The sequence below is a fragment of the Clostridiales bacterium genome (assembly GCA_014799665.1).
Taxonomy (GTDB): Bacteria; Bacillota; Clostridia; order Christensenellales; family Pumilibacteraceae; genus Anaerocaecibacter.
Map to the genome: position 1 here is coordinate 288,358 of JAAVHP010000004.1, position 57,671 is coordinate 346,028.

The window sequence follows — 57,671 nt, forward strand, 5'->3', positions numbered from 1 at the left end:
TGCGCGTTCTTCGAGCGCGTTCGTGCCGACGTTCAAACGCTTTTCTCGGGCGCACCCAAGGACGACGAGCTCAATAAGCTCTTACCCGATTTGGAATGGGTAAAGGTCGATTTCGACGGCAAGCGAATATCGGTCGGTAGAAGCGGCAACGTCGCGCTGTGCTACGCCATTGCGGGCAGCTACGACAAAGTGTCGCCGCTCGGCAACGAGGCACAATGGCTTCCCCGAGACCGTAATATGCCGACGGGTAAGGGCTATTGGCTGATTTTCCAAAACATGGTAACAGGCGAGATCATAGAGGGATAAAACAAGTTTATCTAAAAGTAAAACCCCCGTGGAAATATTCACGGGGGTTTTGGAGCTACTGGGCGGACTCGAACCGCCGACCTGCTGATTACGAACGGTCCGAAGCAAATAGAATTCTATTATAAATCTACAAGATATAGTGGTTACAGGTAAAAATAAAATCAAAATATAAATCATACCCATTGCATACCCAAACCACTCAATCATTACGTTCTTCCTCGTCCTTAGCAATCTCGTTAAGATAACGTTGAATATTCCGTCGGCTTATCGCCGTTATACGATTGCTTTTAACATCGGTATAGAGCTCGTCTATATCGTAACCGTAATTTTCCTGCGGCTCTTCCAACCGACGAAGCCGAGCAATCACCTTTGCGTATTCCAAAGCACATTCTTCGTCTATATCGTCGTCCTCGGCAAGTTTATATAATATGCCGTAGCCCTGCATGACACGTCGACGATAAAGCGCATAGTATAAAGTCTTGAACTGCGGATACGATAAATACGGCTCGCCGTCTTTCGTGAGCTTAGTAACGTACTTAAATACTTCGTGCCACTCGTCATTATCCACTTCGTCAAGAGTACAGCTATAACCCTCGGGAACGCCGGCAATGCTATCGAGCACGACTTTTTGACCATGAAGGCAAAGCCACCATATCTTTTGTATTAAAATTTCAAGATTGGAAAAATGTCGTTTAAGAACGCCGTGGTCGTAGCTGAAACAATTAACAATATCTTTGCGGACGGGTAGGTCCTTTGCAAGTAACAAAGCACAGTGAATATGCGGGTGATAGTCCGCCGGGTTAGCAACTATTTCAAGCCCACGGACCGCACCGACATAACCATATTGCTTAAAGTCAACGCCTTTAATTTTCGCATCGCCGCTGAAATAACGAATAAGCTTCTTAAACGAACGGTACATTATATCGAGCGTACTATTAAGCTTCACGCCGGGAACGTTGGGAACGGTAAGAACGAGATGATAGAGATCGTAAGTTTCGCGCAGCTCGTCAAAGACCGGGGTAAACCGTTTGAGCCGTGAAGCTTGTTTAAGGTGCTGGCAATTTATGCAAAACTTATCATGGCAGAGTAACACGGTTTTCACGTCAAACACTTGTTGCATTATGTAATGATCGCCGAACCAAGACTTATGGCAATGGGCAACGCGCTCGGCTTCGGCTTCATATTGAGCGAGACCCGTTTCTTCATGAAGTCTTAAATAGTAATCAGCATAAAGCTCATTATGATAACGGTTGCCCCAAACGTTACCGACATAATCTTCTGTAAGTTGAAGCACTTCCGGTATATCCGCACCGTTATCAAACTCGGTAGCTCGATTAGCTTTTGAACGCAATTCCTGCGCCGCCCGTTGCTTTTCGGTTTTCTTTTTAATGCCTAATTCTAAATCGCGTTTTCTTATGCTCGAACCAAGCGATTTAATATTTATAGCATTTTTTACTTTTTGCCGTTCCCGGCTTAAAGCGTCATCCCAATCGTTCATAACCTCTCCGTAAATCATGCGTGGGAACTTAATTCTAATATATCAAGAGGTTCGGACTCGCGGCGCTGGCGCGCCGCGGCCGAACCTGTTGCGTCCCAGCCCGCGCACGGGGGCAAGCCTACCGTGCGCGGACTGGGACTATTTGTTTTTTTATTGCGGCTTCGCCGCATTGATCGAGCGCTACCGTTCGTTCGGCTCGGCGGCATTTCGTGGACTTGCCGAGTTGCGAACAATTGGTCAAAAGTCTCGCAGGCTCAACTTTCGAACAATTGGTCACAACTCAGCAAGTCGTCACCTCGTGGACGAGGTGGACAAGGGGCACGCTAAGGCGTGCGGATTAAAAGAGAGCTACGCCAACGCCCGGGGAGTTCTTGTCTGAGAGAATTTATTCCGGGTTTCGGCAGCAAGCTCGGCAGTTCGATTCGACCGAGCCATTTGTTCGGCTGCGCTTATAAGTTGACAAGAGGGTGTACGGGTGATTCGGCGTAGGGTCGCGCTTTTGGTGTCGGCTGCCGTTCTTGTTTCCGTATCCCGTCACGGCGCACCGTCCTCATTCTTGCGGCGGCGCGGCTGTTTCGCTCATCCCGTCACGCTCCGTCGGTTCGGCAGGCGCGGAAGATTGATCACGTTCGACGGCGCAGCTTGTTAGCTTCGATTCTTAGCTCTGATCGTTAATACCGTTCGTTGACCCCGGTTCTTCGACCGGTTTGTCCGTAACTAACGGATTAGCATTCAGGATATCCGGAGAAAACTCCGAGGGTACAGGCAATTGAATAGATTGTATGACAAGTTTCGGCTTGAAAAGATTAAAGAAAAAGTTCGCAAGCCGCGAAAGCGGTTTGAGATTCTTTTGATACTTCTTATTTTCCTTGATAAGTATCTTGCGAATTTTCTTATAATCATTAAAAATATTTGCGCGTATCTTGTTCGCGTAATCAATAGGAAGATAATCGGCAGTGTTATTAAAACACTCATAACTTTCAAAAATACGACGATCCAATTCATCGCCGAGATCTAAAATGTGGAAATTCATGCGGCAATTGCTCCTTTACTTGTGCTTGTTTTATAAAAACCCTTAGGAAGTTCGTCGTCGAACTCTTCGAGGAATTTAATATAACCTTGTATGCTTTCTTCGGTCGGTTCGGCAGACTGATAATCAATATCTTTGTCGAACTTCCCTTGATAAAACTTCGGTTTACAGCTTTGACTGTCATAACAGCGAAAAACGTTATAATCGAAAGTAAAAATTTCTTCGGTATAGCAATCTTTGTCTTTCCGTCCGCTACTCATATAACAGTCAAACATTTGGCTGTTAGATATCTTCCGGATAAGCCATTCTAAGCGGCACGGGTGCCCGAAACAGTCATAATCGATATAAAGCTCGACTATCTCGGTAAATCTTGCCAGCTCACGAATATTGACGTCTATAAGCATGGGCCGTTGAGTATCCAACCAAATATCCAAATTATTATGACCATGCTGTTCATACCAACGACTTTGCCAATCCGGATAATTACGGCTCATACGGCTATTAAGATACTTTTGAGCTTCCGTAATGAAGATAGCTTCAAACGGAATATTAAAATGCGTTTCTACAAAAGGATTGTCAAAGCCCAGCCGATACGGATTAATTCGTCGGCTGAGCAAAGGCGTATAGCAAAACTTTCTAAGCGTTATATCGTAATTTGCGGCAACGCAATGCTCGGGGATAGTTTGAATATTAGTAAAACCGCTTGCGATTTTGCCTAAAAGCTCGTTTTGCATTAGGCAAGTACGCTGACGATCAAATGCAATTTGACACGCCTGAGCAGTCAAATAACACGTTTTTCCGGTCCGCGGCGGCGCAAATACTATTTCTATCGCCATAGCTTATTCCTTCTTAAATAACGCCACTATAAGCCGTACAGGCGCGCTGATGAGCCACCATAGCCCCTTAAACAGCAAGACGAATAAATGTCCTATCGCGGTGAATATAAGCGGCAGGAAAGGCGAGAGAATGATTATAGCAATAACACCGACCACGGCAATAACGAGCCAATGCCAATATTTCTTAAACCAAGCCTTTACGCTTTCCCACCAATCCTTGAAAGACCAATCTTCTATTACGTTATCAATATTTGTTCCGCTTGATTGCTTATCAGATACAACGCCGACATTATACGTTTTGCCGTCGCGGACATAATTCAAGCGAAGAATAGTAGTATCAGTGGCCCTATACTCCAAAGGAAGCGGTTTAACCCAAGGTCCGCCGTCGTTCGAATATAAATTATGAAAACGAATAACCCATTTCTTTGTTTTAAGAATATCTTTTGTTTCGTCGTTTAAATTTTCCGCTTTAACAAAATCGTCTTTTGATTGAATATCTTTCCACGTATGAGTTTGAGCAAACCAAGACCAACCGACTTTGGCAGAAGCTTCGCCCTCGGCAGTAATCGTTACCGTTTGATAGGGTACAATTTCATATATTGCTCCCGTAGTAATATGCTCGCCGATTATACCATAACTAATATCCGCTTCGTAAATGTCGTCCATGCGAATATCTGTATCGAAAGCAATATAAAAGGACGTAGTGCCTTCATCAAGAAACATTCCGGGATTGCCATAGTAAATTTGTCCAACGTATTGGGAAGTAACGACAATAGAAGCATTTTCCTGCATAGTATAGCTTACTTGTCCATTGACAGTTGTCGCCGTCCATAATTGCTTAACGGCGAAAGAAATATAGCCGCCTATATTCTCACCGTCGAGTTCGCCGTCATAATCTTTATCATACTTACGATATAACGCCGGGATATCATAATAACGCAAGGCATCGGGTTTAAGCTCTAAACCATCAACGGCATATCTAAATACCGTATCAGTATAAGCAACACGATCCGTTAAGAAATAATCTTGCCATATCGCATTTTCAGATATAGATTGCGAAAGTCGAATTTGCAATGAGAATGTTTCAGCGCCACTCGGTTGATAGACATACACATAAAGCTTTCCCGTCTCACTCTCGGCTATTTGAATTAGTTTCAACGAATGATCATTTTCATTAAAAGAGTAATCCGCCTCGTTAAACTCAAAATCTCTTACGGTATCCGCACTTACAATAGCCGACGGCAGCAGTGTGACCCAGCTCATTATTAAAAACAGTATCGCCAAAAGAATGAGCATAACGCTCTTTCGGCGTTGATTGATTTTATTCATTACTATTTACCGTCCTTTTTCTCAATAGCGAAATACGCAACGGTCTTTTTATTGCGTTTACCGTTATCATCATAGAAATGTTCTACGATTTGTTTCTTTGCCGTTTGGTTAAGTTCGTTTATGTCGCCCTTATATGTCGGCTTTTGACCTCTAACAGTAGAAACGATCATGTTCGGCATATTCAAATCTACTTTGCCGACGAACGAATATTTAGGATTTAAGCGATACTTGCCGTTCTTTCCCTTTACCCAAGCTTCTTCGGCAGAGACCAAACGAACGCCCTTTTTACCTAAATTGTAATTTACACTTGACATTTGTAATTCTCCTTGCTATAATGATTAAGCCATCGCCCCTACAAACAGGGGAGCTACGGTGAACTCGCGTAGACAGGGAAGAACATAGGCTTTTAGTGTAGACTTCCCCAACCGTCCGTTTATCGGGCGGTTATTTTTATGCCGCAAAACACTTTTAGGTCGAGAGCCTTAACCCTCGACCTAATGCGTAATTATTCGTTCTAAGCCTTCTTCTTTTTCTTTACGATTACCGCGGCTATCCCGCCGATTATAAGCAAGCCGCCGAAAACGAAGCAGGGAATAAGGACCTTCCACTTATTCAGTCCCCACCAAGAAGTCGGGCGTTCCTCGACCGCTTTATCGCTTAATCGGGCATAGATAGTCATGTCGCCGCTTATAACGTCGGTGTCTTGGACTTTGCTCGAAAAGCCGCTGTCGTAGTACCAACCGCCGAACTCGCGCCCGTCGAGCTCGACATCGTAAAGGTAGTCTTTAACGTTGCTACCATACGGCACGAACTTAGTTACGACGTCGCCGTCGACATTGTAAGTGAGCGCGACAACCTGAGTTATAATGTTTGCGGCGTTATATGCCGAGATCATTGCGGTCCTGCCTTCGGTCATTGCGGTTTCGCCAAGATTGCCGAGAGCCCGGACACGCACGGTATGTTCGCCTTCGCCGAGCGCGTTAATATCGAAAGTGTACGAAGTCGTATCGACAAAAGCTTTCTTCTCGCTACCTTTCTCGGTCCAGAACACGCCGTACTTCGTCGCACCGTCTACGCTATCCCACGTAAGCGTTCCGGCGTTGTATGTAAAGTTAGTCGGGGCGGGTAGGTGAGTTACGGAAAATGTATTGAAATTCCAGAACGTTCGAGTGAAAGCCGATACTTTTTTTGTTTCGGTCGAAGGTTTATAAAAATCGTACGCAAAACTGATATAATAACGATCCAACGAAGTTGTGATCGTGCCGGACAGCGACAACAAATCTACGGATATGTATCCGTCGGCATACGTAACGTAAGAAGCGCCTTTAAGATTTAGGATAGAATCGCCGAAAACCATAGAGCTACCTGCGCCGCCTATTCTATCTGAACTGCATACATTGAGTTGATAATATCCGCCGTTATAGAAATCTTCGGCGCATTTTACTTTGTAAGTAGTATTCGTAAATTCGGTCGTAATCTCGCTTACGTTAGAAATAACAAGGTCCGTCGAGTCATTCGAGTCGACGTAGCCGTCCTTATTTACGTTTCGAGCATATATAGTACCGTAAGAAGTATTTAAGGTATTCAATTTCTCACGGATAGTCGAAAGCGGGATATATGCATAATACGTTGAACCGTCAAGAGTAAAATCTTTTTCGGTAAAAGAAGCTAACGTATAATGATTGCCGCCGGAAGGATCCAAAAATACATTAACAGTGCCGACCGCAAAACTGGATTTAGACAATTGAACACTTAGTTTATCCGTAGCATAAAAAGCGGTTAAACTAGGCGTTGGCAGTTTTGTAGTAGCGAACATAGTGCTGCCGTCGGGGCTATCCGTTATGATCTCATGATCGACTTCGGTCGAGCTTGTCCGGACACGCGCGGCGGTATCTTCGACTTCGACGGGAGCGGAAATACCTTGCCCCCAACCGCCAAACCACTCGGCGGCGTTCCAGTTCTCGAACCCGCTCGTTGCCCATGCCAACGCACCCAACGCCGCCAATAAGAACGTTACGGCGATTATGAAAGCTACAAGCTTCCTATTAGTCCTTGTCATACTTTTACTCCTTTACCGCTTCTCGGCATACGGTACGCCGTAGTTTGCTAAGACAAGGCGCGACAACGCTTAAAACGTTATCACGCTTTGTTTCGCTCGAATTTCACGAGCTCATCGGTTAGCTTAATCGTCGGCTTCTTCCGGTTCTTCTTCCAAAACCTCGGTTATACCGAAAGCCTTTTTGCAAAGGTCCTTGAAAACCGCCTGATCTTCCTCAGCACGAATTTCAAACTCGATTTCGCGATTATCGTTGAACGGAGATTTACCGACAATTCCGAAATAACGAGTAATTTTCTTCGTCTTTTTGCTCTTATAAGAAAGCACTTTGATTTGACCCGGGAATTCGATTTCGGGCGCAGTACGCAAAGCTTTTTTTGCATAGAACTTAAAAAGCCCTAAATCGTTCTTCCACTTGGGAACGATTTTTATATTGGTAAAATCCTCGTCACCAAACGGATCGGGAAGAACGACGGCAACGAAATCGACACTTTCTTTTGTGTCTTTCTTTTCGTAACTGTCAATCAATGTTACTGCGGTGAGATCAATCGTCTTGTTTTGGAACTCGGGACGACTAAGCACTTCTGTTAATTTTGCCATGGTTTACTCCTTTTTCACTTGGAATTATCTTAGCCCCAAGCGGCTATTTTTTCATTTGACCGTCAAGCCGTTATCCCAGCTATGTATTTACTATCGAGCCCGAAGCTCGTTATAGCCGTCGCCCCGAAGTTCGCCTATTGTCCAAGAGTGGCAACCGCGGGGCGCTTTTAAGAAGATGAGGCCGTTTAAGGGCGATACCACACCCCACGAGAATTAGAATTTATTGCCGAGAGATCTGCCGACCTTAACGCCGTCGCGGAACGCGTCGCGATTCTCCGGCTTAACGTTAACCCGTGCACCCGCTTTTGCCGCACCGTATCCGATACCCGCACACTGCGCATTAAGCTGTTCACCCGACATAGGTCCGGTGCTTTTCTTGGGCGGGGTAGACGGCTTAGCCGAGTTACCGCCACCGCACAACTGATTTATTCGTCGTTGCGCCCAATTCCTTTGAGCTTGCGACAAGTTTGGATCGTTGACACGTTTCTTGTAATAATCGCACTTCTGCGCCGGGGTGCGCTCCGTGTCGCTCGTGTTTTGTTTTGCCATAATTTTTACTTCTCCTGCGTGAACGCCGCCGCGAATTTTTGTTTGATTGTTTAACCGGTTACTTCGCTCAGATTACTAACACCGGAGAGCGGCGCAGCTTGTTGACCTCGAATTATAACCGGGCACCTTAACGACGTTTATTGACCCCGGTCAGTTACAGCGCCGCTTAGCCCTGGGCATTGCGACCATTCGTTGACTTCGATCCTTAACCCCAGCTCAAAGCCATAGCTTCGGCTACTTCTTTGAATGTCTTACTACGATTACATTGTCTGTACTTGCCGAACGAGTTCTTAAACTGCGGATATGTATTGAACGTATACTTGGGGTCGACTACGTTCGTGGGGCAGAGAAAAGGCAAGCCTTTTAACCAAAGAAACGTCATCTTACTGACGGGCACGCCGAAGTAATACGGCTGAATAACTTGGGTCGGTTCGGGTAAGCCGAATTTCTTTATGGGCACGGGGTTCTCGATACAAATGCGCTCGCAATCGGCATTGAGAATACTCATGAAGAATTGCGCAGCTCTTTGACCCCGGTCAAACCGTTCTTGGTCAATTTCGCCGTTTTTGTAAAGATTCGAACTCCCTGCGCGGGATAAGTAAGTACACGGCGGGAAAGCTATGATCATATCCCATTTGTCTACCGTGTGAGTTTGTCCGTCGCAAGTCCTGAATGTGCAATTACCGTTTAGCAACGGCGTGACGTCGGACCAAATATGGAACTGCGGCAAACCGCCCGAACAAAAGACTATATCGCAAGAATAGGCTTCGTGTCCTTTCGCGCGGAACGCCGAGCATACTCTTTGACTTTCTTCGCAAGCTACGAGGATTTTCATATTCGATTTTCCTCTCGTAGCTCGTCAAGATATTCTTCGTAATGCTCTTCAAATATAACCTCACGATAATAATCACAATCTGAACAATCGCGCTTTTCGCATTCCGGCTCATACTCCTCACAAGGGTAGTCCTTTTGATACAATTCAAAAATTTCTTCTTTTGTCATATCATTGCACCACAGGAAGAGAATCGCCGTATAAATCTATTTTCTCGGACTTACAAACAATTTCGATATAAACCCGATACTGATTTGTACTACCGCGATTAGGATATAATCCGGACACACTGCTGGATATTACGTTATCGCTTTTGCCGAGAGCCGTATAAAAACATTGCGCTTGCTTGCATTCTTCGGCTGTTCCCATAACTCGTAGTTTCATGCCGTCACCTCGGAAAGTCGTATTTCTTCGGCGAGAGTGTATAGCAATGTAATGTCTACATAAATAGGGGGATAACCCTGATCCCGTTCAATCTTATCTAACGCCTTTAATAAGAAATCTGAATAAACATATCGATCGCGAGCAACGTTAAGAAGTTTTTTAACTTCTTCATAGCTCTCGTTACACTCAAACCGATAAGTTACTATTTCGCCTGTTTTGCGCTCTCTTCCCACAATAGTCGCTTCGATAAAAACTTTGCCGTCAGCATAAGTTGATACTTCTAATATCTGATTTGCATTGAGTAACACTTTTTTGCCGTCATCGGCATTTGTTAATTCGATAAATTCCATGCTATCACCCCACGCGCCGAAGCTTACCGAACGCCGCGTCGACAGCTATGTAACCGAACTCGCTACATTCTTCGCGCGATACGTTCCACACGTACGCATTTGCAATAATGCCGCCCCGGCGTTGCTTGTGGAATTGATGAGCCCAATCTTCTGAATAAGGGCTAACGCATAAAAACGAATAATTTGGACCGATATAATCGATAATCGAATGAATAACGGCGTAAATCTTAACGTTCGATTTCTCTTCGATAGCTTTAAGCTTTTTGTAAAGTATGCTGTTTGGATCAATGCGCCGACCTTCGCCCTTGTCGAATAGGTAGACCTGATCGTTCTCTTGAAAGTCCAATAGGTAAGGCTCGCAAACGCCGAGCTCACCCAAAAGCCTAACGGCTTCGGCTTTAACTAAATGATCTGTCATTCCGTCACCTCAGCGCAAAAATCCTTAGCGGCTTCGCCAAGTAGCATAACGACGATATCGTCGTCATCGATAGTCGGGGTATTAAGCCCTTCGCCGGAAGCGTTCATTGAATCGCAAAATTTATGCGCTTCGTCTTCGTCAAGCCCGTATGCCGCGGCTCGCTTAAATGCGCCGGACTCCTCAAAGTCCGATTGTCGTACTACCGCATATTTCGTATACGGCACTACGATCCATTTGTCCTGTTCCATGTTTTTACCACCTTCTTAAAGAATTGTTTTTTGAAAATATTTGTGATATAATTAAAAATTAAAGGAGCGATCATGAAAGCCGAAGAGAAAATCAAACTACAAAGACAGATTCGAAGAACCAATAGGGTAATGATTAAAATCTTCAAAACCGAGAGCGGACTATCCGATTTCAAAACGTGGTTTGCTAATAAATCAAATCCGCAAAGAATAGTTTTGAACTTACTCAAAATGACAGAAGAAGAATTTATTAACCAAGCCATTGAAACGAATATCGATTATCAGTTCTACGAAGAAGTTAGACCTATCACGACTTTCATGATATTGAAAGCAAATGTCTATGACGCTTATCTCGATACGTTAGATAAAACGTCAAGCTGGCATTTTAGAGATTAAGCTTAAATACTTCTCTTACGCACTCGTCACAGCACTGAAAACAAAGCCCGTATTTAGGTATTTGCACCAACGTATAACCGTTAGGCAATTCTTTGTCACAAAGCTCGCATTTGAGAATATTCTCATTTACGAGCTTTTTTTGTTTGCACTTTTTTGTTGCCATAAAACCACCTTCCTAAAAAATCTTTTTCACATAAAAGTGAAATTAATAATATTATATTTCAATTAAAAGTGAAAGTCAATAATTTTCAACAAAAAAGTGATAAAATTTTTTTAAGGTGTACTATGATTAAATATAATGAAGCAATTAAAGAACATAGATTAGAAGCCGGTATGACATTGCAATATGTGCAAGATCATACTGGCATATCTAATCAAAATTTAAGCCGCTGGGAAAGAGGGGAAGCAATCCCAGGGATAGACTTTTGTATCACGCTTGCAAAATTTTACGGAATAACGCTTGATGAGCTTGTAGGCATATCCGAATACGACGCAGCTGATAAACCCGCAATAATAGAACAGTCTAATAAAAAGCTATCCACATTCGACAACGAATACGCCGAAATACTCGACGACAACAATTTTATTCAAACAGCAAAACTTTTCAAAGCGATAAAACCGGAACTCAGAGCATTAGCCTTTGGATATCTTGTAGGTTTACTTCAAAGTCAAAAAATTGATACGGCCGCTATTCTCGGATATTGACAAATACAGTCCATAATGTACACTGTCCCGAAAAACGGGAGCACACCTATGGACAAAGACTTTATCCGCTACAAACTCGGCATTATGGCCAATGCAGTCAGCTCGATATTCGAGCAAACCAACACGCTCAAAAATGAGATATGTACTATGCTCGGCTTCCTAAAAGCCGACGACGATTTCGGCAATGGGTTTGATAATCAAATGGAGAAGATTAACCAAATGATAATCAAACTAAATATAAAAGGCTCGACAAGAGTTCGTTCGAACGGACTGATCGAGCTACGCACCGCCGCTTTTGGATCTATCTACGGGCGAACTGCCGAAGAAGTAGAACAAAAGCTCACAGAAAAAATAAAGGAGCTTACGACAAAACCAAAAACACTAAACAAAGGACAAACCCCGACGTTATCCGAGTTCTACAACGATATTTACTTGCAGCACAAAGAACAAACGGTTTCGGCAAACTTTTTACGGTCGATTAGAAGCTCGTTCAAACAATGCGTTGACGGCGGACTGGATAAACCGCTGAACAAGCTATCTACCGTAGAATTAGAAAAATTCCTTATGACAATAGAAAAGGCGAGAACACGACAAGTCGTGCGCGGATTTCTATTCAACTTATTCGAGTATGCAAAACAGCTCGGCACGGTTAAAATCAACCCTTGCGAGAACGTTTCGGCGGTTAAGTACACTAAGAATATCGGCAAAGCATTCAGCTTTAAGGAGCAAGAAGAATTTTTTACCGAGCTGTACAAGGCAAAAAATATCCCGACGAACAAAAAGCTGTATTATACGTTTGTCTATCTAACCGGAACGCGCCGAAGCGAAGCAATTTCGCTCAACGTTTCCAACGTTGACTTTGAAACAAATATCTTACATATACCCGGCACGAAAACGAAAAACTCAAATAGGGATATGCCGTTATTTCCGCTCGTAAAAGAATTGCTATTGCGAATTACACCTACGGATGCCGGAAGATACTTTACGTTGGAACAAGCAAAAGCAACACAGGTTATAAAAAAGGTAACTTCGGATCACCACCTACACGAACTTCGGCACACGTTCGGAACGATTGCTATATGCGTGAAAAAGCTCGACGCTAAAACGGTTGCGCTTTACATGGGACACGCCGACGCGACCATGACGCTTAATATTTACACGCACCCAGAACAGCTCGACAAAGAATTGTTTTTCAATGGTGCGCTTACCGAAGAAGAAAAACTCGCTATTATGCGGCAACGATATAGCGGAATTACCGATATGATCGCCGAGTTCTTAAACAGCATACCCAAATCATACCCAAATTAAAGGCGATTTTTCGCTCAATTTACAAAGATTTTATATCTTTTCGAGCATGAAAAAACGCCTACGACGGGTATTTTACCGCATATATAGGCGTTTTGGAGCTACTGGGCGGACTCGAACCGCCGACCTGCTGATTACGAATCAGCTGCTCTACCAACTGAGCCACAGTAGCATATTGTTAAGATATTAAATTGTGTGTCGGCGGGGAGAAGAACCGCCGCAGTCCGTAGGACTGTCATCGCGCTAGCGATGTACCTGCTGCTACGAAGCACGAGCGAAGCGAGTATTACGAATCAGCCGGTCCAACTGAGCCACAGTAGCAAACTTTTCAATTGCTAAACTAATATATCATAAAACGAATAGGTTGTCAAGGATTTTATCGGTCTTGATTTTACCGAAATTTTATTGTATAATATTACCCGTTGCCAATCCCGGTTGAATACATCCTAAACGGGCTGTTTTTGGCTCTATCATCGTTAAACTCGCTCGACGTAGCACTGCGGCTACGACTTCGCTCGTTTGCCTTGATATAGCCTAAAAACAGCCTCGTTAGGACGCAAAGCGTTTTTACGGAGTAAAATCGCGAGGATAGACGACCGAAACGGAGCGCGGGCGTGCTTGGTAGCACGACAAGCGACGCTTTGGGCGTATAGACCGCGATTTTGCCCGTAAAAATGTGTTCATCGGGGTTGGCAGCGGGTGAGTTATGGAAGAACTGGCGTTATTGATCGAATATATAGAAGGGAAGTGGTCGGTCGAAGATTTTTGCTCGATCCTTTTGGCGGATGATACGCTTTGCGAGCGCGTCAGGGTTTTGTATGCCGAAGCGAGCGGGCGCGACGTTAATATCATTTCGCAGATATCGCGCATAGAGCATTTCGATTTCGTAGCCGACGAATACGTTTGCGATATCGTTTCTACCGTTCTCGATAAGTGCGGAATAAGCTATAACAAAAAGGTCATCAAACCGAGCAAGGCGGAGCGAAAAACGCTCGCCAAGCGTTTTAAAGACAGCGAGCGCGACGCGTTCTTTAAGTCGTTACCCATGCCGCGAAAAACCTTTAACAAGCTTTTCGATTATCTCGACCGCGAGCTGGGTAAGCGCGGTTGTAACGGTCGGCTCGACATCACGGTCGAGTTCCTGAAAAAGAATGATCTCGACGTCGATAAAATAATCGACTGGCTCGCCGATAACGGCGGCGGCTGCAATTGCGAAGTTCTTTGCAATATCGAAGAAAAGTTCGAATAGCCTTTGTTTTGCTTGTTTGTCGTGAAATCCGTGGAGGCGTGTTAGTTTGATTTAGGCGGCTTCCGCGTAGCTTTTATTTTCAAAGTATGAAGAAATAGGTTGCAAAATACGTATTTATGTGATAGAATAGTAGCGGAGGATGCAATGGACAGTTCCGACGGAAGTTGTAATAAATCCGATAGCTAGCGCTCGTTCTGCGGGCGTAGTATGCCCGTTGTAAAAGCGCGTATGTTAAAAATTTACGGTATGGAAAGCGGTAAGCGCGAGCTTGCCGAGCGTGACGCGATCGCTCCGGGGACTTGGGTCAATCTCGAAAACCCGTCCGACCTCGAAGTGGAGCTTGTCAGCCGCGCTACGAATATTCCCGAGGATATGCTCAAAGCCGCGCTCGACGAAGAGGAGCGCGCCCGTATCGACGTTGACGACGACGTAACTCTTATACTCGTCGACATTCCCGTTATAAACGAGCAAAAGGACGCGTACGTGTATTCCACGCTCCCGCTCGCAATGGTTTTCAATAAAGACTACTTCGTCACCGTGTGCCTGCGCGAAACGTCGGTACTCAGTGATTTCGTGACCAAAGCGATACGTAATTTCGACGTAAACAAGCGCACGCGGTTCATCTATCAAATATTGTACGTCAACGCGACCAAGTATTTGTACTACCTCAAACTCATCGACCGTCAGGCGAACGGCATACAGCAATCGCTGCACCGCGCGCTCAAAAACACCGAGCTTATGAAGCTCCTCGATCTTGATAAAGCGCTTGTATACTTCTCGACCTCGCTCATATCCAACCAAACCGTGATCGAGCGTATCCGCACGCTGTCGACTATCAAGCACTACGGCGATGACGACGATCTTCTCGATGACGTAATCATAGAGAACAAACAGGCGATAGAAATGGCGACCATCCACCGCGACGTTTTGTCGGGCACTATGGATACGTTCGCGTCGGTTATTTCGAACAACCAGAATATCATTATGAAGCTTCTGACCGCGATAACCATTCTCTTGACGATCCCGACGCTCATAAGCGGTTTGTGGGGCATGAACGTGCCCGTGCCGTTAGCCGAGAACCCGTACGGGTTTTGGATAATATTAGGCGTAGTCGCGGCGATACTCGTTCCAGTCATTATTATAATGGTCAAGAAACGAATGTTCTGAATAAATTAAAGGTTAATATATAAAAATCAAAAGACCTACTTCTTTCCCAAAAGAAGTAGGTCTTTTGTTGGAAAAATTTATCACGTATTGACAATATAAATAGATAGATAGTATAATGATGTAAATTTAAAATGTAAAGGAAAAAGATCATGGAAAAAATCAGTAAGGGAAAGAAAATCTTTATCGCGATAGTAGTTATAGTAACTTTGATTATAACTATCGGTGGTATCGGCGGATTTGTCAAGCTCGGGCATGACTTGGGATTGGAAGATCAAGCGATTGCAAGCGAATACAAACGCTACTTGGCTGATCGAGGTGCATATGATGATCTTATTTGGGTGCGTTTAACAAAAGAAGCTACGCGCGAGTTCAAAGGATATGCGCCTGAAGATTTTTCGGACGTGGGCGCTATTGATGTTAGATTATGCAACACATATTGCGACGAATACGTAAGGCGGAAGTTGCAGGGACTACCCGTAGAAGAAGAACTTGACGTCGAAATTGATGAATATACAAGGTTGTTGGATGTTACGCTTAACAAAAAAAGCAAAAAGAATGTTCTTCAAGCGATAAAAATCTTATCCGCTCGTCCTGACGTGGCGAAAGTCACCCCACAGATGTCTCTTCTTTCGGCTAGTGCGGTGTCGAATGACCAATATAATTCAGAACAATGGGGTATTAAAAATGCAAGCGTAGATAAAGCGTGGGGAACTTTATTTGATGATGACTGTGGGACGGTGACGGTAGGCATATTGGATTCCGGTATAGACGCTATGCATCCCGATTTGAGGGATAAAATATACCGTTCTGTGCCGCATGATATTTTAACTAAGCTTCACCAATATAGCATTAAATCAGTATAAAACATTAAGGAGTTAAATCATGGAAAAAATCAGTAAGGGAAAGAAAATTTTTATCGCGATAGTAGTTATAGTAACTTTGATTATAACTATCGGCGGTATCATGGGATTTGTCAAGATCGGGCATGACTTGGGTTTGGAAGATCAAGCGATTGCGAGTGAATACGATTGGTATTTAGAAAGGCTGTTTGAGGATGATAACGCCGTTTTAGCAAAGTTGACGAAAGAAGCGACGCGCGAGTTTATAGACTATATGCCGGAAGATTTTGCGGATGTAGGAGCGGTTTCCGTTAAAATAAATAGTGCAGAATATGATGAATATGTACAGAGAAAGATACAGGGACTGCCTGTGGAGAAAGAGCTGAATATAGATGTTGAAGAATATCAAAGGTGGTTGAAAATTACGTTAAATAAAAAAAGCAAGAGGAATGTTATTCGAGCGGTGGAAATATTATCTGCTCGCTCAGATGTTCAGTTTGCGGAACCGTATTTGGTGGATGGTGTAGCAAGTACGTTTTCCAATGATGCGTATGCTTCAAACCAATGGGGTATAGAGAATGCAAATATAGAAAAAGCGTGGGAAGCAATAAGGGGTGGTTCTACTGTGCTTGTCGGTGTATTGGATACCGGAATAGACGCTTCGCATCCCGATTTAAGGGATAAAATATATTACGACAAACCGCTACATCGAGATTTTACGACAGGCGAAGTTAACGGGAAGATAATAGATATACCTACCGATCCGAACGGACACGGTACGCATGTGGCTGGAATAATTGGCGCGGAGTGTAATAATAAGATCGGTGTTGCTGGCGTTGCGGATAATGTTAAATTTGTATCGCTTAGGGTTTTTAATGATAGCGGTATATTGGAGGATGTTAATTCGTTAATTAACGCAATAAAATATGCAGAGAAGAATAAAATCAAGTTACTTAATTTCAGTGGTCGATTAAGGGATAATAATCCAGAACTTGAAAAAGTAGTAGAAGAATTTAGTGGAATAATTGTGGTATCGGCAGGGAACGATAAAAAAGACCTTGATGTTGATTCTGAATCTTATCCCGCTGTTTATGGGTTCACAAATGTAATTTCCGTCGGGGCAATAGATGAGCAAAATGAGCGTGAACAACGTTCTAATTGGGGTTATAATACAGTAGATATTTTTGCGCCCGGTTCTGGAATATACAGCACTTTCCCTACCAATATTTGCAATGAGAATAAATGTAAGTATAATAACAGCATACATATAAAAAATGGTTACCATTCTATGAGCGGAACATCTATGGCTGCGCCGTTCGTTACGGGGACTGTGGCAATGATGTTGTCGTTGGAACCCAACTTAACTGACAACAGTCAGATTACGGATGAACTGAAAGAAGATATAAAATATTGCATTTTAAAAGGCGCCGATGAAATAAAAATACATAATATAAACGGTGATGAATTAGAGGTAAAAAAGCTTAATGCGTATAATGCGCTAAAAAAGTTTACTACTTACGAGATTAATGTGTTGTCCGAAACCGAAATAGAAATAACCGGAACATACGGCGAGAAGCTAACCGATTACGTTGAATTGCCGCAAACCATTAGAGGACTCTCGGTTACTTCAATCGGCTATGGTGCTTTTGAAAATCAGGACGAGCTAACCGATATTAGACTTCCAAAGTTTTTGAATAACATTAATCCGAAAGCTTTTTCGGGTTGTACGAATTTGCGATTTTACATTGAACAGGGAAATTCCTCGTTTTTAACCGAAGGCGGAATTTTATATAGTAAAGACAAAACAGTAATAATTGCTGCGGGTAAGATATCAGATGAAATAGAAATCGGTAATCCTGTTGAGTATATCTTGCCGTATGCATTTGCGGGTCAGCCCGATTTATCGAGCATACTGTTTACTACAAACGCCAATATCGGCGTTTGTGCGTTTGCGGATTGTTTTAAGCTTGCCAATATAGTTTACACTACGCATATGCCGCCGTCTGTTTGGGAAGATGTTTTTCTAAACGTACAACCCAAGATTTTAGTGCCGTATACAGCTCTTCAAGCTTATAAAGAAGCTTTTTCTCAATACGAGGATTTGATATACAGTAAGTCATGGACAGTTAATTTTATCAGCAATGACGAATATTGTGGCAGTATGGATGTTTTTTACGGCGAGCCTATTGAAGATTTACCTACGCCTACTTTAACCGGATATGATTTCTTTGCTTGGTACGACAGTCCCGATTTTAGCGGCGAAGCGTATACCGAGAACGATGTTCGTCAAGCGGAAGAGAATATTACGCTTTACGCTAAATACGACCCCAAGAAATGCACTATCAAGTTCGATCCCGGTTTTGGTATTCTTTTGGGTGCAAGAGAATTGCGTGTCGATTATGGGGCGTCTTTCCGTACAGATATAACAGCCGAGCGTGAGGGTTACGTTTTTGAGGGATGGTGCGACAGCGACGGGTTCGAATGCATAACGGCTTTTGGAGCCTCTACTATATATTGGAATAGACTTGAAGATACGGTGCTGACTCCAAAATGGAGTAAAAAGAGTTTTGAAATTAAAATCCGTAATAGCAGTATGCAGGTGTGGGTAGGTAAAGACGGACTGTCCGATTCAATCGTTTATATCGATTACGGTGAGAAGATGCCGGGCGGGAGCCTTAAACAGCTATTTGAGAATTCTCCGCTTAGTATTAAAGAGGGGAATATATTCAATCGTTTGATACTTTTAGAAGAAACGGAAATTAATTTTTCCGTCGTCCCCGATTTCGGCGAAAATAAAATGCAGGTTTTGATTTTACCGGTTTGGACAAGAGAACAATATACCATAAAATTTACTGCGCCAAATTACGAGAAGGAAATAAAAACATTTTATAAAGAATATATAACGTTACCTAATCCCGAAACCGAAGTAGATATTAAAGGATATTATTTCGGCGGTTGGTATTTGGAGGAAACGTTTGTTACACGGGTTGCGTGGGAGACGGTGCCCGACTTAACGCCGAACGTTGTGGGTAATGGAACGGTAACTCTTTACGGGCGATGGAGTCCAATAATGTATTATATAGAATTCGACTATAATGACGGACGCAAAAATACATTACCGTTCATATTCTGTTACGATATGGAAAGAAGCTTGCCTTATGTCACAGATAATGCAAGAGAAAACTATGTCTTTATGGGTTGGGCTACGTCTAAGAATGGAGAAGTAACATATATTAATGGAGCAAAAGTAAAAAATCTCACAACAATTAACGGCGCGACTGTTACGTTGTATGCTGTCTGGCAACCGGGACGATACAAAATAATTTGTAAAAATTTGACCGAAGATATGGAAGTAGATTTTGATTACTATATTTATGGCGAAGGGCGTTCCACTATGCCAAAAATACTTTCAAAAAACGCTTATACATACGTATATAAGCTTTACGGATGGTATACGTCTATTGATTTCAAAACAAAAGTAACGAGGATTTCTGCGACTCAAACGGGCGATATTACGATTTATGCCAAGTATGATTATTTTGTTTGTGAAAATACGGACTACTCTTCCCACAGGGTAACAGACGATGGTGTTGCAAAAAACCCGACCCAAATAATAGCGCTCTATCTAAAAAGTGTTGAATATAATATAATTAAAAATACTACGCTTAAAAAGATTAAAATAGAGTTTTCTTTATATATAGAAGAGATTAACGACGGATATCAGCATATTTATTTGCGCGACGGTTATAGCAGTATTAATATATGGTCGAAAAAAATCGATCATCCGAATAATGCCGGAAAGAGCCTTTATACATACACTATAGAATTGAATATCGAGGATTATAAGGATCGCGACTTCTTAGTGCTATATTTCGACGCGTCGGGGGCGTGGGATGATGACTGGGAATTTTCATGTTTCAACTATATGGTAATTTTAACTAATTAAGGAGCGTCCCGAGAATAGAGGCTCTATTGTAAATTTTTTTATAATATACTGTCGTGTTTTCAAAGCAAAAAGTATTGACAAATTTCTCGGTGGGTTGTATAATTGAAACATGGACTTTTGGTTTAACGTCTTCAATATAGCGGTCGTTTCGTCAATGGGCGCGCTTGTGTTGCTTTTTCTCGCGTCGATTATTATTATCGCGGCGATAGGCAAGCGCAAGTGCAATGCGTTCGACGTTATATTCCGTATTATCACCGCTATCGTGGTTGTTGCTACGGCGGTAATGTTTACGTGTTCCGTATTGTCCATGGTAACGGGCGATACCCTTCGTATCGCTGTGTTTAATTATGAGCCTATGGGCGACGACGTGCGCGCGGCGCTTGTATTCAATGGAAAATACCACGAGCTTCCCATACCCAAGCTGTTCGTTTTCCTTGCGACGACTATCGGCTCGAACGTTACTATTGCGCTGTTCCTTTGCTCGCTTGCGGCGCTCATAGTCGACTGTCTCGTTGCTAACAAGAAGGAAAAGAAAGAGAAGAAAGAAAAACAGGCTAAGGCGGCGGCGCAAAAGAAAACGCCCGAGCAGCTTAAACGCGAAGCCGAGCTCGAACGCATTCGCAAGATCGGCGAGAGCGCGGTGAAAAAGACTTCCGCGGTTGCGGAAAAGCAGGCGGCTACCGAAAAAGCGGAAGCCGAGGAAAAACCCGAGACCGCCGAGCCCGAGAAAACGGACGAGGGCGCGGACTTCGATTGGCGCACCGCTGACGAAAAGCAAGAGCAAAAGCCGACCGAGTTCGTTGGAATTAAAGATACCGCCGAGGACGATTCGTTCGATAGTTTCGACGACAATTTCGACAGCGACGAGAGCGAAGCCGAGCAAGCGCCCGAAACCGAAGCGGACGAATTTGACGACGATACCGCAATCAATGCAAGCGACGAGGATACTGCGTTCAGCGTAGAGCCCGAGAGCGACGAGGTAGAGGAAGTCGACGACGGCGTAGATGAATTCGAAGAAGCCGACGATTCGTTCGACGATCTGCCGGATGACGAGGAATACGAGAGTGTGGACTTGGACGGACAAGACCCGTTGCCTGTTGACACGTTTGACGATATATCCGACGAAGATTTAGCGAACGCGGACGACGATATTGATATTGATGAGTTGGATAAAGCCACTATCGGCGCGTCTGCTGTTATCGAAGAACAAGATCAGGCGTTCGAGCAAACGCAGGACGAACAGTCTCAAGCCACGGAGCAGGTCAAGCCGTCCGCGCCCGGTGAGGTCGAGCCGGATAGGGATATTTACATTCCCAATATTCGTACGGTAGTGCGCACTGCGCCCGACGCTTCCGAGCGGACCGAGCCTGCGCGCCGTCCCGATCCTGCGGCAAGGCGGCCGCAAACGCGCCCGTCGACCGCGGCGAAAAAGAGCGACGCTGCGACGAAGAAGCCCGCTTCTACCAGACCGCCGAGAAAACCGTCGACTGCGCCTAGGAGACCTGCGCAGACTAAGAGCAATAGCGTTACTTCGCCCGAAAAGAAGCTTCCGCTTACGCGGCGGTACGTAATTCTCGATCGGCGGAACGCGGTCAATATGTTCGGCGAGTATCTGAAAGAGCGTGACAGAAACGCTAAGGATAAGCTTGAAAAATCTATTAATACTATAATCATTGAGTAAAGAACCGTCTTTTCGGTTCTTTATTACTTGCGAGGAGGTTTTCCATGTATTGCGTAGGTGTGGATATCGGCGGCATGTCGATCAAGGTCGGCGTGGTCGACCGTGACGGGAATATCGTTAAAAAGGGCAAGGTCGTGACCGACGTCGAGGGCGGACCGCACAAGATAATCAATGATATTGCCGATCTTATTCTGTCGCTTATCGATCCCAAAGATCGCGATTTCGTAGGGATCGGGATCGGCTGCCCCGGTGCGATCAATTCAGCGACGGGCGTGGTCGATCGTGCGTTCAATCTCAAATGGCACAAGGTCGCGCTTGCCGAGGAGCTTGCGCGCAGGATAAACAAGCGTATTAAGGTGAGCAACGACGCGAACGTTGCCGCGCTCGGCGAGACCATGTACGGCGTGGGCAGAACGTATACCGATACTATTTTTATAACGCTCGGCACGGGCGTGGGTGGCGGCGTGGTGCTTAACGGCAAGCTGTACGAGGGCAACGAGAGCAAGGGCGCGGAGCTCGGGCACATGGTGCTCGTTGTCGACGGCGAACAATGTACGTGCGGGCGCAGGGGATGCATGGAAGCGTACTGCTCGGCGACGGCGCTTATTCGCGAGACCAAAAAGGCTATGCTCGCCGATAAGAATTCGTCGATGTGGCAGTTCGTCGGCGGGGATATAGAAAAGGTCGACGGGCGCACGGCGTTCGAGTGCAGTAAGACGGGCGATAAGTCGGCGAACGCGGTCGTTGATTATTTCGTTAAGTATCTCGGCGAGGGTATGCTTAACTTCGCTAATATTTTCAGACCGCAGGCGATCATTCTTGGTGGCGGCGTGTGCGCGCAGGGCGATTATCTTATCTACAAGCTCAAAGATTACTGCAAGGACCGTAACTACGGGTTCGCGAATACGCCGAGGTTCGATATTCTCGCGGCGCAGCTCGGTAACGACGCGGGTATAATCGGCGCTGCCGGACTTATTTTTTCGGACTTAAAATAGCCTACTTCTTTTGAAAAAGAAGTAGGCAAGAAAACTTTATTGTCGTGTGTTTACTCGGGTTGTTTATTGTTAATTACACCCGAGTATTTTCTTTCCAGTTTTTCTTTGTTTGCGCCTCGACTGACATGATTTTGCAATATAAGCAAATATCAGGCAAAATTCGCAAACAGATATATGCTAATATTTTATAAGTATCAAATAGCTAATAGGAGTAACTATGAAAAACCTCAAAGGCACTAAGACGGAAGAAAACCTCATGACCGCGTTCTCGGGCGAGAGCATGGCGCGGAACAAGTACGACTACTACGCGAGCAAGGCTAAAAAGGACGGCTACGAGCAGATAGCAAGCATATTCGCCGAGACCGCCGCCAACGAGAAAGAGCACGCCAAGATCTGGTTCAAGCTTTTGCACGAGGGCATTGCGGACACGCTTACAAATCTCAAAGACGCCGCCGACGGTGAGCATTTCGAGTGGACGGATATGTACAAGACCTTTGCCGAGGATGCCGACAAAGAGGGCTTCCCGCAAATCGCCGAGCTTTTCCGCAAGGTCGCGGCTATCGAGAAAACGCACGAGGAGCGGTACGTTAAGCTTGCCGCCAATATCGAAAAGAACGAGGTTTTCCAAAAGGGCGTTCAGGTCGTTTGGGTGTGCCTGAACTGCGGACATATTTACGTCGGCGACGCCGCGCCCGACGTTTGCCCCGTCTGCGCTCATCCCAAATCGTTCTTCGCCATGAAAGCGGAAAACTATTGATCAATTAGGAATTGCAAGTCAGAAATTGGGAATTAATCAAAACAGCCGTATCAAGTTAAAGGTTTGATACGGCGTTTTGTTTAATAGAAAGTATTTTGCCTACGTCTTTGTATTGTTTGATATTGTTGAGATTGACTTGTCGTCGATAATTCGTTATAATACAAAAGAATGAACAAGAACGGGGTAATATAAAATGCGATTTAATACTTTTGGCGATAGAAACAATAATGCGGTTTTACTTATTCATACCTTGTTTACGAGCGAGGAATTTTTCGCGCCTATTTCGCAGTTGCTTGCGAAAGACTATTTCGTTATTGTACCTACTTTATCCGGGCATTATGAAAACTCTACCTTTGTATCGACGGCGGACGAGATTAGACAAATTAAAGAATTTTTGACGGAAAATCATGTTACGGCTATTTATGCTGTTGCAGGATTTTCTTTGGGCGGAAACATTGCTTATGAGTTTTTCTGCAATAACTCCCAAATGATTGAAAAAGCAATTATAGACAGTGCGCCGCTATTCAATTTCCCAAATTTCATTAAGAAATATTTCCATAAAAAATATGAAAAGTGCCTGAAAAAAATCAAAGAGGGCAACTGCGATATTTCAAAAGAATTGGATAAATGCTTTAACGGTATGGGTAAGCATCAAAAGGACATTGCGCCTACGGTATCGTTTGAAAGTTTGAAAAATCTTATTGATGGATGCTACAATAATAAAGTTTATAAATTACCGACAAGCGAGTTTAAAAAGATTACGTTTGTTTACGGCAACAAGGATGAGGCTCGGCTTTGCAGAACGCGCATAAAGAAATATCATATCCATACCATGAAAGGATACGGGCATTGCGGCTTTTACAGAGAAAATCCCGTTGAGTGGGCTAAACAATTTATTTCGGGTAGCTTGGTATAATTTATGATAGGATCTATGCTTGAAAATAGCTTGGGTTTGTAGTATAATCTAAACATGGGCTGTCCGTATTTTCAAATACAAAAGAGCGAAGAATTCGATAATATCGCGGAAATAATCGGGGCGGATAAGGAAGCCAAGCATTTCGTCAGGCGGCGAAGATATACGCCGTTCGACGTGAGCGACGGCAGTATCAAGTCCGCATTAGATAAGAATATTCGCCACTCGCAAAGCGGGTATTTTGACGGCTTGCGTATCTTTTCGATTATTTTCCCGTTGATGGTTGTCATAAGCATTTATGCCATGATCGCGGCAGAACCCGAGAACCGCATGGGGCTTATAGCTATCCCGATCACGACCTTCGGGCTCGGGGTGATTTGGTGTATTTTTTTGATTTGTCACGTGATGGAATTTAATTTCGTAAAATCATGCGACGATCTGTTTATAGCGTACGACGGCGAGGGCAATCCTTATTCGATCGAGGTTTGTAAAAAGCGTATTCGGGTCTTGTATAAAGATTCGCTGTACGTGATTAAGGGCAACAAAATAAAGACTATTCGCAATGAAAGAAAACTGTATTACACGTATTTGAATATGTTCCCGCAATCAGTTTTGGATATGGGGAAGTACGTCGACAATTCTAATAGGGAGATGGAGCCGATATTATCGCCGAGCATAGAATATTTGCCCGACGGCGGCTGCGCTTTGTCGCTAGGCGAACGCGGCTTTGTTCAAATTTCGGGAAAGCACGGCAGAGTTCAAAAGTACCCGTTATTGCATCACTTGCATTTTTGCAAGTATATTTTTACCGTAAATAACGAATTGAAATTAACCTCCGTTTATTCGGCGGCAAGAGAAAACGCCGTGATAAGTCACGACGCATTGACTTTTGCTAAGGTTACGGAAAGCGGTAACGCCGCTATGGACACGCTGAGAAAAACAGCGGAAGCAAATATATTGCTCGGTAAAATATTAAACGATATTGTCGGCTGAACTTTTATATTAAATAGCTATCGACAATAATTTATTGCGTGTTTTCTCGTCGAAGTGCTGCAAGCCTTTGACGAGGCTTTCGAGCTTTTCGATATTCTCCTGCGGCGAAAGGCTATACGCCGAGCGAACGAAATCGTACCCGAAAATATCCTCGGGGCGGGAGAGCATTGCCGAGCCCATAGCGCTCTTTTTAAAGGTCGTGCAAAGATAGGTCTTGTTTTGCAGCGACGCGACCACGCCGTCGTAGCCTTTCATTTCGAGTCGCTTACCGAGCTCGTAGGACGGCGTTTCTATCTCTATCGCGTTCATGACCTCGATTTCGCGGCGGGGGGCTCTGCCCTCGTCGGTGAGTGAATCGAAGTCGTATCCGTCGCGGCGGAGCGCGGCGAGGTAGGGGAAAACTTCGAGCGACACGAACGTAGCTTTCTTGTTCACGTACTTGCCGTATACTATCTTATGCGAATTGACGGCACGCTCGCGCAAGTACCAAAGCTTCATGAAATTAACGTCGCTCAGCGATGACGCGGACAGTCCGTTCTCGTCCCAGAAATACAGCATTCCGTACTCGTTGACCGCGGCTATTAAGCTTTCTTCATCAGTAATTCTTATCATGGTTTTAGTTTACCCCAAAAAATTTGATTTGTCAATTAATAGGTGAATTTTAAAAAGAAGTAAGTTGTTTTGTCGAATAGAAATTTATTTAATCATTGCGTTGACAAACGGAATACTCGCGCGGTATAATATCGGCATGGTAAACGGCAAAGGAAATTACATATCGAGCGCGGCGTGCGAGGTGAACAATGGGTGAAGTATTCCTCGACGCTTTTATCGACACGCTTTGGGTCCTGCCGTTCCTGCTCATCATGAACTTTATAATCGAGCTCGTCGAGTACCGCTCCAAGGGCCTTAAGGCGAACAAGGCGTTAAAGGGCGGGCTCGCGCCGCTCATCGGTTCGGGCGTGGGCATACTTCCGCAGTGCGGGTTCTCCGTCGTCGCGACCGAGCTATACAGTAAGCGCAGGATCGCGCTCGGCACGCTTCTTGCGGTGTATATCGCCACGAGCGACGAAGCGCTTCCCATAATGCTGTCGAGCTACGACGGGCTGAAAAAAGTTTGGCCTGTAATCGTTATAAAGGTATGCTTCGCGCTCATAGTCGGGTATTCCACGTTCCTTATAGAAAAGCTCGTATCCAAGCGTAAATCGACCCAACCGATAACGGAAGAAGCAAACGCAGAACATAGCCACGACCACGACCACGAGCACGAGCATGAGCATAGCGACGAGAACGAGGGCGAGGTCCATATACACGGCTGTCATCATCACAGCTTGGATGAGGAAGAAACCAAGCTTGATGAAACGGCTACCAGAAAACAAAAATTCGCGCGGGTGTGGAAGCTCTATTTAAAGCATCCACTGTTGCACACCGCAACCGTTATCCTATACATATTTATAGTAAACATCCTGTTCGGCATTACCGTCTACTATGTGGGCGAGGACAGACTTGCGCAGTTCATAGGCTCTACGGGATATCTTCAGCCGATCCTCTCGGGGCTAGTGGGGTTGATACCTAACTGCGCCGCTTCGGTTGTAATAACCGAGCTGTACGTAGTGGGCGGGCTCAACCTCGGCGGCGCGGTCGCGGGCTTGTGCGTTAGCGCGGGCATAGGCTACGCCGTGCTGGTTAAGCAAAATCGACCTATCAAGAATACCATACTCGTTATAGCGCTCATGTACGTGCTGTCGGTCGGCTTGGGAATGGTAGTTAACGTTATTGTATAAACGAGAGTTCGTAACGGGTGAGAGGCGTTACGAATTCTTTTTGTTTATCAGTTTCAACAAGTCCGATGCATTATACCGAATAGCGAACTCTATTTGTTCATAATTCCCAATTAACTTGACAAACCGCCGTGGCTGTATTATACTAATGTCATGGCTACTTTGTACAGGAAATACAGATCGCAGAGGTTCGAGGACGTTATCGGACAAGACCCGATAATAACGACTTTGACCAATCAGATAAAGCTCGGCAGGATAGGTCACGCATACCTTTTCACGGGCAGTCGCGGCGTGGGAAAAACCTCGTGCGCGCGCATATTCGCAAGGGCGGTCAATTGCCTTCATCCCGTGAACGGCAGTCCGTGCGGCGAGTGCGAGGTATGCAAAAAACTCGCCGCCGACAACGTGGATATAGTCGAGATGGACGCGGCGTCCAATAACGGTGTGGACGACGCGCGCGACATTCGCGAAAAAGTCAAGTATCTTCCCGTCGGGTGCAAGTACAAAGTATATATTATTGACGAGGTCCATATGCTTACGGGCGGAGCGTTCAACGCGCTTCTCAAAACGATAGAAGAACCGCCCGAACACGTTATATTTATTCTTGCGACCACCGAGCCGCAAAAGCTTCCGCAGACCATTCTGTCGCGGTGCATACGTTTCGATTTTAGGCTTGTGCCTACCGATATTCTCGCCAAGCATATAGCCAGGGTTTACGATCAAGAGGGTATTAAATACACCGAGGACGCCGTCGAGGAAATTGCGCGGCTGGGCGAGGGCAGTGTGCGTGACGCGCTGTCGGTTGCCGATACGCTTTCTTCCGCAGCCGAGGTCATTACGACGGACGTCGTCATGAAGCTCACGGGCGCGGGCGAGAGCGCGGCGATCGCCGATCTGTTCGAGCGCGTGGCGGCGGGCGATCTTAAAGGCACGCTCACCGAGCTCGATAAGTTCGCATCTCACGGCAAGTCGATGCCCGCGGTGTGCCGTCAGCTTATCGATTTTACGCGCAACGTACTCGTTGCCAAATCGGTCGGGCGCGCGAGCGCGGCGGGCGGGATAATCAACGCATCCAAGGCATCGCTCGATAAAATTTGCGACTGCGCCGACAAGTTTGAAATGAACGATATTTCGCGTATGCTCACCGAGCTGGGCGCGGCAGAGAACGGGCTTAAATACTCGGTCAATCCCCGCGTGTTCCTTGAAACGTCGCTCGTAACGCTTATATGCGGCGCAAAACGCGACGCCGATATTTTAAAGCGCATATCCGCTCTCGAAAATAACTCCGTAGGCAATCCTTCGGAGCAAAAAAAAAATAATCAAACCGTAACACAAAAACAACCCGAAACGCCCCCGCCCGCGAAGGAAGAGCCCGTCGCGGCGGTTACTGCTGTCAAAAAACAAGCGGAAGAAGCACCCGCGCCGCAACCGCCAAAAGAGGTCGAACGTAAGGCAGAAAAGAAACCTGTCGCACCTGTTGTCGACGACTACGATTATATCCCTCCGCCACCGCCCGACGATTACGCGCCTATCGACTACGCGCCGCCCGAACCCGATTACGCGCCGCCTCCGCAGCGCGCGCCGGGGAACGGACGCCCGAGCGCTAAGCTCAATATACGTCCCGCCGATGAGGGCGAGTTTAGACATTTGAGCGCGATCGTGCCGACGGGGCTCGAACTTCTCGGTAAGCTCGCGACGGCATTACGCAAGCGCGGCGATACGGCAAGTATCCGTATGCGGCAATTGCTTGCGCGTGGGGTGACGGTAAAGGAACGCGAGGAGTGTATAGGGTTCGTCACGCCCGATGAGACTTTCCTGCTTCTCGAAAACGAACAGGCTATCGGGCTATTGAACGAAGTGATAAGCTCCTTGGGCATAAAAAAGCGCGCGCGCATAGAACGCACCGCGGACGATCTTCACGAGGAAGATTTGGCAAGGGCGAGGGAATTGTTCGGGCGTGACGGAGTTTTTGAAAATTAGGAATAATGCCCTCATCCGTCACGGCTTGCGCCGTGCCACCTTCCCCAAATGGGGAAGGTTTGATTAAGGTCGAATTAATACAACACCCCGAAGGGGGCGAACCCTGAGCCCTGAGCCCTGAACCCTAAAAAATAAACGGAGTAAACAATGAAATACGGTTTTGTTCGTTGCGAGGCAATCACGCCTCGAATAAAGGTAGGCAATCCCAAGTACAACGCGGGCGAAATAATCAAGCTCATAGCCGAAGCGAAAAGCGACGGCAGTGAGATAGTCGTTTTCCCCGAGCTGTGCGTTACCGGCTATACCGCAATGGATATGTTCTTCACGCGTGACCTGCTGTCCGAAGCGGTAGAAGCGGTCAAGGCGATTGCGGCGCAAACGCCTAAGAATATGCTCGTGTTCGTCGGCGCGCCCATTGTCGAAAACGGCAGGCTTTACAACTGCGCGATCGCATTGAGTAACGGCAAGGTGCTGGGCGTGATTCCCAAAACCGAGCTTCCCGACTACGGCGAGTTCTATGAAAAGCGGTATTTTACTCCCAATGCGGGTGGCGTTGTTACGTGTTCGAGTCTCAATGCTCCCATGGGCGACGTTTTGTTCAAGTGCAAGAACTCAGAGCTTATCGTCGGCGCGGAAATATGCGAGGATATGTGGGCGGACGTTTCGCCGAGCGTTGATATGTGCCGTGCGGGCGCGACCGTTATTGCCAATCTTTCGGCTTCCGACGAGGTGGTCGGAAAAGCCGAGTACCGCAGATTGCTCGTTAGAGGAGTATCGGGTAAGCTCCACTGCGCTTATATCTATGCCGATGCGGGCTACGGCGAAAGCTCGACCGACGTCGTTTTCTCGGCGCACAATATCATTGCCGAAAACGGCAGTATTTTAAAAGAAAGCGCACCGTTCGAGTGTGAGGTTACGGTGGTGGATATCGACTTCGAGCGGCTCGACGCGGAACGACGCAAAATAGGTGTTAAACAGCCGTCGCGTAAGTACGAGTTCGTCGAGTTCGAGCTCGAAGATACGACGGGGCGTAAAGACAAAAACGCATTGCTTCGCACAGTGGGAAAAGAACCGTTCGTACCGAGCGAGCAGGACAGGAAGGCGCGTTCCGAGCTCATACTGAATATGCAAACCCAAGCGCTCAAAAAGCGCATGGAAAGCACCAAATCCAAAACGCTCGTTTTGGGCGTTTCGGGCGGGCTCGATTCGACCTTGGCGTTGCTTGTTTGTGCGCGTGCGACCGAGGCTAAGAATATAGTCGCCGTCACCATGCCGTGCTTCGGCACAACCGATAAAACGCTTAATAATGCGCACGCGCTGTGCAATGCGCTCGGCGTGGAGCTCAAAACGATAGATATAAAAAACACTGTCACTGCGCACTTAAAAGACTTGGCGCACAATAAGACCGACGTAACGTACGAAAATGCGCAGGCGCGCACGCGCACTATGACTTTATTCGATCTTGCAAATAAGACGAACGGACTCGTGGTCGGCACGGGCGATCTCAGCGAGCTTGCGCTCGGTTGGGCGACCTACAACGGCGATCATATGTCGGCGTACGGCGTGAACGCGGGCGTGCCCAAAACGCTCGTCAAGTGCTTGGTCAAAGCGGAAGGCGAGCGGGTAGGCGGCAGTCTGAAAACCGCCGTAGAGGGTATTTTGAAAACGGAAATCTCGCCCGAGCTTCTGCCGCCCGAAAACGGAAAGATCGCGCAAAAGACGGAGGACATACTCGGTAAGTACGAGTTGCTTGATTTCGTGATATATTACTATCTTAGGTACGGGTTCTCGCGCGATAAGATTGCTTTCCTTATGGACTGCGCTTATCCTGACGAGAAGCCGGAAGAAAAGGCTAAGGCTATCAACACGTTCTATACCAGGTTTTTCAGGAGCCAGTTCAAGCGGTCATGTCTGCCCGACGGTGTCAAGATCGGGTCGGTGTCGCTGTCGCCGCGGAGCGATTTCAGATTGCCCTCAGACTTAGAATGATTAGAAAATAGAGAAAAACTTAAAGTTTTCTTGCTTCTTTGTTAAGGCGGGAGAGAATGGCGTAAAGTAATTAAAAATGTTAAGAATTTACTCGGGTGTAGCGGTGAATAAACCACCCGAGCACATACCCGACACTGAAAGTTTCTTGCTTACTTCTTTGAAAAGAAGTAAGTTTTTAATCAAATTCTAATAATTATCATATTTAATATTAATAATCGTCCGTTATAATATATAATGTAGAAAAATAGTGGGTTTAGTTCGTTTGGATCAAGTTCGTTGCACAAACTGCGGTAGTACCGCGATCATACCCGATGGCACGGGCGAGTTTTGCAAGTGCGAAGCCTGCGGCAGTACGTTTAGCGTAAAGAAAGCCGAGGCGTTTTCGCGCGTCGTTCTCGACCACACGCAGGACGTTCGCGCCTGGCGCGAGTACCTCGCAAAACAGCTCAAACTCCAACAGGATAGCAACAAGGCGCGCGATTACAGCGGCGTTAAGCTTTTCGCACAGAAAATTCTTTCGGTGCTTCCCGACGACTTTTGCGCGCTGTACTACTCGGCGCTTGCCGATAGGTACTCGTCGAGCGACGCGGCGTTCGTCGACTTTTTGAAAAACGCCTCGCTTAGCGGCGTTACGCCCGACGAGCGCAAAGAGGTGGCGGGCTCGGTCGTCGCCACCGTCGAACCGAAATACCTCGACGACGTAAAAGCGTTTATCAAGCGCGCATATCCCGACACTTACGAAAAGTTCAATCCCATACTCGATCGCAATATCAAATTACATATTCAAAAACTTCGGTACGCCAAAGTCACCGATCGCGACGTGTTTATTTGCCACCGCACCGCCGAGCCCGATCAGGACATAGCCGACGCTATATGCAGTCGGCTCGAAGAACGCGGGCTTAGGTGCTGGATCGCGCCGCGCAATATCCTCGCCGGCTCGCAAAACTACGAGCGCGACATTTTAAAGGGTGTGGAGAACTGCCGCGTATTCTTGCTCGTTTCTTCGTTCAAGTCTATATATTCGGAGGACTGCGAAACGGAGCTTAAAGCGGCGGTGCTTGCCAACAAGGCGCTGTACAGCTTCCGCATAGACGACACGCCGTACGACGGCGCGTTCGAACGCGCGCTCCGCGACGTTCAGTGGCTGGACGGGAGCGACGATCCGTATGCGCATCTTGAACAGCTCGTTATAGACATTCGCGGCATACTCGCCAGAGACGAGCGCGAAAAAGCCGAGCTCGAAGAAAAGCGGCTCGCCATGCGCGAGCGCGAGCGCATAGACGCCGAGAACCGCCGCAAGAAAGAACAGGAACGGCTCGACCGCTTGGAACGCATAGTGACGGGCGGTGCGGGCGCTACGGGTGCGCCGTCCGCCGTTTCGCTCCGCTCCAAGCTTCGCCGCGCCGAGATAGAATTGCAGTCACAGAATTTCGACCGCACGCAGGACATTTGCGACGAGGTGCTGGATATAGATCCCGAATGCGCGCAGGCGTGGTGGCTACTCATGCTTTGCGACTACCGCGTGACGAGCGACGAACAGCTTATAGCTTCCGGCTCGGACTTCATGTCGCACAGGTACTATAAGAACGCAATGCGGTTTTCCGACGATGAGCCGAGCGTCGAGCGCAGGCTCACTCAGGCGGTCACCGATTACCAAACCCGCACTGTCAAGTCCGTCGTGGAAAAGCTCGACCAAGCCGAGCACTGCTATAACGACGAGGATTGGGCGGGGGTGAGCACTTGGCTCGACGAGTGCGCGGAAGTATTCTCCGACGAGAACTCCGTTATCTTCGGCAAGTTCCCCGACGTGGCGAGCCGTTTCTATTGGTTGAGCCTTTGGGCTAAGTACGAGCAGACCCCGCTAGTGTGCGTTGAGGATATCACACGCGAGACCGAGTATAAAAAAGCGGTAAAATACGCTTCGCCTGCGCAGTCGCGAGAGTACGACAAGGCGCGCGAAACGGTGTCGCGCAACGCGCAAATGTTCCTGCGCGAGCGCAGCAAAAAGAGCGAGAACGACAGCAAGCTAAGCGACTATCTCGTCGATAACAAGAATATTCTTCCAATCGACGTGTACAATCAATATTCGTCAATGCTGTACTTCCGCAAAATGCTCAAAGCCCTGAACATGACCGAAACGAGCATTAAGCTTTCGACGATAGACATTTCGACCAACGAGTATTTCATGCTCGCGTATGCGTGCGCGACCGACGAGCAAAAAGACGAATACGACGTGCTGTTAAAGCGGCTTGAAAAAAACCGCTCGGCGAAGAATACGGTAAAGAACAAGATAGACGAGGTCGCCGCGGCGCACGACAAGGTCAAGCAGGAAAAGGTTGAGCACAAATCGAGTAAAAAGAATACGATTGCAACGGCGTTTGCGTTTTTGTCGTATTTGTTCATGGTGTTCGCACTGATCGCCTATATAGCGATAGAGGAAGACGAGTGCGGCGCGATGCTGATAATAAGTGCGGTGCTTCGTATCGTGAGCGACGCCATACGGCTCGATAAAAAACTGCCTATCAATAAGAGCGGTGCAATGCTTGCAGGTATCAATTTGGGCATAAGCTTAGTCGTACTGGTAATCGTCGGGTGCGTGCGAGTGCTCGGGGATATGATGGTCAATCAGTTCTCCGCGATAATAGCAGTGACCTTTGCTTCGATTATTATTTCTTCGCTTAGCATAAAAAAATACAAACGACAATCTTAACGATTTTTGAGAGGTGTAAACTATGGCGGAATTAGTCAAGTTCACAGGCAATAATGCCGAGCTGTTCGTGCGCGAGTGCGCGGACGGACTTCACGCGAAAGCGCAGGTGGTAGTGCCCGAAACGCATACCGTGCTTTTGATAAAGGACGGCGTCGTGTCGGAGGCGCTCGGCGCGGGGCGGCATAATATCTTCGATACCGAGAACGGCGTGTTCAGGCAAAAGAAGGACAGCGACGTTGCGACGGTCGAGTTCGTGTTCATAAGCAAGACGGCGAAGCTTCCCATGCTCTGGGGCACGGCTACGCCTATTAAGACGCGCGATCCGCAAACGGGCGTACCGGTTTCGATCGGCATAAACGGCGAGCTCGAATTCAGAGTCAAAACGCCCAAGCAGTTCTACTTGGAGCTTGTCGGCGCGGACACCGAGTACAGCGTGGATAAGCTTAAAAAGCGTTTGCTATCAAGGCTCATGAGTATAGTCGAGCCGATAGTAGCCGAGGTCATGCGCACGGCTAATATAAGCTACACCGAGTTCACCGAGAAGAAGGTGGTAATATCCGAAAAGCTCAAAGCTAAGCTTGCCGAGATCTTTGCGAGCGAGTACGGACTCGAACTTTGCTCGTTCACGGTGGCGAGCGCAATCATTTCGGACGCCGATATCATGGCAATCGAGCGCAAGCGCGACGAGCTCAAACACGCGCAAAAGGTTTGCCCGTCGTGCGGGAGCGCGGTCAGTCTTACCGCCAAATTCTGCGCCGAGTGCGGCGCGTCGCTCGTCGAGCGCGTTTGCGAGTGCGGCGCGAAGCTGGATGCTAACGCTAAGTTTTGCTCGCAATGCGGCAAAAAGGTAAAATAGGATAAAGGAGTAAAGCTATGGGCTTTTGTTTTTCCAAACCCGATAAAAAGAAGTTGTTGCAGGAAAGCCGCGAACTCGTTGAAAACAACGCGCGGCTGCTTGCCGTTTGTAAGGAGCTTGCTACGGGCGAGCTTCAAGATAGCGTAGAGCGCGCGTATAACGCGGTCAAGTTCATGACCCCCACCGCCAAGGCGGGCGCGACGCAGGTCGATAAGAAAATCAACGCGCTCGCTGGCGATCTCAAAATCGCGCTCAGCAAGAGCAACGACCGCGGACTGTTGCAAGCCGAGGACATTATAAAAGACCTCAATATTGCGATCACGGAAAGAAACGCGTATTAACAATAAGGAGCTATCATGTTCGGTAGAAATAAGTTTAAAAAGCTCAAACGCGAGGACGTAGTCAACGCGATCATAGAGCAAACGAAGCAGCAGGAAGACCTCGAAAACGGCATACTCGCAAAGTCCGCCGAGGTCGAAAAGCTCATGGAGCGCGGGCGCAAGGAAAAGAACCGCGACATCAAGCTTTTGTGCGCCAAAAAGATCAACACGCTTCAAGAAGAGATCAAGCGCGACACCAAGCGCGCGGCGTTTCTCATTTATAACGTCAAGCTTCTCGAAAAGCTTAAAGCGGCTATCGACGATAATCAGTTTATCGAGAACACGACCAAGCTTCCGCTTAACAAGCTTTTGAGCGACCAGAAAGCGCTCGCCGCGTTCCTTCAAAGCTCGGTGCAAAACCGCACCGCCGCCGAGGATGCGCTTACGAGCGCGGACGAGCTTTTCGGCGCGTACGAGCAAGCCGCGGACAACGATCAAAGCCCTATCTATGCGACTTCGAGCTCGGATGACGAGCTTCTCGCCATGTTCGAAATGCAGGAACAGCTCGACAGCGAAAGCACGTTCGATTCGGACTTTGCGGCGGATAGCGCTAAACGTACCGACCCTATTGAGGGCTAAGCCATGACCGAAGATACTCTTTTGCGGCAGTTCGATATGCTGTACTCGTCGGCGCAGTCGGCGCAGAGCGCGGGGCAGTATAACAAAGCCAAGAGCGAATACTACCGCGCGGCGGGCATTATGACCGAGCTTGCCAAGCAGTCGGGCGAAAATCTTAAAGCCGCGCGTATCGAGCGCGCCAAGCGCATAATAGCTATCGCCGACTCCCTTCCACAGTCCGCGCCGAGAAAGGCTGCGCCTTCGCGGCCCGTGGGCGGCGGAGCTAACGGGGCGGACGACGACGAAGGCGCTAAGTTCGAGGCGGCGGGCATACCCGACGTTACGTTCGAGGACGTAAAGGGGCTCGAAGCCGCTAAGGAAGCTATACGCATAAAAATGATCTATCCGCTCGAACACGGCGACGTGTACGCGGCGCTCGGTAAAAAGTCGGGCGGCGGCGTGCTTTTGTACGGCCCGCCGGGAACGGGCAAGACCATGCTCGCCAAGGCGGCGGCGCATGAGGCCGGCGCGGCGTTCTACGCTGTCAAGTGCTCTGATATAGTAAGCAAGTGGGTGGGTGAGTCAGAAAAGAATATCGCCGCGCTATTCGAAACTGCGCGAAAGCAAGACCGCGCGATAATATTCTTCGACGAGCTCGACTCGCTGTTCTTTAAGCGCGGCACGGACGTGCATAACGATAGGCGCGTCAACGAGCTTCTTCAACAGATAGACGGATTTTCGAGCAAGGGCTCGGGGCTGATGATCCTCGGCGCGACCAACAATCCTTGGGCGGTCGACGACGCGGCTATGCGCCCCGGGCGGTTTAGCCAAAAGGTGTACATACCTCTGCCCGAGCCTGTGGCGCGGCGCGCAATGCTTTCTTCCAAGCTGAATAAGCTCCGCACCGACGGCAGTATAGATATAGACGGGCTTGTGGCGCGCACCGACGGGTTCTCGGGCGCGGACATGACCGAGCTTATAGACAGGGCTACCGATTTTCCGCTTAGGCGTTCGCTCGCGGGCGGCGGGATAAGCTCGCTGACAATGCAGGATATGCTCGACGCACTTAATCACGTAAGACCGTCCGTCGACGCGGCAACGGTAAGAAAGTTCGAGAAGTGGGAGAGAGAGTGATCAAAAGTTCGTAATTCGCGGTTGAGTTTAATTAAAAATTGCGAATTACGAATTTTCTTTATCGCTTGCATTTTGCTCTTGCGTAGTGTATAATATATTCAATCAAACTCCTAAGGAGAAACATTCGTGGAAATAGCCAATCGTGCTAAATTGATTTCGCCGTCGCTTACTCTCGAAATAACGGCGCGCGCAAAAAAGATGAAAGCGGACGGAATGCGCGTCGTGTCGTTCGCGGCGGGCGAGCCCGACTTCAATACTCCCGATTACATTATCGCGGCAGGTGAGGAAGCGCTTAAAAAGGGCATGACAAAATACACGCCCGCGGCGGGTACTGTCGAGCTTCGCGCCGCGATCTGCAATAAGTTAAAGAACGACAACGCGCTTGATTACGCGCTAAGTAATATTGTCGTAAGTAACGGCGCTAAGCATTCGCTTTTTAACGCGTTCATGGCGATACTCAATCCCGGCGACGAGGTCATCATTCCTTCGCCGTACTGGCTGAGCTATCCCGAGCTCGTAAAAATGGCGGGCGGCGTTCCCGTGTTTGTCGAGACCAAGGCGGAGAACAGCTTTAAGATAACCGCCGCCGAGCTCGAAGCGGCGATCACCGACAAGACCAAGGCGTTCATTCTTAACAACCCCAACAACCCGACGGGTGCGGTGTACACGCGCAGCGAGCTCAACGCGCTCGGCGCGGCGATAGAGAAGCACGAGATTTTTGTTGTGTCAGACGAGATCTACGAAAAGCTCACTTACGAGCGCCGTCACCACTCGATCGCTACGTACTCCGACATATTAAAAGAACGCACTATCGTCATTAACGGTATGTCCAAGACCTATTCCATGACGGGCTGGCGCATAGGCTATGCCGCGGCTAACGAGCAGATCGCTTCCGCCATGACGAGTATGCAGAGCCACAGCACGTCCAACCCGAACACGATCGCACAGTACGCTTCGCAGGTCGCGCTTGCCGACAAGTATCACGGCGACGCGTTCCTGGAAGATATGCGCGCCACGTTCGACGCGCGCCGCGCGCTCATGATGCTCAGGCTCAAACGCATCGGTTTGGATTATATCGAGCCGAAGGGCGCGTTCTACGTTATGGCATCGATAAAGAAATATATCGGCAAGAGCATAGAGGGGCAGCGTATCCGCTCGGCGTACGACTTTGCGTCCATACTTTTGGAGCAGGTGCAGGTCGCGGTCATTCCTTGCGAGGGCTTCGGCGCACCCGAGTATATACGGCTTTCCTACGCCGCGTCCGAAAAAGACATAGAGCGCGGACTGGACGCGATAACGAGTTTCGTATCGCAGCTTATTTAATAATTAAACTTCGGTAATCAACGGTCTAACCGTTATACAATAAATACTTATAGCAAGGAGTAACTAACTATGATTTCCGTTATCTACGGCGTAAAAGGCAGTGGCAAAACCAAGCGTATCACCGACGCGGCGAACGCGGTCGTCGAAAAGGCGAGCGGTCAGATCATTTTTATCACCGATAACAACAGCTCGCTCGGCATTGCGCCCAACGTAAAGTTTATCAACGTTGCCGAATACGGCGTACGCAATACATACGAGCTCAGCGGCTTCCTTAAAGGCATGGCTGCTACCAACTTCGATATTCAGTACGTGTTCATTGACGGATTGAGCAGACTTTTGGCGGTTGAGCCCGAAGCGCTCAAACCCATTTTCGACACCATGGAAAAGCTCACGGACACCGACTTCATGGTCACCGTTTCGTCTGACAAGCTGCCCAATTACATGAACAAGTACAATCAGGTAAATGACTGATATTAAGTACACGTCCACGCGCGACAAGAGTGTGTGCGTAGACGGTGCGACGGCGATACTCGACGGCATATCGGCGGACGGCGGACTGTTTGTTCCCGTGAGTCTGCCCAAGCTCGAAGTAAAGGACTTCTGCGGGCTTGATTTTGTCAAGCGCTGCGATAAGCTGTTGTCGGCGTTCTTCGAGTTCGATACGTCGGGCGTTTCCGCTGCGGCGTATAAAGACTTCGAGGACGATCCCGCGCCCGTAGTCAAGCTGGACGACAATATGTTCATGCTCGAACTGTGGCATGGCAAGTCGCACGCGAGCAAGGATATTTCGCTGTGCGCGCTCCCGCTATTGATCGCCCGCGCAAAAAAGGCTAAGGGCGAGGACAGTAAAACGCTCGCGCTTGTTGCGGCGGACGGCGATACGTGTAAAGCCGCGCTCGAAAGCTTTAAGGATACGGATGGCGCGCAAGCTTGCGCGTTCTATTCTGCGGACGGCGTCAGCGAAATGCAAAGGTTCGAACTTCAAACGCAGTCGGGCGACAACGTGTGCGCTGTGGGCGTAAACGCCGATCTTGACAAAATGAAAGCCGCGGTACGCGCGGCGATAAGCGACGAAAGTTTAAGAACTAAGCTCGCCGCCGATAATATTAAGGTAACTCCCGTCGACTCGATCAACTTCGGTTCGGTCGTGCCGCAAATCGCATACTATTTTTCGGCGTACGCAGATCTTGTCGACAGCGGCGAAATAAACGTCGGCGACGAGATAGACTTCGTCGTGCCCACCGGTAATTTCGGCAATGCTCTTGCCGGATACTACGCCAAAAAGATGGGCGTGCCGATAAACCGCTTGGTGTGCGCCACGAACGAGAACAAAGTTCTCTGCGAGTTTATGGATACGGGCGAGTACGATATCAACCGTCAATTATTCAAGACGGACAGTCCCGCACTCGACGTGCTTATTGCGAGCGACATAGAGCGGCTGCTGTTCGATCTCTGCGGCGACGACGGGCTTATAAAAGAGCGCATGGCGTCACTCGAAGCGAGCGGCAGATACTCGATCACGCAGGACGAGATCGATAAAATTCACGCCATATTCGCTTGCGACTTCGCCGACGACGATGAAACGGACGACGCGATTTTCGATACGTTCGACGAGTACGGCTACGTTGTCGACACGTACACGGCAATAGGCTGTGTGGTTGCGACAAAGCGTGAATATGTTCGCCCGACGGTGATCGCGGCTACGGTAAACCCGTATAAAACCGCTCCCGCAGTGCTCCGCGCGCTCGGCGAAAGAGCGGAAGAAAAGCCCACGCTCGATACGTTCAAACAGCTCGAAGAATTATCGGCAATGGATATTCCGCAGTCGCTTGCAGATGCGTTCACCGCTCCCGTAAGGTTTACGGAAGTGATCGAGCCCGATAAGATAATCGAATATTTACAATTAAAAATTAATAATTAAAGATAGCTAATAGTTTATTATGGATAATCAAGAGCAACAACAAAATAAAAAACGCGTGTTCTCGGCGATCAAGCCTACGGGCAACCCCACGCTCGGCAACTACCTGGGCGCAATGCAGTACTGGGGCAGAATGAGCGACGAGTACGACTGCTTGTTCGCCGTTGCGGACTTGCACGCTATAACGGTCGCTATTGAGCCCAAAGAGCTGCGCGAAAACACCAAACGCCTGTTCGCGCTTCTTATCGCAATGGGCGTCGACCCGCAAAAGAATATACTGTTCTTGCAGTCGCACGTTACGGCGCACGCCGAGCTCGGCTGGCTTCTCAATAACTACACCATGTACGGCGAAGCGAGCCGCATGACCCAGTTCAAGGACAAGAGCAAGAAAGCCCCCGACAATATCAATGTGGGACTTTTCGATTATCCCGTACTCATGGCGGCGGACATACTCCTGTACCAAGCGGATATAGTCCCCGTCGGCGACGACCAAATGCAGCACGTAGAGCTGTGCCGCACGATCGCCAATCGCTTCAATAACCGTTACAGCCCGACCTTCGTCGTTCCCGAGGGCAAGACTCCCAAGGAAGGCGCGCGCATATACTCGCTTGCCGACCCCACGGCGAAAATGGGCAAGAGCGAGGGCGCGGGCGACGGCTCTGTGTTCGTGCTCGACAATCCCGAGGACATCATGCGTAAGTTCAAGCGCGCGGTGACCGATTGCGACGCAAAGGTGTACGCTTCGCCCGACAAGCCGGGCATAACCAACCTGTTGACCATTTACGCGTCGCTTAATAATATGACGGTCGCGCAGGCGCAAAAGGAGTTCGAGAACAGCGACTACGCCAACTTCAAGCTGCGCGTAGGCGAGGCGGCGGTAGAAAAGCTTCGCCCCATTCGCGAAAAGTACGACGAGCTTCGCCGCGACGATAAGGCGCTCGCCGACATCATGAAGTCGGGCGCGGAGCAGGCGGCACGCATTGCGCACAGAACGCTCGAAAAAGTATATAAAAAGATAGGGTTCGTAAGAATTTAATGTACGGCTATATCGTTCCCGATAAGAATACTTTGCGCGCGAGCGACTTCGTGCTGTACCGATCGTTCTATTGCGGTATGTGCTGCGAAACGGGCAGGGCATACGGTCAGCTTCCGCGGTTCACCACTAACTACGACTTCGCGTTTCTGTCGGCGCTCATGCATGATTATGCACAAGCCGACGTAGTGATAGAGGAACGCCCGTGCGTGCTCAACCCCCACAAGAAAGCGATATTACAGCATAACGCATTGCTATCTAAGCTCGCCGCAACCAATATCATGCTGTGCTACCAAAAGGCGGACGACGGCGTAAAGGACGGCGACGGCGCAAAGTACCGAATACTTCGAAAGGCGCTCAAACGCCCGTTCAGAAAAGCGAAAGCGGCTTGCCCCGAGGTGTGGGAGCGCATAAAAGCGTTCGACGCCGAACAGCAAAAAGTCGAAAAGACAGGGGTGCAGAGCCTCGACCGCGCCGCAGATCCCTTTGCGTCGCTCATGCGCGACCTGCCCGTTGTTATTTTAGGCGCTCAAACCGATGACAATCTCAAAGGATTGTGCTATAATATAGGTAAGTTCGTCTACCTCGTCGACGCGCTCGACGATATTCAGGACGACTTCAAGAAAAAGCGGTACAACCCCTTTCTTGCGGCGTTCGGCGGCTTCGACGGCAGAGCAAAATTCATCGAACAGCATAAAGCCGAATTAGAGTTTTGTCTTTTCACCGTATGCTCGCGCGCCGAAAGCTGTTTTCGAGGGCTTCGGCTCACGCAAAGCTATACGCTCCTCGACAACGTTGTTACCAAGGGGATGCGTGGCAAGACAAACGAACTTCTCGGCTCGACCAAAAAGCTTAAAAACCCGAGAATATAATCCTATTAAAAATACCTTAATTCAAACCTTCCCCAAATGGGGAAGGGGGACCGCGTAAGCGGGGGATGAGGGCACTAATAAAATTTATCCTATAAGGAGTTATAATGAAAGACCCCTATGCGGTATTGGGTTTGGACAGGAACACCGACCCCAAAACCTTAAAAGCAAAATACGACGAGCTTCACGCCAAGTACAGCGAGCAACGCTTCAAGTCGGGCGAGGAAGGCAACGAGGGCGCGCGCAAGCTTCAAGAACTCGAAGAAGCTTGGGTCGTTATCAACGCGAATATCGAGCGCGACAGCAAGACTTCGTCGTTCGACGGCGATTACAGCAAGATCGATATGCTTATCCGCGACGGCAAGTACAATGAGGCGCAGGATATCCTCGATAGTATTCAGGACAGGAAAGGCGAATGGCACTATATGCAGGCTATCGTTTTCTATAAGCGCGAGTGGCTGACCGAAGCCAAGACCCAGCTCGAAATGGCGATCCGCGACGAACCCGAAAACCGCAAGTACCGCGAGAGTCTCGACAAGCTCAATCTGTCCATGAACGGCACGCCCCCGCCCGTAAACAACACGAACGCCAACGCGGGCGGCTATAACGGGCAGCCGTATAACGACGGCGGGCAACCGACCCAACAGCAGCAGGATATGTCCAACTGCTTGTCGTCGTGTTGCTGCGCGTACTGCCTTACCGACTGTCTTTGTAACGCAATGCGGTGTTGCTAACTCGGCGGCACACTCATCGCGTGATGCGGACTACGTGCGGCAAACCGCCTTGGTCATGTAGGTGGGTCTACACTCCCGTCGGCGGCTTGTCGCCTGTTGCCCGCCTGACGCGCGATTGAGCCGCCGAGAGTAAGTTTTGTTTGTCAATTAATTCGAGGTTTTAATGCGCGTTGCCACCAAAAAACTGACGACCGCTGCGGTATGTACTGCGCTCGCCGTCATCATGTGTACGCTCACGGCATATTTGCCGCTCAGCTTTATGCCGTTATACTTAGCGGCATTTTGCATATTTTTGGCGTGCAAACGCGGAAGCGTGGCGTACGGCGTGCTGTGCGCACTCGCTTCGATTGGGCTTATGTTCCTAATGACGGGGCTGTCGGTCAAGTGGCTGACATTCGTTATAATGTTCGCGCCGTACGGAATAGTGACCGTGTTCTTGCACAAGTTCGATTACCGCAAACCCAAAACGGCGATCATCCGTGCGTTGATAACGATAGCGTATTTTAACGCAACGTTCGGTGCGCTGTACGCAATCGTCGTCAACGTGGCTACCGTCGGTATCGATATAAATATCGCCGAGTGGGCGAACAGAGTAGGCGGTTATGCCGTGCTCGCGGTGATAGCGACCGTCGTGCTCGTTCCGCTCGATTTCATTTTTTGTGTTACTGCGGCGACCGTGCTTAAAAAAATCCCCGCGCCCGTCACGCGCAGGGAAGCGGATAATAAAAAACCCGAACAGCCCGCGCCCGATACCCAAACCAAAAAATACGACGACGTTTTCGGTTACGAGATAATCGAAAAACAAGACGAGCAAAATAAAGATAATACACAGTAAAAAACGGTTGAAAAAACTCAACCGTTTTTATTTTAATTTAATCGAATATTTCGTCTAAGAACTTTTGCGCTTCGGCGAAATGCTGACCGATCGTCGCCGACACGTGCGCGTCTGAGCCGAGCATGGGTTTGATCCCGCCCTTTTGCTTGTACGCTTTTAGGAAGTCGGCGCGTGGCAAGCGCATTTCGCCGCCGGCGTTGGTGTTCTCCTCGAACCGCACTTTGCGGGCAATTGCCTTGTCGATAATCTCGTCCATAAACGGCTTAAAGGTTTGGTAGTCCATCACGTAGTCCTTGCTCGGCGCGTAACGCTCGGGGAAGCCGAGATGTCCTATCGTCGAGAACTCGTACGGCGCGTCTAGCGAAGCTTTTACGCATTCGAGGTACGCCGCGAATGTGTTGTGTTTGCCGTTTCTGAACTGCTCGTTGGGGTGCCAATAGTGCACGCTGTTTATAATATACTCGAACGGCAGATCGTTGATTATCGCGTACGACTGCTCGGCGGTATGCGCTTCGAACCCGACTTCCAAGCCTATATAAATAGTAAGATCGGGATTGGCTTTTTTGACCTTTTCCCACGCCGAGAAGTATTTATCGAAGTCGATAGGCGGGTAGTCAAGCCAATGCCCGACGTCGATATGGTCGGTGACGATAAACCCGCGTAAGCCCCGTTCGCGCACGGCGTCTACTATGCGCTGCGGCTCGTCCGCGCCGCAACCGTTGGCGTCGGGCGAGAACCGACTGTGCAGGTGACAGTCCATGCCGCTAAGGTCTGTATCGTAGGGAATAAGCTTCATAGTGTCCTCCACGTGCTTGTATTATACACCGCGTTTTTCGCGCTGTCAAGCCGTTACGTTTTTGCCCTCGTTGATTAAACGCAAGGTTTTCTTGCTCGCTTCTTTCCAAAAAGAAGTATGAAAAACGGAAAATAAATTAATTATATGTATTGACAATACAAACAAATAGGTGTATCATATACTATATATAAATGATACGTGCAGAGTTGCACGATCGGGGGAATGATTGTGAAAGCAAAACGCATTATCGCAATAGTCGCAGTATTTTGCGTGTCGTTGTTTGCGAGCGCGCTCGTGGCGTGTGGCAAACGCGACCTACCGGATCAAGATACGCCGGTTACCTATACGGTAACCTTCGACTACAACTACGACGGCGCGCCCAACAGCGGCGTGTACAAGACCGAAACGGTGGACGAGGGTAAAACGGTGCCCAAACCCGCCGACCCCACTCGCGGGGGGGGGTATGTCTTTGACGGTTGGTCGACCGATAAGGCTATCAATACCTCGTGGAGCTTCTCCACGGTGATCACAGCGGACGTGCGCTTGTACGCGCAGTGGACGGGTTCGGGCTCGCAGGAAAAAACGCTTTCGGGCATAATCGTAACGAGCAATCCGACCAAAACCGCTTACACGGTGGGCGACGAGCTCGATATAACGGGGCTTATCGTTACCGCCAATTACAGCGACAATACGAGCGCGACGGTGCCCGTATCTTCGTCTATGCTCAGCGGCTTCGATATGAATAAGTCCGGCGTGCAAACGGTAACCGTAACGTACGAGGGCAAGACCGCAACATTCGACATTACCGTCACGTCGGACAGAGCGCTTTCGAGTATTGAAATAACCCAAAACCCGACCGTTACCGAATACATGGTAGGCGAGGATCTCGATTTGACGGGTCTCGTCGTTACCGCGGTTTACGATAACAATACCGATAGAGTTATCAACGTAACGCTCGATATGGTTTCGGGCTACGACAAGACTGCGGCTGGCAAGCAAACGTTGACCGTAACCTATACCGAGGACGGAGTAACCAAGACCGCTGATTTCGAAGTTACGGTAACGCCCGTAAAAACGCTTACCAGAATAGAACTTGTAAAAAGACCTGATAAGACCAACTATCTCTTGGGCGAGGATCTCGACTTAACGGGTATCTCGGTTAAGGCGTACTTCTCCGACAATACAAACAAAGCGATATCGGTAACTTCCGCCATGGTTTCGGGCTTCGACAGCACGACTGTTGGCATAAAGACGATAACGGTATCTTATACCTCGAACGAACTAACCAAGACCGTTGACTTTACCGTAAACGTGTCGGAAAAATCTTATACTCTCGTTTATGACGTAGGCACGCGCGGCGAAGCGATGACAAGCGAAACGCTTAAATTGAGCACGCTCCCCGCAGGCGGCAAAAAGCTCGGTAAACCCACTGTTAAAGCTGCATCTAAGGCTAACGGCTACTATTTTGTCGGGTGGAAGCTCGGTACTACTGTGGTCACCGCGATAACTTCGGATATCCTGATTGCGACGGATGGTGCCACCATCACCGTGGTTGCCGAATACTCCAATATGTACACGGTAACTTTCGTATCTAACGGCGGCAGTGCGGTCGCGTCGCAGAATATCGCATTCGGCGGTAAAGTGCAAAAGCCCGCGGATCCCACGTTTGAAGGTCACGTATTCCTTGACTGGTACAGCGATCAGGGCTGCACCGATTTGTGGGATTTCGACGAGGATACCGTAAGCGGTAATTTGACGCTCTACGCCCAGTTCGGCGAAGCGGCGGGCGACGGCATCTACCTTGTCGGCTCCGTGTTCGACGGCGATTTGTTCACCGAAGGTTCCGCAAGGGATAAAGCTAAGTTCAAAGTAACGCAGACCGGAACTAATTACAGAATAACGAATATCACACTCACCGAGGGCGACTATTTCGAGTTTGTCAGCTATCAGAACGCTGCGATCGACGAGACCGATACCGTTATAGCCGATTACAACACGTACATCGCGGGCAACGCGGAAGTTCGTCCCGCTATCATGGCGATCGAAGCGGACAACAAAGGCAGAATAAAAGTCAAAACGCTTACGGGCGCTCCTACGGGCGCAACTTGGACGATCGCCTTCGGCACGAACGCAGAAGGTAATTACGCGACTTTCACTCTCGACGGCTATATTGCATTGCGTGATCCCTCTAACAATAACAATACTATTGTAGAAACAAAAGACGAGAAGGGCGTGATTTATTTGCGCGGTACTTTCTCGGGCGACTTTTTAACGTGCAGAGCGTGGTCAAGCGACAGCAGCCTTATAACTACGCACTACAATTCGACTGACAAAAAATATTACTTCACCAAGGTATATCTTAAAAAGTACGACGATTTCAAAGTATACATTGGCGGCGCGGGCAATAACGGTTGGTACGGCGGAGCATATGCCGCGAACGAGGCGTTTGAGCTTTCCACCACGGGCCCGAATATTGTTCTTAGTAATATAAGCGATGGCTATTATAACATTGTATTCGAAAACGGCGCGACTAATAAATATTTGACTATTACGCCGTATAAGAATATAGTGGTAACTAAGAAAACGAATGCAAACATTTTTGTAGGTTCTGTCCCTACCAATCAGTTTACCGTGCAGGTTGACGGCAAAAACGCCGAGTATACGGTTGTAACCACCGACGCTGCCGAAAGCGGCACGAACACCGTTAAGCTCCTTGTCGGTAATGCAGTGGTCGAGTATGAATATAATGCGACCGAGGTAGTAGCGGAACGTATCGAAATTGAAACGAATCCGAGCAAGACCAATTATTATGTAGGCGATACAATCGTTTTGACGGGTATAAAAGTTGTTCGCTACTATAACAGCGGCAAGACGGAAATTGTGCCCGTAATAGATTGTACTGCGGAAGCGTTGCCTACTTTTGTAGACGTTGCCGATAAGCTTAACGGTAGCGAGACCATTGATATCGAGATAACAACGACCGACGGATTAAAAGCGACTTTCCCCGTCACCGTCAAAAACAAGCTTACGGGCATAACGTTAACCACTACGAATGTAAAGAATTCCTATTTTGTAGGCGATACGCTAGATAAGACTAACCTCGCAGTTACAGCGGTATTTAACAATAACAACGAAATAACGCAGAGCGTGGCCCTCAGCAACTGTGCCATTGAAGCCGATTTGACGAGTGCAGGCAATAAGCAAGTAACCGTAACGTTCAATGGTCAAACCGCTTATTACCCTATAGAAGTTAAAGCCGTCGTGCTTGAAAGTATCACGGTTACGCTCGGTGCAACTATGCCGAGTTATACAATCGGTCAAACTCTCACTAAAACGGGCATAACAGTTACTGCGCATTACAACAACGGTGATACTAACGTCGTGGTCGATTACACGCTCAGCGCCGATATGAACACGGCAAACACCACGCCCGTAACCGTAAGCTATACGGAGGGCGAGGTCACCAAGACCTACACGTTTGATATCAATGTAGCTCCGCTTACTGTCACGTTCCAAAATCAAGACGGAACTACGTTCAAGACTGTTACCGTTAATACGTTCAGTACGGCTATCGCCGAGCCCAGCGACAAGCCTACGAGAGATCACTACACTTTCGATAAATGGGTATTGTTAAGCAACGACGAGTTTGACTTCGACAACACGCTCGTAGAGCGCGATTACACGCTTAAACCTACTTGGACGGCTAATGTCTATACCGTTACGTTCGATAAAAATGGCGCGGATGAACCTGATTCGGCGTTCCCTGCGCAAAACGTAACGTATCCTAACAAAGCTACGGCGCCTACCGTCACGCCTACTAAGGCGGGACATACCTTTGTCGGCTGGGTGATTGGCAGCGAGACAGGCGCGGCATTTAACTTCGGTGCGGCAGTAACGGGTAACGTTACGCTTGTAGCAAAGTGGTCGGCAAAGAATGTTTACACCGTTACGTTCTACGATACCGATAACTCTGTTTTGTCTACACAGGGCGTTGAAGACGGGGAGACCGCTACGAGCTACACTCCCGAGAAGATCGGTTACACGTTTGGAGGATGGCAAAAAGCGGGCGCTGCCTTCGACTTTACTACTCCTATTACGGGAGCGACAAGCCTCTTTGCAACGTGGACTTTGAATACGTATACTATTACGTACAATCCGAATAACGGTACTTTGTCGGGTGTGACCGACAATAAGCAAGAGTATACCGTTGAGAGCGACAGCGTAACGCTTGCTACGCCTACGCGCGACGGATATATGTTTGCGGGCTGGTTCACCAACATAAACGACCCGTCTACCCAGGTAGAAAGCGTAGACTTGACCGATCCCAAAAACTACAACCTTACCGCAAAATGGACGGTGCTCACGTTTACCGTTACGTTCAACAGTAACGGCGGTTCGGCTGTAACAGGCTCGCCATTTACAGTAAATTACGGCGATAAGGTTACTAAGCCTTCCAATCCCACCAGAGCCGGTTATGAATTCAAAAAGTGGTGCGTAGATTCTACGACACACATCGAATGGGTCTTTGCCGAAAATACCGTAACGGAAGATATCGAACTTGTCGCGCATTGGGAGATCATTAACTACACGATCACCTATTATACTTACGACGGCACGGTAACTCCGGCAAATCCGACGAAGTATACGGTTACAAACGGCACGGTTGATCTCAACGATGCGGAAAAGAGAGGCTATACTTTCGACGGTTGGTTTACGAGCGCGGATGATAACGGCACAGAGGTAACAGCACTTACTGTCAGTGTATTCGGCGGCGGAAAATCAATTACGCTTCACGCACACTACACGCAAAAGACTTATGCAGTGACGTTCGACCTTAATTATGAGGATGCGGATATCCTCGAACCCGTCATCGTTAACTACGGCGCTACGGTTTCTGCACCCGATCCTGCGCCTACTCGCGACGATTACACCCTTGTCGGATGGTTTACTGATAAGGCATTCAATAACGAGTGGGACTTCGATACTGAAATTACCGACAGCAATACTACCGACGACAACAAGTTGACTCTTTACGCTAGGTGGACTCCTAAGACTAAGCAGAACGGTGTTTATGCGAATGGCCAATTTGTAAAAGAACTTGTTCCTGACGGCGATAGTGATACCAAACTCATGGTTATGGGTGCTCTGCTGAAAGAAGACGACGTGATTACGTTCTGGTATAATAAGAAACAGGTTACCAAGAATGTATGGGTGCGCGGCGGCTCGGCTATGGACGGTGAACATATTAGCGGCGACAATTATGACGAAATCACCGTGCATACCAGCGGATATTTCAATATTTATTATAATCCCTCGGATAACTCTTGGGAAGGCGGATTATGGGTTACGTTTGAAGGCGCATACGTGGAGAGCAATCTCAAACCCGGCGACGGTTTGTACAACGGCGATACCAAGATTATCGACCTAGTGCTTAATGCGGATGGCGTAAACGAGGCTAAGACCGATAAATTCGACCTTACCGAAGAAACTACCATTAAGGTTATATATGGTGGCGAACAGGTAAGAGTTGTTCAAAAAGATAACTGCCCCATAGGCACGTTTAACGACGACGGCACTGTAACGCTTGGCTCGGGTACCGATTACGAGTTCTACCTGCGCTATTCCGATAATGCATTGTGGATAAACGGTACTCCGGATGTTCCCGTATCGACCGAAATGACAATAAACTTCTCGGTTGACGGAATATTCGACTCCCCCATAAAAAATGTAAAAATTCATGCTTGGGGTAGCGGAGATTACACGACGTACAATGTAACTGAAATGACAGGCACGGATGGATACAACTTTACCTTTACGGTTGATTGGGATGCTGCCAAGGGAAATATAAAAGGTGTTATAATTATGTTCCAGCAAGGTAGTAATTCTTGGACGGCTAAGAGTACAGACTTTACAACGGACATTGGCGCGGGACAATCGATCAACATTACGTTCGTTGATTGGAACAATACAATTTACGGTGAGATAAATTGGAGTACTTGGTCCAGCATTCCGTTCGACATGGAAGAAATAGCTTAATAAAACTTATATTTATTACAAAAGCGCGGGGCGAAAGCCTCGCGTTTTTGCGTGCGGAAAAGAATGAAAGGCGAAAAATGATACGCATAACCACCTGCAAACATATCCTAATGCAAAGGTTTCTTGGTTACTTCTTTGGCTAAAGAAGTAACCCAAAAATAATTGCCTTTTTTTCGGCGTTGTGATATAATTTTAACGGTATGGTAGATTTCGAAAGCGTACTTAACAAGCATAAGTTCAAATACAAAAAGGCGTTAGGGCAGAACTTCATTTTCGACGAGGATATTCTCGACGAGATAGCGGAGAAGGGCGGCGCGGACGGCGAGTGTGTTGTCGAGATCGGCGCGGGCTCGGGCAGTTTGTCGTACTTCATTGCAAAGCGCGCAAGGCGGCTGTGCTCGTTCGAGATAGACGAAACGTTGTTCCCCGTGCTTGCCGAAACTCTCGACGGGTTCGAGAACGTTCAGCTTTTCAGCAATAACGTGCTCGAAATCGGTATCGAGACCGTAGATATGCTCATAGGCGAGAAGTATGTGGTAATAGCCAATCTTCCGTACTACGTAACAACGCCGCTTATATTCCTTTTCCTCAAATCGACCGAGTGCAAGTCCATAACGTGTCTTGTGCAAAAGGAAGTTGCAGAGCGCATTTGCGCTAAGGACGGCAGTGATTTCGGCGCGCTCTCGTGCGCAGTCCAGGCGGTGGCTAACCCCACGCTAGTGCGCGAAATCAAGTCGTGGGACTTCACGCCCATGCCCGAAGTGGACAGCGCGCTCATTCGGCTCGACCGCATAGAGGGCGCGGCGCTCACCGACGAGTTCGACGCGTTTATCAAAAACTGCTTCGCGCAGAAACGCAAAACGCTCGTGAACAATCTCACCGCCGTCGGCATAAATAAAGACGATATCACGACCGCGCTCGACGAATTAGGATACAAGCCCACTGCGCGCGCGGAAGAACTCGGCGCGGCAGGACTGAAAGCGCTGTATGAAAAGATAGGGCATAAATAAGGATGAGAATTATAGTGCCCTCATCCGTCGCTACGCGACACCTTCCCCAAATAGGGAAGGCAATACAAGTAAAGCATAATCACATTTACATTATTTAACATAAAGTTTTCTTCGCTTCCTTCTTGTTCACAAGAAGGAAGAAAACAAAAAATAATATAGGGCGGGAGCCCGAAGGAGTAAATATGCAAACCTACGGAATAGAAAAGTACGGGATCAAGAATCCCAAGAAAGTCGACCGCAACGTGACGCCTGCGATCCTCACCGAGGAAGCGCTCAAAACCGAGCCGTCGCAGCTCATGAACACGGGCGCGCTTCTCGTCGAAACGGGTGCGTACACCGGTCGTTCGCCTAAGGACAGATTCATCGTAGACGAGAAAGGCGTATCTGAAAAGATCGGCTGGGGCAGCGAGAACAAAAAGTTCCCGCTTGACAAGTTCGAGCTTATCTACAAGAAAGTCGGCGAGTACCTTTCGGGCAAGAACGTATATTTGTTCGACGGCTTCGCCGGCGCAGACCCCAAGTACAGAGTATCCGTTCGCGTGATCAACGAGTACGCATCCGAAAACCTGTTCATGAACAATATGCTCATTCGTCCTACCGACGCCGAGCTCAAAAGCTTTAAGGAAGACTACACGCTCATCGCAGTGCCCGGCTTGAAGCTCGATCCTAAGGAATGCGGCACCAACAGCGAAGCGGCGATCCTGCTCTGCTTGAATAAGAAACTCATTCTCGTCGTAGGCTCGAAGTACGCGGGCGAAATGAAGAAGTCCGTGTTCTCGCTCATGAACTACCTGCTCCCGCAGAAAGGCGTACTCGGTATGCACTGCTCGGCGAACATGGCGCTCGACGGTAGCGGCGATACCGCGCTGTTCTTCGGGCTTTCGGGCACGGGCAAGACCACGCTCTCTGCTGACCCCAAGCGCGGGCTTATCGGCGACGACGAGCACGGCTGGTCAGACGACGGCATTTTCAATATCGAGGGCGGCTGCTACGCCAAGTGCATCGACCTCAGCAAAGAGCACGAGCCCGAGATCTACGGCGCGATCAAGTTCGGCGCGCTTGTCGAGAACGTCGTTATCAATCCCGTAACGCGTGAGCCCGACTACAAGGACCGCTCGCTCACCGAGAACACGCGCGTATCGTACCCGATCGACTTCATTCCCAACAAGGTAGTTCCGTCGGTCGGCAAACATCCCAAGACCGTTATCTTCCTTACCGCCGACGCGTTCGGCGTGCTTCCGCCCGTTGCCAAGCTTACAAAGGAACAGGCGATGTTTTACTTCGTTTCGGGCTACACCTCCAAGGTCGCGGGCACGGAACGCGGCATTACCGATCCCGTCAGCACCTTCTCCACCTGCTTCGGCGCGCCGTTCATGCCGCTCCCGTCGGCTGTGTACGCCAAGCTCTTGGGCGAGAAGATCGAAAAGCACGGTTCGAGCGTGTACCTTATCAATACAGGCTGGACGGGCGGCGCTTACGGCGTAGGCAAGCGCATGAGCCTTCCCGCAACCCGCGCTATCGTCACCGCCGCGCTCGACGGCACGCTCGCTAACGTAGAGTACGAGACCGAGCCGTTCTTCGGGCTTGCGATCCCCAAGACCTGCCCGAACGTCGACAGCAATATCCTCAATCCCAAGAACGTATGGGCGGATAAAGCCGAGTACGATAGACTCGCCAAAAAGCTCGCAAAGGACTTCGCCGAGAACATCAAAAAGTACGACCTCGACGCGGCTATCGTCAATGCAGGCCCGAAAGCTTAGTAAGTAGAAATTATTAATTAGAAATTAAAAATAAAACGATCGCTCTTGTAAAATCATGGGCGGTCGTTTCGTTTTAGGACGAGATTCTTCGCTATGCTCAGAATGACAGGTCGGTAGTAGTGGCGTTGAGCAATAAATTAAGTAAGGAAAATATTCGGGCGCAGCGCAAAAATAATCCCCTAAGCAAATACACGGCATCAAAAAAATCTTGCCTACTTCTTTTCAAAGAAGTAGGGCGTAAACACTTGACAAATTTGCGGGGTGGGGTATAATATTACTGTGAATTTCATCTTTAAGGAGTTTATCATGAAAAAGACAATCTTATCTCTTTTGTTAGCTTCGGTAGTTGCGGCGTCGGCGTTCGGCATGGTTGCGTGCGGCGATAACGACGACGGAATAAACGGCAACACCGATCCCGCCACCATCAAGTCGGAACAGGTTGCGGACGAAGCGGCGTGGAAAGCGGCGTTCGACTATTCCGAAGTCAAGAACTATTCGTTGAAGATGACAATGGTCACCAAGCGCGGCGATTTAACTACCCGTGAAAACGAGGGAACGCTCGGTTTCGATACCGACAAATATATTTCGGAATACACGTCAAAAAGCTTGAAATACGATTATTTGACTGGTGAATACGTTAAGGAAAACGACGAGTATGTTTACGAAACATATGCCTCGCAAAGCGCGGGCGCGGTAATCGACGGCAAATACTACGAGTATGAGTACGACGACGAGGAAGAAGCTTGGTACAGAGAGGAGAGCGATGACGAGTTCGAGAATGATATGACGAGCTTGAAAGAACTCAAAGACGCATACAACGGATATGCCAAGTTCACTTTTGAGAACGGCGCGTATACCGCTACGTTTAACGAAGACGATAACGAGTACGCCAAAAATATCGCGACGAAAATTACCATAAAAATCAAGGACGGTAAGGTAATTTACGTTTCTTACTTGGAAGAATACGATATGATTATGGACGAGGACGGCGAAGAAACCGAACATAACTCGTATGAGCAAACCCTGCTTATCTACGGCGTAGGCACTACTATGGTTGGCGTCCCCGCAGAGTACAAAGAGTACGAAGAGGATGCGGAATAATCAATAATCATACATAAAAACAACCGCTCTCGTGAGATAAACGAGGACGGTTGTTTTTTTATAAAGTGAATGATATTGTTTAGTAATTACACCCTCCCCCAAGGGGTAGGTTAATAACGCAACGAAATTAATCGGGTGGAAAACAACTACAAATTATCTAAGTCCACACACGACACTAAAAGTTTCTTGCCTACTTCTTTTCAAAGAAGTAGGTTACTCGAAATCTTTTGTGAAGTTGCCGTTTTCAAAGACCTTCAAAGTTTTGCCGTCCTTGGTAAGCGCGGTGATTTCGAGGTCCTTGGTGCCGACCATAAAATCGACGTGCACGTCGCTGTCGTTAAGCCCGTGCTTTTTGAGCTCGGCTTTTTCTATATCCTCGCCGCCCTTAACGCAAGTGGGGTAGGCTTTACCGATAGCGAAATGACAGCTCGCGTTCTCGTCGAACAGCGTTTCGTAGAATAACGTGTGCAGCTTGCTTATGGGCGAGTCGTAGGGCACGAGCGCGATCTCACCGAGACTGTGGCTGCCCTCGTCCGTTTCGATTATGCCTTTGAGTACGTATCCGTTCGTCTTTGCCGAGTAGTCGACTATGCGCCCGCCTTTTAGCGTGAGCGACAGCCCCTCTATGATCTTGCCCTGATAGCATAGCGGCATGGACGCCTTGATAACGCCGTCTATGCGGTTGCAGTCGGGTGCGGAGAACACTTCCTCGGTCGGCATATTCGCGTTAAAGATCATGCCGTTGCACTCCTCCGCGCCGCCCGCGAAAATATAGTTCTCGGGCAGACCGACGGTGACGTCGGTGCCCAGCTTGTTCTTGTAGGTGAGCGATACGATATTCGCGGCGTTGAGCTTATCCGATCGGCTTTTGAGCTCCGCCGCGTGCTTCTTCCACGCCTCGACGGGATCGTCGTTATTGACACGCGTCGTCTTGGCAATGTACTTGGCAAGTTTTTTGTACGCTTCGCGCGGTTTGAGATCGGGGAACATGAGCGTCGCCCAATCGGGATGCGGGTAGGCGATTATCGACCACTTAACGCGATTGGACATCGACTTTTCGTAGTAGCGTGCAAGCCCTTTCATGTCCGCGCGGCGCGATGAAGTGATCTTGGCGGCGTCGGCGTCTTTGAGCCCGTTCGGGTCCTCACAAATAACGTTGATAACGCACCCGTTCACGTCGGCGAAATAATTGCGCTCCTCGTACACGAACTGTGGTTTGTTGGTCAGCGTTTCGGTCGCTTGATATGCGAAATCGAGTTTGTCGAGCTCGCCGTCGCGGTACTTAACGTGCACGCGCTTGGCGCCGCGCTCGTAGCACAGCTTGACTATCTCGTGCGTGAGCTCTACGGCGTACACCGACGAGATAACCAGCACTTCTTCGCCTTTCTGAACGTTTACGCCCGAATGCACTACCGCTTTCGCGAGCGCCTTATTGAATTTTTTCATATATCCTCCAAACTATTTTATACTTACTATTACGGGAAAGTCGGTTACTTCGAGCTTGTATACCGCTTCGCAACCGAGATCGGGATAGGCGACAAGCTCGCACGACTTGACTCGGCTCTGGTACAGCGCCGCCGCGCCGCCTATCGCCGAAAAATACACCGCGCCGTTATCCTTTATAGCTTGTGTAACCGCGGCGTTTCTTACCCCTTTGCCGATCATGACTTTCAGTCCGTTTTCTATCAGTAGCGGAGTGACCTTATCCATGCGCCCGCTGGTGGTCGGTCCGCAGCTGCCTATGGGCTTGCCCTCGGGCGCAGGCGTAGGTCCGCAATAGTAGATCGCCGCGCCGTCGAGCGCGAACGGCAATTGCTCGCCGTGCTCGATAGCGTAAGCCATGCGCTTGTGTGCCTGGTCGCGCGCGGTATACACCGTGCCGTTGAGCGAAACCACTTCGCTCACGACGAGCGTTTGTATTTGCTTAGAAGTAAGAGGAAGTTTTAACTGTTTGTTTGACATAACTATTCCAAAAACCTATATCACTACTTTACCGTGCCGCATACTGTGGCATTGAAGATTGACGGCTACGGGCAGCATACCGATATGCGTGGGTGCGGTCTCGATATTGACGGCGAGCGCGGTGACCTTGCCGCCGAGCGCGCCCACGCCGATCCCCAAGTCGTTGACCTTTTGCAAAATTCGTTTTTCCAGCTCGGCGATATCCTCGCGCGGGTTCGCGTTCCCCACGCCGCGGAGTATGGCGCGTTTGGACAGCATACACGACGTTTCGGTCACGCCACCTATACCTACACCGACCACGAGCGGGGGACAGGCGTTGCGCCCGCCTTTCTCCACCGCGTCGACAACTGCGTTTACTATTCCGTCGTTGCCGTCGGCAGGGGTGAGCATATACAGTTTGGACATATTCTCACTGCCCGCGCCCTTGGCGAGGTATGTAATTTCGAGCTTGTCGCCAGCGACGATTTCCGTCTCGATAATAGCCGGCGTGTTGTCGCCCGTGTTCAGCCGAGTGATAGGATCGGCGACAGACTTGCGCGCAGTTGTGTACGCCTTTTTTACCGCGGACTGCAATGCGGCGTTAAGCCCGTTTATATGTAAGTCCTCGCCCAGCCGAACGAAGAAAACCGCTTGCCCCGTGTCTTGACAGCAGTACACGCGGTCGCGTTCGGCTATCTTGTTGTTCTCGACGATAAGCGCGGCGGCGGTGCGTTCGAGTTCGCTGTTCGTCGCGATATTTTCGAGCGCGGAAGTTACCGCGCGGTCGGGAACGGTAAGACACTCGGTTATGAGCGCCGATACTTTTTCGATTATTTCACTTTGGTCGATAGTTCTCATTTGGTTATATTCTAACATATCGCGCGCGCAATGGCAATTAAAATTACTTGATTTTGATTTACCGATAATATATAATAATATGTATGAGCTTGAAGATTTGTTCACTCGCGTCGGGTTCGAAAGGCAACTGCTGTTTCGTGTCCGACGGGCATACCGATATTCTTATCGACCTCGGGATTTCGACGGCGCGCGCCGAAAAATGCTTGCGCGTTTTGGGCTGCGATCCCGACGCCATTTCGGTATGCGTTACGCACTCGCATTCGGACCATATCGGCGGGCTCAAAACCTATAACAAAAAGCACCCGTCCGTCAAGGTCTTTTGCCAGCGTGAGAGCGAGTACGCTATCAAGCGGTCTGCGGGCGTTACGCCCGAGGTCGCACCGCGCGAGTTCAATATAGGCACGCTCACCGTTACGGCTATCGAAGCGCTCCATGACGTGCCGTGCTTCGGGTATATTATCTCTGACGGAAACAAGCGCGTGTCGGTCATGACCGACGTGGGTATGCTCAGCGAGAAACAACTTGTAGCGCTTTCGGCGTGCGATATAGTTATGCTTGAATCAAATCACGATAGGGATATGCTGCGCGCCAATCCCACGTACACGCCCATGCTGAAAGCGCGTATAGCGTCCAGTCACGGGCATTTGTCCAACGCCGCTTGCGCCGACGCGTGCGCATTCCTCGCGGCGAACG

Annotated in this window: 53 protein-coding genes and 1 tRNA gene (2 of these 54 only partly in view); 34 read left to right on the forward strand and 20 right to left on the reverse strand. The window is 48.5% G+C overall.

Annotated elements, in window-relative coordinates; translation table 11 throughout:
* On the forward strand, nucleotides 1-306 hold the end of the coding sequence (locus tag HDT28_01905) for a hypothetical protein (protein MBD5131338.1). The gene continues 1,191 nt to the left of window position 1, outside the view; the window shows 306 of its 1,497 coding nt (coding positions 1,192-1,497); its start codon lies beyond the left edge, outside the window; its stop codon occupies nucleotides 304-306.
* Between the two features lie 199 nt (nucleotides 307-505).
* Here HDT28_01905 and HDT28_01910 read toward each other — a convergent pair whose 3' ends face one another.
* Nucleotides 506-1,804 carry a protein rep gene (locus HDT28_01910; GenBank protein ID MBD5131339.1) on the reverse strand — a complete coding sequence of 433 codons (1,299 nt, stop codon included), beginning with the start codon at nucleotides 1,802-1,804 and terminating at the stop codon, nucleotides 506-508.
* 475 nt (nucleotides 1,805-2,279) lie between these two features.
* Here HDT28_01910 and HDT28_01915 point away from each other — a divergent pair, with 475 nt between their 5' ends.
* On the forward strand, nucleotides 2,280-2,453 hold the full coding sequence (locus HDT28_01915; protein MBD5131340.1) for a hypothetical protein: 174 nt from the start codon (nucleotides 2,280-2,282) through the stop codon (nucleotides 2,451-2,453).
* Between the two features lie 9 nt (nucleotides 2,454-2,462).
* Here HDT28_01915 and HDT28_01920 read toward each other — a convergent pair whose 3' ends face one another.
* The 12 genes from HDT28_01920 to HDT28_01975 all read right to left on the reverse strand — a co-directional run bounded on the left by HDT28_01920 (nucleotide 2,463) and on the right by HDT28_01975 (nucleotide 10,436).
* Nucleotides 2,463-2,837 (reverse strand): hypothetical protein, encoded by a 375-nt coding sequence (locus HDT28_01920; protein ID MBD5131341.1) that lies wholly within the window; start codon nucleotides 2,835-2,837, stop codon nucleotides 2,463-2,465.
* On the reverse strand, nucleotides 2,834-3,568 hold the full coding sequence (locus HDT28_01925; protein ID MBD5131342.1) for a hypothetical protein: 735 nt from the start codon (nucleotides 3,566-3,568) through the stop codon (nucleotides 2,834-2,836). Before HDT28_01925 ends, HDT28_01920 begins: the two co-directional genes overlap by 4 nt.
* Before the next feature lie 105 nt (nucleotides 3,569-3,673).
* On the reverse strand, nucleotides 3,674-4,999 hold the full coding sequence (locus tag HDT28_01930) for a hypothetical protein (protein MBD5131343.1): 1,326 nt from the start codon (nucleotides 4,997-4,999) through the stop codon (nucleotides 3,674-3,676).
* Between the two features lie 2 nt (nucleotides 5,000-5,001).
* Complete coding sequence (locus HDT28_01935) at nucleotides 5,002-5,313, reverse strand: hypothetical protein (GenBank protein ID MBD5131344.1); 312 nt, start codon at nucleotides 5,311-5,313, stop codon at nucleotides 5,002-5,004.
* 200 nt (nucleotides 5,314-5,513) lie between these two features.
* A complete protein-coding gene (locus HDT28_01940) occupies nucleotides 5,514-7,058 on the reverse strand; it encodes an InlB B-repeat-containing protein (protein MBD5131345.1) in 1,545 nt (514 codons plus the stop codon).
* Between the two features lie 123 nt (nucleotides 7,059-7,181).
* Complete coding sequence (locus HDT28_01945) at nucleotides 7,182-7,655, reverse strand: hypothetical protein (protein ID MBD5131346.1); 474 nt, start codon at nucleotides 7,653-7,655, stop codon at nucleotides 7,182-7,184.
* Between the two features lie 213 nt (nucleotides 7,656-7,868).
* Nucleotides 7,869-8,204: a hypothetical protein gene (locus HDT28_01950; GenBank protein MBD5131347.1), complete on the reverse strand. Its 336-nt coding sequence runs from the start codon at nucleotides 8,202-8,204 to the stop codon at nucleotides 7,869-7,871.
* Between the two features lie 205 nt (nucleotides 8,205-8,409).
* A complete protein-coding gene (locus HDT28_01955) occupies nucleotides 8,410-9,039 on the reverse strand; it encodes a DNA cytosine methyltransferase (GenBank protein MBD5131348.1) in 630 nt (209 codons plus the stop codon).
* Nucleotides 9,036-9,206, reverse strand: coding sequence for a hypothetical protein (locus HDT28_01960; GenBank protein ID MBD5131349.1), 171 nt, complete (start codon nucleotides 9,204-9,206; stop codon nucleotides 9,036-9,038). Before HDT28_01960 ends, HDT28_01955 begins: the two co-directional genes overlap by 4 nt.
* A 210-nt stretch (nucleotides 9,207-9,416) precedes the next feature.
* Complete coding sequence (locus HDT28_01965) at nucleotides 9,417-9,770, reverse strand: hypothetical protein (protein MBD5131350.1); 354 nt, start codon at nucleotides 9,768-9,770, stop codon at nucleotides 9,417-9,419.
* A gap of 4 nt (nucleotides 9,771-9,774) precedes the next feature.
* On the reverse strand, nucleotides 9,775-10,188 hold the full coding sequence (locus HDT28_01970) for a hypothetical protein (protein ID MBD5131351.1): 414 nt from the start codon (nucleotides 10,186-10,188) through the stop codon (nucleotides 9,775-9,777).
* Nucleotides 10,185-10,436 (reverse strand): hypothetical protein, encoded by a 252-nt coding sequence (locus HDT28_01975; GenBank protein ID MBD5131352.1) that lies wholly within the window; start codon nucleotides 10,434-10,436, stop codon nucleotides 10,185-10,187. The genes HDT28_01970 and HDT28_01975 overlap by 4 nt, the downstream gene beginning before the upstream one ends.
* Nucleotides 10,437-10,508: 72 nt before the next feature.
* On the opposite strand from HDT28_01975, the gene HDT28_01980 reads away from it, so the two are divergent.
* Nucleotides 10,509-10,829, forward strand: coding sequence for a hypothetical protein (locus tag HDT28_01980; protein ID MBD5131353.1), 321 nt, complete (start codon nucleotides 10,509-10,511; stop codon nucleotides 10,827-10,829).
* On the opposite strand, the gene HDT28_01985 is transcribed toward HDT28_01980, so the two are convergent.
* Nucleotides 10,819-10,992 (reverse strand): hypothetical protein, encoded by a 174-nt coding sequence (locus tag HDT28_01985; GenBank protein ID MBD5131354.1) that lies wholly within the window; start codon nucleotides 10,990-10,992, stop codon nucleotides 10,819-10,821. The genes HDT28_01980 and HDT28_01985 overlap by 11 nt on opposite strands.
* Nucleotides 10,993-11,060: 68 nt before the next feature.
* Here HDT28_01985 and HDT28_01990 point away from each other — a divergent pair, with 68 nt between their 5' ends.
* Together HDT28_01990 and HDT28_01995 are read left to right on the forward strand one after the other, a co-directional pair.
* Nucleotides 11,061-11,534 (forward strand): helix-turn-helix transcriptional regulator, encoded by a 474-nt coding sequence (locus HDT28_01990; protein MBD5131355.1) that lies wholly within the window; start codon nucleotides 11,061-11,063, stop codon nucleotides 11,532-11,534.
* A gap of 48 nt (nucleotides 11,535-11,582) precedes the next feature.
* Complete coding sequence (locus HDT28_01995; GenBank protein MBD5131356.1) at nucleotides 11,583-12,842, forward strand: site-specific integrase; 1,260 nt, start codon at nucleotides 11,583-11,585, stop codon at nucleotides 12,840-12,842.
* A 93-nt stretch (nucleotides 12,843-12,935) separates the two neighbouring features.
* Here the strand turns inward: HDT28_01995 and HDT28_02000 are convergent.
* Nucleotides 12,936-13,011, reverse strand: a tRNA-Thr gene (locus HDT28_02000).
* Between the two features lie 873 nt (nucleotides 13,012-13,884).
* On the opposite strand from HDT28_02000, the gene HDT28_02005 reads away from it, so the two are divergent.
* The 9 genes from HDT28_02005 (at nucleotide 13,885) to HDT28_02045 (ending at nucleotide 25,379) form a co-directional block, all read left to right on the forward strand.
* On the forward strand, nucleotides 13,885-14,088 hold the full coding sequence (locus HDT28_02005; GenBank protein MBD5131357.1) for a DUF2695 domain-containing protein: 204 nt from the start codon (nucleotides 13,885-13,887) through the stop codon (nucleotides 14,086-14,088).
* A 228-nt stretch (nucleotides 14,089-14,316) separates the two neighbouring features.
* A complete protein-coding gene (locus HDT28_02010; GenBank protein MBD5131358.1) occupies nucleotides 14,317-15,255 on the forward strand; it encodes a magnesium transporter CorA family protein in 939 nt (312 codons plus the stop codon).
* A gap of 149 nt (nucleotides 15,256-15,404) precedes the next feature.
* A complete protein-coding gene (locus HDT28_02015; GenBank protein MBD5131359.1) occupies nucleotides 15,405-16,118 on the forward strand; it encodes a hypothetical protein in 714 nt (237 codons plus the stop codon).
* A gap of 19 nt (nucleotides 16,119-16,137) precedes the next feature.
* Nucleotides 16,138-20,040: a S8 family serine peptidase gene (locus HDT28_02020; protein MBD5131360.1), complete on the forward strand. Its 3,903-nt coding sequence runs from the start codon at nucleotides 16,138-16,140 to the stop codon at nucleotides 20,038-20,040.
* Between the two features lie 109 nt (nucleotides 20,041-20,149).
* Nucleotides 20,150-21,721 (forward strand): hypothetical protein, encoded by a 1,572-nt coding sequence (locus HDT28_02025; protein MBD5131361.1) that lies wholly within the window; start codon nucleotides 20,150-20,152, stop codon nucleotides 21,719-21,721.
* A gap of 44 nt (nucleotides 21,722-21,765) precedes the next feature.
* On the forward strand, nucleotides 21,766-22,716 hold the full coding sequence (locus HDT28_02030) for an ROK family glucokinase (GenBank protein ID MBD5131362.1): 951 nt from the start codon (nucleotides 21,766-21,768) through the stop codon (nucleotides 22,714-22,716).
* Nucleotides 22,717-22,933: 217 nt separating this feature from the next.
* Nucleotides 22,934-23,473, forward strand: coding sequence for a rubrerythrin family protein (locus HDT28_02035; GenBank protein MBD5131363.1), 540 nt, complete (start codon nucleotides 22,934-22,936; stop codon nucleotides 23,471-23,473).
* Nucleotides 23,474-23,762: 289 nt separating this feature from the next.
* Nucleotides 23,763-24,389, forward strand: a complete 627-nt coding sequence (locus HDT28_02040; GenBank protein ID MBD5131364.1) for a hypothetical protein — start codon at nucleotides 23,763-23,765, stop codon at nucleotides 24,387-24,389.
* A gap of 54 nt (nucleotides 24,390-24,443) precedes the next feature.
* The gene (locus HDT28_02045; GenBank protein ID MBD5131365.1) at nucleotides 24,444-25,379 is read left to right on the forward strand and encodes a hypothetical protein; all 936 of its coding nucleotides are present in this window, start codon (nucleotides 24,444-24,446) and stop codon (nucleotides 25,377-25,379) included.
* A gap of 9 nt (nucleotides 25,380-25,388) precedes the next feature.
* Here the strand turns inward: HDT28_02045 and HDT28_02050 are convergent, their stop codons facing one another.
* Entirely contained in the window at nucleotides 25,389-25,991 is a 603-nt protein-coding gene (locus HDT28_02050) for a hypothetical protein (GenBank protein MBD5131366.1), read from the reverse strand.
* Nucleotides 25,992-26,179: 188 nt separating this feature from the next.
* On the opposite strand from HDT28_02050, the gene HDT28_02055 reads away from it, so the two are divergent.
* From HDT28_02055 to HDT28_02125, 15 genes are all read left to right on the forward strand, one after another.
* Nucleotides 26,180-27,160, forward strand: coding sequence for an arsenic efflux protein (locus HDT28_02055; GenBank protein ID MBD5131367.1), 981 nt, complete (start codon nucleotides 26,180-26,182; stop codon nucleotides 27,158-27,160).
* A 150-nt stretch (nucleotides 27,161-27,310) separates the two neighbouring features.
* Nucleotides 27,311-29,137, forward strand: coding sequence for a DNA polymerase III subunit gamma/tau (dnaX, locus tag HDT28_02060; protein ID MBD5131368.1), 1,827 nt, complete (start codon nucleotides 27,311-27,313; stop codon nucleotides 29,135-29,137).
* A gap of 147 nt (nucleotides 29,138-29,284) precedes the next feature.
* Nucleotides 29,285-31,126: an NAD(+) synthase gene (locus HDT28_02065; protein MBD5131369.1), complete on the forward strand. Its 1,842-nt coding sequence runs from the start codon at nucleotides 29,285-29,287 to the stop codon at nucleotides 31,124-31,126.
* A 262-nt stretch (nucleotides 31,127-31,388) separates the two neighbouring features.
* Nucleotides 31,389-33,836, forward strand: coding sequence for a toll/interleukin-1 receptor domain-containing protein (locus HDT28_02070; protein MBD5131370.1), 2,448 nt, complete (start codon nucleotides 31,389-31,391; stop codon nucleotides 33,834-33,836).
* Between the two features lie 22 nt (nucleotides 33,837-33,858).
* Nucleotides 33,859-34,692 carry an SPFH domain-containing protein gene (locus tag HDT28_02075; GenBank protein MBD5131371.1) on the forward strand — a complete coding sequence of 278 codons (834 nt, stop codon included), beginning with the start codon at nucleotides 33,859-33,861 and terminating at the stop codon, nucleotides 34,690-34,692.
* A 17-nt stretch (nucleotides 34,693-34,709) separates the two neighbouring features.
* Nucleotides 34,710-35,033: a hypothetical protein gene (locus HDT28_02080; protein ID MBD5131372.1), complete on the forward strand. Its 324-nt coding sequence runs from the start codon at nucleotides 34,710-34,712 to the stop codon at nucleotides 35,031-35,033.
* Nucleotides 35,034-35,048: 15 nt separating this feature from the next.
* Nucleotides 35,049-35,651, forward strand: a complete 603-nt coding sequence (locus HDT28_02085) for a hypothetical protein (GenBank protein ID MBD5131373.1) — start codon at nucleotides 35,049-35,051, stop codon at nucleotides 35,649-35,651.
* 3 nt (nucleotides 35,652-35,654) lie between these two features.
* Nucleotides 35,655-36,764 (forward strand): ATP-binding protein, encoded by a 1,110-nt coding sequence (locus HDT28_02090; GenBank protein MBD5131374.1) that lies wholly within the window; start codon nucleotides 35,655-35,657, stop codon nucleotides 36,762-36,764.
* 126 nt (nucleotides 36,765-36,890) lie between these two features.
* Entirely contained in the window at nucleotides 36,891-38,087 is a 1,197-nt protein-coding gene (locus HDT28_02095) for a pyridoxal phosphate-dependent aminotransferase (GenBank protein MBD5131375.1), read from the forward strand.
* A gap of 69 nt (nucleotides 38,088-38,156) precedes the next feature.
* The gene (locus HDT28_02100) at nucleotides 38,157-38,558 is read left to right on the forward strand and encodes a hypothetical protein (protein ID MBD5131376.1); all 402 of its coding nucleotides are present in this window, start codon (nucleotides 38,157-38,159) and stop codon (nucleotides 38,556-38,558) included.
* Nucleotides 38,551-40,008, forward strand: a complete 1,458-nt coding sequence (locus HDT28_02105; GenBank protein MBD5131377.1) for a threonine synthase — start codon at nucleotides 38,551-38,553, stop codon at nucleotides 40,006-40,008. The genes HDT28_02100 and HDT28_02105 overlap by 8 nt, the downstream gene beginning before the upstream one ends.
* Before the next feature lie 19 nt (nucleotides 40,009-40,027).
* The gene (gene trpS / locus HDT28_02110) at nucleotides 40,028-41,041 is read left to right on the forward strand and encodes a tryptophan--tRNA ligase (GenBank protein MBD5131378.1); all 1,014 of its coding nucleotides are present in this window, start codon (nucleotides 40,028-40,030) and stop codon (nucleotides 41,039-41,041) included.
* A complete protein-coding gene (locus HDT28_02115; protein ID MBD5131379.1) occupies nucleotides 41,041-41,910 on the forward strand; it encodes a hypothetical protein in 870 nt (289 codons plus the stop codon). Before trpS ends, HDT28_02115 begins: the two co-directional genes overlap by 1 nt.
* 104 nt (nucleotides 41,911-42,014) lie before the next feature.
* Nucleotides 42,015-42,641 (forward strand): hypothetical protein, encoded by a 627-nt coding sequence (locus tag HDT28_02120; GenBank protein ID MBD5131380.1) that lies wholly within the window; start codon nucleotides 42,015-42,017, stop codon nucleotides 42,639-42,641.
* A gap of 163 nt (nucleotides 42,642-42,804) precedes the next feature.
* Nucleotides 42,805-43,476, forward strand: a complete 672-nt coding sequence (locus HDT28_02125; protein ID MBD5131381.1) for a hypothetical protein — start codon at nucleotides 42,805-42,807, stop codon at nucleotides 43,474-43,476.
* 37 nt (nucleotides 43,477-43,513) lie between these two features.
* On the opposite strand, the gene HDT28_02130 is transcribed toward HDT28_02125, so the two are convergent.
* On the reverse strand, nucleotides 43,514-44,272 hold the full coding sequence (locus tag HDT28_02130; protein ID MBD5131382.1) for a histidinol-phosphatase HisJ family protein: 759 nt from the start codon (nucleotides 44,270-44,272) through the stop codon (nucleotides 43,514-43,516).
* 228 nt (nucleotides 44,273-44,500) lie between these two features.
* On the opposite strand from HDT28_02130, the gene HDT28_02135 reads away from it, so the two are divergent.
* The 4 genes from HDT28_02135 (at nucleotide 44,501) to HDT28_02150 (ending at nucleotide 54,179) form a co-directional block, all read left to right on the forward strand.
* Nucleotides 44,501-50,308: a hypothetical protein gene (locus HDT28_02135; GenBank protein MBD5131383.1), complete on the forward strand. Its 5,808-nt coding sequence runs from the start codon at nucleotides 44,501-44,503 to the stop codon at nucleotides 50,306-50,308.
* Nucleotides 50,309-50,508: 200 nt separating this feature from the next.
* A complete protein-coding gene (rsmA, locus tag HDT28_02140; GenBank protein ID MBD5131384.1) occupies nucleotides 50,509-51,318 on the forward strand; it encodes a ribosomal RNA small subunit methyltransferase A in 810 nt (269 codons plus the stop codon).
* Between the two features lie 182 nt (nucleotides 51,319-51,500).
* On the forward strand, nucleotides 51,501-53,078 hold the full coding sequence (pckA, locus tag HDT28_02145) for a phosphoenolpyruvate carboxykinase (ATP) (GenBank protein ID MBD5131385.1): 1,578 nt from the start codon (nucleotides 51,501-51,503) through the stop codon (nucleotides 53,076-53,078).
* A 306-nt stretch (nucleotides 53,079-53,384) separates the two neighbouring features.
* Nucleotides 53,385-54,179 carry a hypothetical protein gene (locus tag HDT28_02150; GenBank protein ID MBD5131386.1) on the forward strand — a complete coding sequence of 265 codons (795 nt, stop codon included), beginning with the start codon at nucleotides 53,385-53,387 and terminating at the stop codon, nucleotides 54,177-54,179.
* A gap of 213 nt (nucleotides 54,180-54,392) precedes the next feature.
* Here HDT28_02150 and HDT28_02155 read toward each other — a convergent pair whose 3' ends face one another.
* From HDT28_02155 to HDT28_02165, 3 genes are read right to left on the reverse strand one after another with little or no spacing between them, the layout of a single operon-like run.
* Nucleotides 54,393-55,625 carry an aminopeptidase gene (locus HDT28_02155; protein ID MBD5131387.1) on the reverse strand — a complete coding sequence of 411 codons (1,233 nt, stop codon included), beginning with the start codon at nucleotides 55,623-55,625 and terminating at the stop codon, nucleotides 54,393-54,395.
* A gap of 12 nt (nucleotides 55,626-55,637) precedes the next feature.
* A complete protein-coding gene (locus HDT28_02160; GenBank protein ID MBD5131388.1) occupies nucleotides 55,638-56,141 on the reverse strand; it encodes a TRZ/ATZ family protein in 504 nt (167 codons plus the stop codon).
* A 15-nt stretch (nucleotides 56,142-56,156) separates the two neighbouring features.
* Nucleotides 56,157-56,978, reverse strand: a complete 822-nt coding sequence (locus HDT28_02165; protein ID MBD5131389.1) for a fumarate hydratase — start codon at nucleotides 56,976-56,978, stop codon at nucleotides 56,157-56,159.
* Nucleotides 56,979-57,061: 83 nt separating this feature from the next.
* On the opposite strand from HDT28_02165, the gene HDT28_02170 reads away from it, so the two are divergent.
* Nucleotides 57,062-57,671: the 5' portion of an MBL fold metallo-hydrolase gene (locus tag HDT28_02170; protein MBD5131390.1), read on the forward strand. 161 nt of this gene lie beyond the right edge of the window; 610 of the gene's 771 nt are visible here — the first part of the coding sequence; the start codon lies at nucleotides 57,062-57,064; its stop codon lies beyond the right edge, outside the window.

Excerpts from the sequence above, each read along its gene's own strand:
- HDT28_01910 (MBD5131339.1), bottom strand. The coding sequence starts at position 1,804 with ATGAACGATTGGGATGACGCTTTAAGCCGGGAACGGCAAAAAGTAAAA.
- HDT28_01920 (MBD5131341.1), bottom strand. The coding sequence starts at position 2,837 with ATGAATTTCCACATTTTAGATCTCGGCGATGAATTGGATCGTCGTATT.
- HDT28_01925 (MBD5131342.1), bottom strand. The coding sequence starts at position 3,568 with ATGCAAAACGAGCTTTTAGGCAAAATCGCAAGCGGTTTTACTAATATT.
- HDT28_01930 (MBD5131343.1), bottom strand. The coding sequence starts at position 4,999 with ATGAATAAAATCAATCAACGCCGAAAGAGCGTTATGCTCATTCTTTTG.
- HDT28_01935 (MBD5131344.1), bottom strand. The coding sequence starts at position 5,313 with ATGTCAAGTGTAAATTACAATTTAGGTAAAAAGGGCGTTCGTTTGGTC.
- HDT28_01940 (MBD5131345.1), bottom strand. The coding sequence starts at position 7,058 with ATGACAAGGACTAATAGGAAGCTTGTAGCTTTCATAATCGCCGTAACG.
- HDT28_01945 (MBD5131346.1), bottom strand. The coding sequence starts at position 7,655 with ATGGCAAAATTAACAGAAGTGCTTAGTCGTCCCGAGTTCCAAAACAAG.
- HDT28_01950 (MBD5131347.1), bottom strand. The coding sequence starts at position 8,204 with ATGGCAAAACAAAACACGAGCGACACGGAGCGCACCCCGGCGCAGAAG.
- HDT28_01955 (MBD5131348.1), bottom strand. The coding sequence starts at position 9,039 with ATGAAAATCCTCGTAGCTTGCGAAGAAAGTCAAAGAGTATGCTCGGCG.
- HDT28_01960 (MBD5131349.1), bottom strand. The coding sequence starts at position 9,206 with ATGACAAAAGAAGAAATTTTTGAATTGTATCAAAAGGACTACCCTTGT.
- HDT28_01965 (MBD5131350.1), bottom strand. The coding sequence starts at position 9,770 with ATGGAATTTATCGAATTAACAAATGCCGATGACGGCAAAAAAGTGTTA.
- HDT28_01970 (MBD5131351.1), bottom strand. The coding sequence starts at position 10,188 with ATGACAGATCATTTAGTTAAAGCCGAAGCCGTTAGGCTTTTGGGTGAG.
- HDT28_01975 (MBD5131352.1), bottom strand. The coding sequence starts at position 10,436 with ATGGAACAGGACAAATGGATCGTAGTGCCGTATACGAAATATGCGGTA.
- HDT28_01980 (MBD5131353.1), top strand. The coding sequence starts at position 10,509 with ATGAAAGCCGAAGAGAAAATCAAACTACAAAGACAGATTCGAAGAACC.
- HDT28_01985 (MBD5131354.1), bottom strand. The coding sequence starts at position 10,992 with ATGGCAACAAAAAAGTGCAAACAAAAAAAGCTCGTAAATGAGAATATT.
- HDT28_01995 (MBD5131356.1), top strand. The coding sequence starts at position 11,583 with ATGGACAAAGACTTTATCCGCTACAAACTCGGCATTATGGCCAATGCA.
- HDT28_02005 (MBD5131357.1), top strand. The coding sequence starts at position 13,885 with ATGCCGCGAAAAACCTTTAACAAGCTTTTCGATTATCTCGACCGCGAG.
- HDT28_02010 (MBD5131358.1), top strand. The coding sequence starts at position 14,317 with ATGTTAAAAATTTACGGTATGGAAAGCGGTAAGCGCGAGCTTGCCGAG.
- HDT28_02015 (MBD5131359.1), top strand. The coding sequence starts at position 15,405 with ATGGAAAAAATCAGTAAGGGAAAGAAAATCTTTATCGCGATAGTAGTT.
- HDT28_02020 (MBD5131360.1), top strand. The coding sequence starts at position 16,138 with ATGGAAAAAATCAGTAAGGGAAAGAAAATTTTTATCGCGATAGTAGTT.
- HDT28_02025 (MBD5131361.1), top strand. The coding sequence starts at position 20,150 with ATGGACTTTTGGTTTAACGTCTTCAATATAGCGGTCGTTTCGTCAATG.
- HDT28_02030 (MBD5131362.1), top strand. The coding sequence starts at position 21,766 with ATGTATTGCGTAGGTGTGGATATCGGCGGCATGTCGATCAAGGTCGGC.
- HDT28_02035 (MBD5131363.1), top strand. The coding sequence starts at position 22,934 with ATGAAAAACCTCAAAGGCACTAAGACGGAAGAAAACCTCATGACCGCG.
- HDT28_02045 (MBD5131365.1), top strand. The coding sequence starts at position 24,444 with ATGGGCTGTCCGTATTTTCAAATACAAAAGAGCGAAGAATTCGATAAT.
- HDT28_02050 (MBD5131366.1), bottom strand. The coding sequence starts at position 25,991 with ATGATAAGAATTACTGATGAAGAAAGCTTAATAGCCGCGGTCAACGAG.
- HDT28_02055 (MBD5131367.1), top strand. The coding sequence starts at position 26,180 with ATGGGTGAAGTATTCCTCGACGCTTTTATCGACACGCTTTGGGTCCTG.
- dnaX (MBD5131368.1), top strand. The coding sequence starts at position 27,311 with ATGGCTACTTTGTACAGGAAATACAGATCGCAGAGGTTCGAGGACGTT.
- HDT28_02065 (MBD5131369.1), top strand. The coding sequence starts at position 29,285 with ATGAAATACGGTTTTGTTCGTTGCGAGGCAATCACGCCTCGAATAAAG.
- HDT28_02075 (MBD5131371.1), top strand. The coding sequence starts at position 33,859 with ATGGCGGAATTAGTCAAGTTCACAGGCAATAATGCCGAGCTGTTCGTG.
- HDT28_02080 (MBD5131372.1), top strand. The coding sequence starts at position 34,710 with ATGGGCTTTTGTTTTTCCAAACCCGATAAAAAGAAGTTGTTGCAGGAA.
- HDT28_02085 (MBD5131373.1), top strand. The coding sequence starts at position 35,049 with ATGTTCGGTAGAAATAAGTTTAAAAAGCTCAAACGCGAGGACGTAGTC.
- HDT28_02090 (MBD5131374.1), top strand. The coding sequence starts at position 35,655 with ATGACCGAAGATACTCTTTTGCGGCAGTTCGATATGCTGTACTCGTCG.
- HDT28_02100 (MBD5131376.1), top strand. The coding sequence starts at position 38,157 with ATGATTTCCGTTATCTACGGCGTAAAAGGCAGTGGCAAAACCAAGCGT.
- HDT28_02105 (MBD5131377.1), top strand. The coding sequence starts at position 38,551 with ATGACTGATATTAAGTACACGTCCACGCGCGACAAGAGTGTGTGCGTA.
- trpS (MBD5131378.1), top strand. The coding sequence starts at position 40,028 with ATGGATAATCAAGAGCAACAACAAAATAAAAAACGCGTGTTCTCGGCG.
- HDT28_02115 (MBD5131379.1), top strand. The coding sequence starts at position 41,041 with ATGTACGGCTATATCGTTCCCGATAAGAATACTTTGCGCGCGAGCGAC.
- HDT28_02120 (MBD5131380.1), top strand. The coding sequence starts at position 42,015 with ATGAAAGACCCCTATGCGGTATTGGGTTTGGACAGGAACACCGACCCC.
- HDT28_02125 (MBD5131381.1), top strand. The coding sequence starts at position 42,805 with ATGCGCGTTGCCACCAAAAAACTGACGACCGCTGCGGTATGTACTGCG.
- HDT28_02130 (MBD5131382.1), bottom strand. The coding sequence starts at position 44,272 with ATGAAGCTTATTCCCTACGATACAGACCTTAGCGGCATGGACTGTCAC.
- rsmA (MBD5131384.1), top strand. The coding sequence starts at position 50,509 with ATGGTAGATTTCGAAAGCGTACTTAACAAGCATAAGTTCAAATACAAA.
- pckA (MBD5131385.1), top strand. The coding sequence starts at position 51,501 with ATGCAAACCTACGGAATAGAAAAGTACGGGATCAAGAATCCCAAGAAA.
- HDT28_02150 (MBD5131386.1), top strand. The coding sequence starts at position 53,385 with ATGAAAAAGACAATCTTATCTCTTTTGTTAGCTTCGGTAGTTGCGGCG.
- HDT28_02155 (MBD5131387.1), bottom strand. The coding sequence starts at position 55,625 with ATGAAAAAATTCAATAAGGCGCTCGCGAAAGCGGTAGTGCATTCGGGC.
- HDT28_02160 (MBD5131388.1), bottom strand. The coding sequence starts at position 56,141 with ATGTCAAACAAACAGTTAAAACTTCCTCTTACTTCTAAGCAAATACAA.
- HDT28_02165 (MBD5131389.1), bottom strand. The coding sequence starts at position 56,978 with ATGAGAACTATCGACCAAAGTGAAATAATCGAAAAAGTATCGGCGCTC.